56 protein-coding genes, 1 tRNA gene and 2 pseudogenes (2 of these 59 cut by a window edge) are annotated in these 57420 nt (G+C 49.1%); 34 read left to right on the plus strand and 25 right to left on the minus strand.

The annotated features are described in order from the left end of the window. A protein-coding gene (gene lpxK / locus KU392_RS10060) for a tetraacyldisaccharide 4'-kinase (RefSeq protein ID WP_217735208.1) crosses the window boundary here: on the minus strand, nt 1–479 show its start. Its footprint begins 580 nt before the window's first position; the window shows 479 of its 1059 coding nt (coding positions 1–479); the start codon lies at nt 477–479; the stop codon falls past the left edge of the window. A gap of 381 nt (nt 480–860) precedes the next feature. Between lpxK and xseA the strand changes: the two genes are divergently transcribed. Continuing rightward, on the plus strand, nt 861–2219 hold the full coding sequence (xseA, locus tag KU392_RS10065; RefSeq protein WP_217735209.1) for an exodeoxyribonuclease VII large subunit: 1359 nt from the start codon (nt 861–863) through the stop codon (nt 2217–2219). A gap of 35 nt (nt 2220–2254) precedes the next feature. Continuing rightward, nucleotides 2255–2833 carry a superoxide dismutase [Fe] gene (sodB, locus tag KU392_RS10070; RefSeq protein WP_169294949.1) on the plus strand — a complete coding sequence of 193 codons (579 nt, stop codon included), beginning with the start codon at nt 2255–2257 and terminating at the stop codon, nt 2831–2833. 92 nt (nt 2834–2925) lie between these two features. Here sodB and KU392_RS10075 read toward each other — a convergent pair whose 3' ends face one another. From KU392_RS10075 to KU392_RS10085, 3 genes are read right to left on the minus strand one after another with little or no spacing between them, the layout of a single operon-like run. Continuing rightward, nucleotides 2926–3267, minus strand: coding sequence for a hypothetical protein (locus tag KU392_RS10075; protein WP_169294948.1), 342 nt, complete (start codon nt 3265–3267; stop codon nt 2926–2928). Nucleotides 3268–3300: 33 nt separating this feature from the next. Next, entirely contained in the window at nt 3301–3780 is a 480-nt protein-coding gene (locus tag KU392_RS10080; protein WP_169294947.1) for a DUF192 domain-containing protein, read from the minus strand. 13 nt (nt 3781–3793) lie between these two features. Continuing rightward, a complete protein-coding gene (locus tag KU392_RS10085) occupies nt 3794–4039 on the minus strand; it encodes a cold-shock protein (protein ID WP_169294946.1) in 246 nt (81 codons plus the stop codon). Nucleotides 4040–4281: 242 nt separating this feature from the next. On the opposite strand from KU392_RS10085, the gene clpS reads away from it, so the two are divergent. The 6 genes from clpS to KU392_RS10115 are packed head-to-tail and all read left to right on the plus strand — an operon-like array spanning nt 4282 to nt 11946. Continuing rightward, the gene (clpS, locus tag KU392_RS10090; RefSeq protein WP_371808415.1) at nt 4282–4611 is read left to right on the plus strand and encodes an ATP-dependent Clp protease adapter ClpS; all 330 of its coding nucleotides are present in this window, start codon (nt 4282–4284) and stop codon (nt 4609–4611) included. Nucleotides 4612–4663: 52 nt separating this feature from the next. Beyond that, nucleotides 4664–6964, plus strand: a complete 2301-nt coding sequence (gene clpA / locus KU392_RS10095) for an ATP-dependent Clp protease ATP-binding subunit ClpA (protein WP_217735210.1) — start codon at nt 4664–4666, stop codon at nt 6962–6964. Next, nucleotides 6964–8244: a paraquat-inducible protein A gene (locus tag KU392_RS10100; RefSeq protein ID WP_246587432.1), complete on the plus strand. Its 1281-nt coding sequence runs from the start codon at nt 6964–6966 to the stop codon at nt 8242–8244. Before clpA ends, KU392_RS10100 begins: the two co-directional genes overlap by 1 nt. Before the next feature lie 58 nt (nt 8245–8302). After that, entirely contained in the window at nt 8303–10042 is a 1740-nt protein-coding gene (locus tag KU392_RS10105) for a PqiB family protein (RefSeq protein ID WP_169294943.1), read from the plus strand. 6 nt (nt 10043–10048) lie between these two features. Next, the gene (locus KU392_RS10110) at nt 10049–10729 is read left to right on the plus strand and encodes a PqiC family protein (RefSeq protein ID WP_217735211.1); all 681 of its coding nucleotides are present in this window, start codon (nt 10049–10051) and stop codon (nt 10727–10729) included. 59 nt (nt 10730–10788) lie between these two features. Beyond that, nucleotides 10789–11946 carry an ABC transporter substrate-binding protein gene (locus KU392_RS10115; RefSeq protein WP_169294941.1) on the plus strand — a complete coding sequence of 386 codons (1158 nt, stop codon included), beginning with the start codon at nt 10789–10791 and terminating at the stop codon, nt 11944–11946. Between the two features lie 67 nt (nt 11947–12013). Here KU392_RS10115 and KU392_RS10120 read toward each other — a convergent pair whose 3' ends face one another. Genes KU392_RS10120 through KU392_RS10155 form a run of 8 tightly spaced genes read right to left on the minus strand, consistent with a single transcriptional unit; the run spans nt 12014 to nt 20149 of the window. After that, nucleotides 12014–13024 carry a Bug family tripartite tricarboxylate transporter substrate binding protein gene (locus tag KU392_RS10120; protein WP_246587428.1) on the minus strand — a complete coding sequence of 337 codons (1011 nt, stop codon included), beginning with the start codon at nt 13022–13024 and terminating at the stop codon, nt 12014–12016. A gap of 21 nt (nt 13025–13045) precedes the next feature. Continuing rightward, nucleotides 13046–13492 carry a dUTP diphosphatase gene (dut, locus tag KU392_RS10125; RefSeq protein WP_169294940.1) on the minus strand — a complete coding sequence of 149 codons (447 nt, stop codon included), beginning with the start codon at nt 13490–13492 and terminating at the stop codon, nt 13046–13048. Next, the gene (locus tag KU392_RS10130; protein WP_217735212.1) at nt 13489–13911 is read right to left on the minus strand and encodes a hypothetical protein; all 423 of its coding nucleotides are present in this window, start codon (nt 13909–13911) and stop codon (nt 13489–13491) included. Before KU392_RS10130 ends, dut begins: the two co-directional genes overlap by 4 nt. 18 nt (nt 13912–13929) lie before the next feature. Then, entirely contained in the window at nt 13930–14601 is a 672-nt protein-coding gene (locus tag KU392_RS10135) for a DedA family protein (RefSeq protein WP_169294939.1), read from the minus strand. 33 nt (nt 14602–14634) lie between these two features. Beyond that, on the minus strand, nt 14635–15831 hold the full coding sequence (gene coaBC / locus KU392_RS10140; protein WP_169294938.1) for a bifunctional phosphopantothenoylcysteine decarboxylase/phosphopantothenate--cysteine ligase CoaBC: 1197 nt from the start codon (nt 15829–15831) through the stop codon (nt 14635–14637). Then, nucleotides 15828–16340, minus strand: coding sequence for a signal peptidase II (gene lspA / locus KU392_RS10145; protein ID WP_217735256.1), 513 nt, complete (start codon nt 16338–16340; stop codon nt 15828–15830). Before lspA ends, coaBC begins: the two co-directional genes overlap by 4 nt. Then, nucleotides 16333–19194: an isoleucine--tRNA ligase gene (gene ileS, locus KU392_RS10150; protein WP_217735257.1), complete on the minus strand. Its 2862-nt coding sequence runs from the start codon at nt 19192–19194 to the stop codon at nt 16333–16335. Before ileS ends, lspA begins: the two co-directional genes overlap by 8 nt. Continuing rightward, complete coding sequence (locus KU392_RS10155; RefSeq protein WP_169294936.1) at nt 19184–20149, minus strand: bifunctional riboflavin kinase/FAD synthetase; 966 nt, start codon at nt 20147–20149, stop codon at nt 19184–19186. The genes ileS and KU392_RS10155 overlap by 11 nt, the downstream gene beginning before the upstream one ends. Nucleotides 20150–20196: 47 nt before the next feature. On the opposite strand from KU392_RS10155, the gene purN reads away from it, so the two are divergent. The 6 genes and pseudogenes from purN to KU392_RS10185 form a co-directional block, all read left to right on the plus strand. Continuing rightward, on the plus strand, nt 20197–20859 hold the full coding sequence (gene purN / locus KU392_RS10160) for a phosphoribosylglycinamide formyltransferase (protein WP_169294935.1): 663 nt from the start codon (nt 20197–20199) through the stop codon (nt 20857–20859). 5 nt (nt 20860–20864) lie between these two features. Further along, nucleotides 20865–22319 (plus strand): RsmB/NOP family class I SAM-dependent RNA methyltransferase, encoded by a 1455-nt coding sequence (locus KU392_RS10165; RefSeq protein WP_217735213.1) that lies wholly within the window; start codon nt 20865–20867, stop codon nt 22317–22319. A gap of 303 nt (nt 22320–22622) precedes the next feature. Then, nucleotides 22623–23825 (plus strand): DesA family fatty acid desaturase, encoded by a 1203-nt coding sequence (locus KU392_RS10170; RefSeq protein ID WP_217735214.1) that lies wholly within the window; start codon nt 22623–22625, stop codon nt 23823–23825. Next, nucleotides 23822–26089, plus strand: a complete 2268-nt coding sequence (locus KU392_RS10175) for a UvrD-helicase domain-containing protein (RefSeq protein ID WP_169294932.1) — start codon at nt 23822–23824, stop codon at nt 26087–26089. Before KU392_RS10170 ends, KU392_RS10175 begins: the two co-directional genes overlap by 4 nt. 299 nt (nt 26090–26388) lie before the next feature. Further along, nucleotides 26389–26465: transfer RNA gene (locus KU392_RS10180), tRNA-Val, on the plus strand. A 176-nt stretch (nt 26466–26641) separates the two neighbouring features. After that, nucleotides 26642–26815, plus strand: a pseudogene (locus KU392_RS10185) (Arm DNA-binding domain-containing protein); the annotation flags it as partial. Nucleotides 26816–26854: 39 nt separating this feature from the next. On the opposite strand, the gene KU392_RS14315 reads toward KU392_RS10185, so the two are convergent. Continuing rightward, nucleotides 26855–27046, minus strand: a complete 192-nt coding sequence (locus KU392_RS14315; protein WP_246587433.1) for an integrase core domain-containing protein — start codon at nt 27044–27046, stop codon at nt 26855–26857. On the opposite strand from KU392_RS14315, the pseudogene KU392_RS10195 reads away from it, so the two are divergent. After that, nucleotides 26957–27334 (plus strand): annotated as a pseudogene (locus KU392_RS10195) (integrase core domain-containing protein); the annotation flags it as partial. The gene KU392_RS14315 and the pseudogene KU392_RS10195 sit on opposite strands and share 90 nt — an antisense overlap. Nucleotides 27335–27483: 149 nt before the next feature. On the opposite strand, the gene KU392_RS10200 reads toward KU392_RS10195, so the two are convergent. From KU392_RS10200 to KU392_RS10215, 4 genes are all read right to left on the minus strand, one after another. Further along, entirely contained in the window at nt 27484–27969 is a 486-nt protein-coding gene (locus KU392_RS10200) for a DUF934 domain-containing protein (protein ID WP_169294931.1), read from the minus strand. After that, a complete protein-coding gene (locus KU392_RS10205) occupies nt 27953–29983 on the minus strand; it encodes a DUF2849 domain-containing protein (protein WP_169294930.1) in 2031 nt (676 codons plus the stop codon). The genes KU392_RS10200 and KU392_RS10205 overlap by 17 nt, the downstream gene beginning before the upstream one ends. A 546-nt stretch (nt 29984–30529) precedes the next feature. Continuing rightward, the gene (locus tag KU392_RS10210) at nt 30530–30766 is read right to left on the minus strand and encodes a hypothetical protein (RefSeq protein ID WP_217735217.1); all 237 of its coding nucleotides are present in this window, start codon (nt 30764–30766) and stop codon (nt 30530–30532) included. 107 nt (nt 30767–30873) lie between these two features. Then, nucleotides 30874–31107: a putative hemolysin gene (locus KU392_RS10215; RefSeq protein WP_217735218.1), complete on the minus strand. Its 234-nt coding sequence runs from the start codon at nt 31105–31107 to the stop codon at nt 30874–30876. A gap of 509 nt (nt 31108–31616) precedes the next feature. Between KU392_RS10215 and KU392_RS10220 the strand changes: the two genes are divergently transcribed. Further along, on the plus strand, nt 31617–31985 hold the full coding sequence (locus tag KU392_RS10220; RefSeq protein WP_169294927.1) for a single-stranded DNA-binding protein: 369 nt from the start codon (nt 31617–31619) through the stop codon (nt 31983–31985). Between the two features lie 77 nt (nt 31986–32062). Here the strand turns inward: KU392_RS10220 and KU392_RS10225 are convergent, their stop codons facing one another. Beyond that, nucleotides 32063–32239 carry a hypothetical protein gene (locus KU392_RS10225; protein WP_217735219.1) on the minus strand — a complete coding sequence of 59 codons (177 nt, stop codon included), beginning with the start codon at nt 32237–32239 and terminating at the stop codon, nt 32063–32065. Between the two features lie 304 nt (nt 32240–32543). On the opposite strand from KU392_RS10225, the gene KU392_RS10230 reads away from it, so the two are divergent. Beyond that, the gene (locus KU392_RS10230) at nt 32544–32951 is read left to right on the plus strand and encodes a PaaI family thioesterase (RefSeq protein WP_169294925.1); all 408 of its coding nucleotides are present in this window, start codon (nt 32544–32546) and stop codon (nt 32949–32951) included. A gap of 48 nt (nt 32952–32999) precedes the next feature. Here KU392_RS10230 and KU392_RS10235 read toward each other — a convergent pair whose 3' ends face one another. The 4 genes from KU392_RS10235 to KU392_RS10250 all read right to left on the minus strand — a co-directional run bounded on the left by KU392_RS10235 (nt 33000) and on the right by KU392_RS10250 (nt 37727). Beyond that, the gene (locus KU392_RS10235; protein ID WP_217735220.1) at nt 33000–33722 is read right to left on the minus strand and encodes a hypothetical protein; all 723 of its coding nucleotides are present in this window, start codon (nt 33720–33722) and stop codon (nt 33000–33002) included. Between the two features lie 170 nt (nt 33723–33892). Next, the gene (locus KU392_RS10240; RefSeq protein WP_217735221.1) at nt 33893–35818 is read right to left on the minus strand and encodes a TRAP transporter large permease; all 1926 of its coding nucleotides are present in this window, start codon (nt 35816–35818) and stop codon (nt 33893–33895) included. Then, entirely contained in the window at nt 35815–36441 is a 627-nt protein-coding gene (locus KU392_RS10245) for a TRAP transporter small permease subunit (protein ID WP_169294922.1), read from the minus strand. The genes KU392_RS10240 and KU392_RS10245 overlap by 4 nt, the downstream gene beginning before the upstream one ends. A gap of 119 nt (nt 36442–36560) precedes the next feature. Further along, complete coding sequence (locus tag KU392_RS10250) at nt 36561–37727, minus strand: TRAP transporter substrate-binding protein (protein WP_217735222.1); 1167 nt, start codon at nt 37725–37727, stop codon at nt 36561–36563. Nucleotides 37728–38761: 1034 nt separating this feature from the next. On the opposite strand from KU392_RS10250, the gene flhD reads away from it, so the two are divergent. From flhD to flhA, 13 genes are all read left to right on the plus strand, one after another. Then, nucleotides 38762–39118 (plus strand): flagellar transcriptional regulator FlhD, encoded by a 357-nt coding sequence (gene flhD / locus KU392_RS10255; RefSeq protein ID WP_425514655.1) that lies wholly within the window; start codon nt 38762–38764, stop codon nt 39116–39118. Further along, nucleotides 39115–39717, plus strand: coding sequence for a flagellar transcriptional regulator FlhC (gene flhC / locus KU392_RS10260; RefSeq protein ID WP_343212440.1), 603 nt, complete (start codon nt 39115–39117; stop codon nt 39715–39717). Before flhD ends, flhC begins: the two co-directional genes overlap by 4 nt. Before the next feature lie 198 nt (nt 39718–39915). Continuing rightward, nucleotides 39916–41499, plus strand: a complete 1584-nt coding sequence (locus tag KU392_RS10265) for a methyl-accepting chemotaxis protein (RefSeq protein WP_169294920.1) — start codon at nt 39916–39918, stop codon at nt 41497–41499. A 124-nt stretch (nt 41500–41623) separates the two neighbouring features. Continuing rightward, nucleotides 41624–42487, plus strand: a complete 864-nt coding sequence (motA, locus tag KU392_RS10270; protein ID WP_169294919.1) for a flagellar motor stator protein MotA — start codon at nt 41624–41626, stop codon at nt 42485–42487. Between the two features lie 9 nt (nt 42488–42496). Next, entirely contained in the window at nt 42497–44389 is a 1893-nt protein-coding gene (gene motB, locus KU392_RS10275; RefSeq protein ID WP_217735223.1) for a flagellar motor protein MotB, read from the plus strand. An 11-nt stretch (nt 44390–44400) separates the two neighbouring features. Next, nucleotides 44401–46587: a chemotaxis protein CheW gene (locus KU392_RS10280; RefSeq protein WP_217735224.1), complete on the plus strand. Its 2187-nt coding sequence runs from the start codon at nt 44401–44403 to the stop codon at nt 46585–46587. A gap of 2 nt (nt 46588–46589) precedes the next feature. Next, nucleotides 46590–47069: a chemotaxis protein CheW gene (locus KU392_RS10285; RefSeq protein ID WP_169294916.1), complete on the plus strand. Its 480-nt coding sequence runs from the start codon at nt 46590–46592 to the stop codon at nt 47067–47069. Between the two features lie 2 nt (nt 47070–47071). Further along, the gene (locus KU392_RS10290) at nt 47072–47893 is read left to right on the plus strand and encodes a CheR family methyltransferase (RefSeq protein WP_169294915.1); all 822 of its coding nucleotides are present in this window, start codon (nt 47072–47074) and stop codon (nt 47891–47893) included. A gap of 28 nt (nt 47894–47921) precedes the next feature. Continuing rightward, nucleotides 47922–48995, plus strand: coding sequence for a protein-glutamate methylesterase/protein-glutamine glutaminase (locus tag KU392_RS10295; protein WP_281421613.1), 1074 nt, complete (start codon nt 47922–47924; stop codon nt 48993–48995). Nucleotides 48996–49033: 38 nt separating this feature from the next. Further along, the gene (gene cheY / locus KU392_RS10300; RefSeq protein WP_169294913.1) at nt 49034–49438 is read left to right on the plus strand and encodes a chemotaxis response regulator CheY; all 405 of its coding nucleotides are present in this window, start codon (nt 49034–49036) and stop codon (nt 49436–49438) included. 51 nt (nt 49439–49489) lie between these two features. After that, nucleotides 49490–50164, plus strand: coding sequence for a protein phosphatase CheZ (locus tag KU392_RS10305; RefSeq protein WP_169294912.1), 675 nt, complete (start codon nt 49490–49492; stop codon nt 50162–50164). 163 nt (nt 50165–50327) lie between these two features. Beyond that, a complete protein-coding gene (gene flhB, locus KU392_RS10310; protein ID WP_217735225.1) occupies nt 50328–51485 on the plus strand; it encodes a flagellar biosynthesis protein FlhB in 1158 nt (385 codons plus the stop codon). Nucleotides 51486–51534: 49 nt separating this feature from the next. Next, nucleotides 51535–53637, plus strand: coding sequence for a flagellar biosynthesis protein FlhA (gene flhA / locus KU392_RS10315; RefSeq protein WP_217735226.1), 2103 nt, complete (start codon nt 51535–51537; stop codon nt 53635–53637). 26 nt (nt 53638–53663) lie between these two features. Here the strand turns inward: flhA and flgN are convergent, their stop codons facing one another. The 3 genes from flgN to flgA form a co-directional block, all read right to left on the minus strand. After that, a complete protein-coding gene (flgN, locus tag KU392_RS10320; protein WP_217735227.1) occupies nt 53664–54170 on the minus strand; it encodes a flagellar protein FlgN in 507 nt (168 codons plus the stop codon). 13 nt (nt 54171–54183) lie between these two features. Continuing rightward, complete coding sequence (gene flgM / locus KU392_RS10325) at nt 54184–54471, minus strand: flagellar biosynthesis anti-sigma factor FlgM (RefSeq protein WP_217735228.1); 288 nt, start codon at nt 54469–54471, stop codon at nt 54184–54186. A 163-nt stretch (nt 54472–54634) separates the two neighbouring features. Further along, a complete protein-coding gene (gene flgA, locus KU392_RS10330) occupies nt 54635–55357 on the minus strand; it encodes a flagellar basal body P-ring formation chaperone FlgA (protein ID WP_217735229.1) in 723 nt (240 codons plus the stop codon). A 165-nt stretch (nt 55358–55522) separates the two neighbouring features. Here flgA and flgB point away from each other — a divergent pair, with 165 nt between their 5' ends. The 4 genes in view from flgB to KU392_RS10350 are tightly spaced (at most 30 nt apart) and all read left to right on the plus strand, a layout consistent with a single transcriptional unit that may run on beyond the window. Then, nucleotides 55523–55930: a flagellar basal body rod protein FlgB gene (gene flgB / locus KU392_RS10335; RefSeq protein ID WP_217735230.1), complete on the plus strand. Its 408-nt coding sequence runs from the start codon at nt 55523–55525 to the stop codon at nt 55928–55930. 15 nt (nt 55931–55945) lie between these two features. Next, nucleotides 55946–56365, plus strand: a complete 420-nt coding sequence (gene flgC / locus KU392_RS10340; RefSeq protein WP_169294905.1) for a flagellar basal body rod protein FlgC — start codon at nt 55946–55948, stop codon at nt 56363–56365. A gap of 17 nt (nt 56366–56382) precedes the next feature. Further along, the gene (locus KU392_RS10345; protein ID WP_169294904.1) at nt 56383–57057 is read left to right on the plus strand and encodes a flagellar hook capping FlgD N-terminal domain-containing protein; all 675 of its coding nucleotides are present in this window, start codon (nt 56383–56385) and stop codon (nt 57055–57057) included. 30 nt (nt 57058–57087) lie between these two features. Then, a protein-coding gene (locus KU392_RS10350) for a flagellar hook protein FlgE (RefSeq protein WP_217735231.1) crosses the window boundary here: on the plus strand, nt 57088–57420 show its start. It continues 1122 nt past the right edge of the window; 333 of the gene's 1455 nt are visible here — the first part of the coding sequence; its start codon is at nt 57088–57090; its stop codon lies beyond the right edge, outside the window.

Genomic DNA, 57420 nt, shown 5'->3' on the forward strand with positions numbered 1-57420 from the left:
AGTCCATCATCAGAAATAATGATATTGGTTGATGGCCAGGTGGCTAGCAGTTTCTCAACGGCCTGTTGCCTGTTTGGGTGAACGCTGATGGGGGCGTGCCTTGCTATCAGACTGGGTTCATCGCCAATTTGGCTGGCGTTGGCATTGACTCCAAAGGCCGTGCGTGCCTCAGGTCCGATATTCACCCCGTAACCACGGCTGATGACACCGGGTGTAAAGCCTTTTTTTCTTAATGCCTGTACCAAAGCAATAACAAGTGGCGTTTTTCCGGTACCCCCCACATAAATATTGCCTACAATGATAACCGGGCAGGGAGCACGATAAGCGGTTTTCAGCTTATTGCGGTATAAACAGGACTTTATGGCAACCAGCAAATATACCAGCCAGGAAAAAGGGGTGAGCAAGGTGGATACAAGTCCCCCCTGAGACCATTGTTGCTGCAAGTATTGGCTAAATGTTCGGGTGCTGGATTTTTTCATGTCTGGGTTGCCTGACTGAGGTTGGTTTATATAAAGGTGTTGTGCAGGTTATCGAAAAAAAACCGATGGCAAACCAACCCGGTTTTCAGGAAAATCTGACAGTTTATAATCCCTTTTTTAGGAAGGCAATTGTAACTACTCACAAAATCTGTGGATAATTCTGTTGATAACATAAGGAATGTCGTGTTTATACGTGTTGTGCGTGGCTTTGCTTAATCATTGTGCAATTTAATTGAAATATTTAAAACCATTTAATATCAATAAGTTATGACATTTTCGTGATATTTTGCTTTACATGTCGGTGCTAAAAGGCAGAATAATGGGCTAAGTTATTGATTTTCAAATTTTGTGGAAAGATTCCATCTGAACCATGCGAGAAATATGAGTTTTTCAGAAAATTTAAACAAATCCGTCTCCGAAATACTGAGTGTTTCCCAGTTGAATCGCATGGTTGGCATGCTTTTTGAGCGGGAATTGTCTTTGATGTGGATTCGGGGGGAGATCTCCAATTTTGTGCAGGCAGCATCCGGGCATTGGTACTTTACGTTAAAAGATGAGCGGGCGGCTGTCAAAGGCGTCATGTTCCGGGGTAAGGCCGCCTCAACCGGTTTTATGCCTCGCAGTGGAGACAAGGTGGAGGTTCGGGCAAGGGTTTCTTTATACGAGCCACGCGGAGATTTTCAGCTTCAGGTGGAAATGATGCGCAGGGCGGGCCAGGGTGATTTGCATGAGGCTTTTTTGCGCATCAAGCAAAAGCTGGAGTCAGAGGGCTTATTTGATTCCGCCCGCAAAAAAACCATTCCCCAGTTTCCCAGGGCAATTGGGGTGGTGACCTCATTGTCTGCCGCTGCGTTGCGGGATGTGCTAACGGCATTGGCCCGTCGGGCCCCTTATGTGCCGGTCATTATTTATCCCAGTCTTGTACAGGGGCAGGAGGCGGTGGCCTCTTTGATGAGCGCGCTTGAACAGGCTGAGCAGCGTCAGGAGGTGGACGTACTTTTACTGGTGCGTGGTGGAGGCAGCATAGAAGACCTATGGAGCTTTAACGATGAACAGCTGGCCCGGCTTGTTGCCAGGTGCAGCATTCCCGTCATCAGTGGTGTCGGTCACGAAACCGACTTTACAGTTGCCGATTTTGTTGCTGACTTGCGGGCGCCAACACCCACCGCAGCAGCAGAGTTGGCTTGTGTTTCAGGGCAGGAGCTGTCCAGACGCATTCATCATGCTGTTAATGTGCTGAACCGGATACAGCAGCGTCAGCTTGAAATGGCCGGTATGAGGATGGACAAGGCGGCTGCCCGGTTGGTTTCTCCGGCACAGTTGTTGCTTCGATACGGGCAAAAAAACAGTCATTTGCTACAGTCGCTTGAAAAGTCTTTTCGCAGGAAAAAAGATGCCTTGCAAACCCGTGTCACATTACTGAACAACAGCCTGCAATACAATAAGCCCGATATTGCCAAAGAAAGGCTCAGGGTCAATCAATATACAAAACGACTCGAGCAGCTCTGGTCGTTTCAGATAAGTAAACGCGTTGCCAGCCTGGAAAAGCTGGACAGCAATTTACGCAATATGAACCCGCGTGCAATTTTGGGTCGCGGTTTCTCGATTACCTATGATGAATTTGGTAATATAGTGAGAGATCCTGCCAAGCTTGGTGCCAACCAGAGGTTGCGCCTGGAATTGGAAAAAGGTATCCAGAATGTTGTGGTCATTAAAGACAATCCTCAGGAATTGTTTTAAGATCATATGTTTTTTACAAAAAGGAAGGAAAAGAAATGGCACATACGTTACCCGCTTTGCCGTACGCACTAGATGCACTGGCTCCACATATCTCCCAGGAAACACTCGAGTTTCATTACGGCAAACACCATCAGACATACGTTACCAACCTGAATAATTTAATTGCTGGTACCGAGTTTGAAAACGCAAGCCTGGAAGAAATCATCAAGAAATCTTCAGGTGGTGTATTTAACAACGCGGCACAAGTCTGGAATCACACCTTCTACTGGAACAGCTTGTCTCCCAACGGTGGTGGTGAGCCAACAGGTGCATTGCTGGAAGCCATCAATGCAAAATGGGGCAGTGTTGCCGCATTTAAAGATGCCTTTAACAAATCAGCCGCTGGCAACTTTGGTTCAGGCTGGACATGGCTGGTTAAAAAAGAAGACGGTACACTGGATATCGTTAATACCAGTAACGCAGCAACCCCATTGACCGGTAACGACAAACCTTTGTTGACCTGTGACGTATGGGAGCATGCCTACTACATCGATTACCGCAATGCACGTCCTAAATATCTGGAAACATTCTGGAATATTGTGAATTGGGAATTCGCGGCAGCCAACCTGGCCTAAATCCCGCACAGCGATGAAAAACCGGCCATAAAAGCCGGTCAGGAACCCCCGGCCATTGAAGTAACATAATGGCTGGGGGTTTTTATATATATTCAAAGACAGTCTTTGACCATTTGCGTGATTTGTGGGTCGGCGCCGGGTATGGCAAGGAGCCTGACCTTTGCCGTTAGCAGAACGCCGGTGTCTATAATTGCCTGGGCGATATCGGCATCGGGGCCAGGAATCGTGACAAGATAAAAATCAGTGGTTTGTCTTTGGATTTTTGTGGCCGGGTACTGGGCTTTCCATGCGTTGTTAATGCAATGTGCTGCCTGGGCCGGTAATTTTCCGGAACTGTTGTTGATTTCAGTCGGTTTAAGGGGGTAAGGGTTGCTGGAGGAGGAGCAGGCACTGATAAAAATGCCAGTCAATATAGCTGCATAAACCTTTTTCATGGGCGTCCTTAATGCTAGGCAAAAAACGGGGTATTAATGGGGCAAGAACCGTATGATATCCTGTTCCTTGACATTGTTGTCCCTGAACCAGTGCTGGTTCATTTCCAGCGCGTACTTTGCCGGGGCTGATGAGCAGTAAGTGTCATCGCGCAGTGGCAGCATCTCATGAAAGTTCAGGATTCTTCCCTGCTCATCCATAAAAGCAATGGCCAGCGGAATATAGGTGTTGCGCATCCAGAAGCACAGAGGCTGGCTTTCTTCGAAGACAAACAGCATGCCGTGATTGGTTGGCATTTGCCGGCGAAACATCAAGCCTTTCATGCGTGTTTCGTGTGTATCGGCGATTTCAGCGGTAATGTTGATGTTATTGATGGAAAGGCTGCGTGTTTTCAGGGGTGCTGTGTTTTCAGCACGACTGGATGACATGCACAGCAGAAAAACGCATAGAGCGAGAATGATGAAAAAAAAAGGCCCAATGGGACATTGCTGCCCCATTAACTTGATGCGTTGCATTATGCTTGTCCAGTCAGGCTTCAGTAATACTTAATGCCTGTTTGCCTTTTGGACCCTGGGCAATTTCAAAGGAAACTTTTTGGCCTTCTTTAAGGGTTTTAAATCCATTCATTTGAATGGATGAAAAATGGGCAAAGAGATCTTCTCCACCACCGTCTGGGGTAATGAACCCGAAACCTTTGGCATCATTGAACCACTTGACGGTTCCTGTTTGTTTTTGTCCGTCGACGTGAACGTTTGATTCGGTTGTTTCTGACATATGCACTGCCTTTGAATAAAAATGAAACATAATCGGATAAAGGTGTGTCCTAATAATAAAGGAATAACCTTATCCTTTGTACACTTAAACCCAGGTTGGCGAACCATTTGCGCTAAAGTGTATCTAAATGATGCGTTTAAAGCACCGGCTCGTCAATAGTGGAAATTACCGATTAAGTCCGTTATTTGTATATAAGTGAAATAACAGGCAGAATCATGCTTACAATGTAAATTTATTTGTACATGTTTTTTCAAGAGTGGATAATGGGGCAACAATCTGGACTTGTGACCGAGAAGCAAAAGGCAAAACTCGCGCCACCACCTTTTTATCAGGTGTTATTGCTTAATGATGATTACACGCCAATGGATTTTGTCGTTGTGGTTTTACAAAAATTTTTTGCAAAATCTGAAGAAGATGCTACTTTGATCATGTTGAAAGTGCATCATGAAGGAAAAGCGGTTTGCGGTGTTTATCCCAAAGATGTTGCGGCAACCAAAGTGGCCATGGTGGCCCAGTATGCCCGTTCCAATCAGCACCCTTTGCAGTGCATAATGGAACCTCTCGAGACATAATGGGTCTACAGCTGGTAATGTTTGGCAGTTTAAGGAAGTATCGGAGGATGATGTGATTTCTCAAGAACTGGAAGTAAGCTTACATATGGCATTTGTTGATGCCAGGTCATCACGTCACGAGTTCATTACGGTTGAGCATTTATTGCTTGCCCTGCTGGACAATGCCGCAGCACTGGATGTGCTTAAGGCTTGTGATGCCGATATTGAATCCTTGCGGGGAAAACTGCGTAAATTCGTTAACGAAAATACGCCAGTCGTACCCGGAGAAGAAGAGGTGGACACCCAGCCGACATTGGGTTTCCAGCGGGTGATCCAGCGCGCTATCATGCATGTGTCATCCAACGGAAACAATAAAAATCCGGCTACGGGTGCCAATGTGCTGGTGGCTATCTTCAGTGAAAAAGATTCCCATGCGGTTTTTTTCCTGCAGGAGGAAAATATCAGCCGCCTCGATGTGGTCAATTATATTTCGCATGGCATTTCCAAACTGCCGCCACCCAAGGAAGAACGTCCTGAAGAGTCGATGGCAAGTTCGCGTGAACCCAGCGACTTTGATAAATCTCCATTGGCTCTGTATGCCCAGGATTTGAATGCCAATGCGCAAGAAGGCAAAATCGATCCGCTTGTCGGACGTGACCAGGAAGTTGAACGGGTCATCCAGATTTTATGCCGTCGCCGCAAGAACAATCCCTTGCTGGTGGGTGAAGCCGGTGTTGGTAAAACAGCCATTGCCGAAGGCCTGGCATTAAGAATTGAAAACAGTGAAGTGCCGGATATTCTTTCATCTGCCCGTGTTTATGCGCTGGATATGGGCGCATTGCTGGCGGGTACCAAATACCGCGGCGACTTTGAACAGCGCCTGAAAGCGGTACTCAAGCAACTTGAAGAGCACGAAAATGCCGTGCTCTTCATTGACGAAATCCATACGCTTATTGGTGCCGGTTCGGCCTCGGGCGGCACCATGGATGCCTCCAACCTGCTTAAACCGGCCTTGTCTTCCGGGAAATTGCGTTGTATGGGTGCGACAACCTATAAAGAATATCGGGGTATTTTTGAAAAAGACCATGCCCTGTCACGCCGTTTCCAGAAAGTGGATGTTGTTGAACCTACGGTAGAGCAAACTATTCAGATTTTGCGTGGCCTGAAGTCCAAGTTTGAAGCGCATCATGGCGTACGTTATTCATCTCCCGCCCTGGTTGCCGCAGCAGAGCTGTCTGCCCGTCATATTAATGACCGGCACTTGCCCGACAAGGCCATTGATGTGATTGACGAAGCCGGTGCGGCACAACGATTGCTACCCAAATCACGCCAGAAAAAAGTGATTGGCAAAGCAGAGGTGGAAGCCATTGTTGCAAAAATGGCACGTATTCCGCCACAAAGTGTTTCTACCGATGACCGGAACAAGCTGGCTACCCTTGAACGGGATTTGAAAACGGTGGTGTTTGGGCAAAACGAAGCCATTACGGCTTTGGCTGCCGCCATTAAAATGTCGCGCTCCGGTTTGGGCAAGCCCGATAAACCCATTGGTTCATTCCTGTTTTCCGGCCCTACCGGGGTTGGCAAAACCGAAGTCGCCAAACAGCTGGCCTTTACGCTGGGTATTGACCTGGTTCGTTTTGACATGTCCGAATACATGGAGCGTCATGCGGTTTCCCGCCTTATTGGTGCGCCACCCGGTTATGTTGGTTTTGATCAAGGGGGGCTTTTAACCGAAGCCATTACTAAACAGCCCCATTGCGTATTGCTGCTTGATGAAATAGAAAAAGCCCATCCGGATATCTTCAATATCCTGTTGCAGGTCATGGACCACGGCACACTGACCGATAACAATGGTCGCAAGGCCGATTTCAGGAATGTCATTCTTATCATGACCACCAATGCAGGCGCAGAAATGCTGAACAAACCCACAATCGGGTTTGCCGTTTCGCGTGAGGCAGGTGATGAAATGGCTGAAATCAAGCGGGTCTTTACCCCTGAGTTCCGTAATCGTCTCGATGCGATTATTCCTTTTGCACCACTGAATAAAGAAATTATTCTGCGTGTCGTGGATAAATTCCTGATCGAGCTTGAGGAACAGCTGCATGCGAAACGGGTAGAGGTCACCTTTACCGATGCGCTGCGTGCTTATCTGGCCGATAAAGGTTTTGATCCGCTCATGGGCGCAAGACCAATGCAACGGCTTATCCAGGATGTCATTCGTCGTGCCCTGGCCGATGAGTTGCTATTTGGCAAACTTGCCAATGGGGGGGCGGTACGTGTTGACATCAAGGATGAACAGGTCTCCCTGTTTTTTGAAGAGCCCGGCTCAAAAACCGATGACCAAGCGAACAAGGAAGAGGTGCTTGTTTCTTGATGCAGGATGTGGCAATCAGGCTGGCATGCCATAACTGCGGGCAGCTTCATGTCAAACCGCAGCTCCATGAGCGCCAACGCGCTTCATGTGTACGCTGCGGTACTGTCTTGCTTCAAAAGGGAAAACTCAATGTTAGTGCCTGGCTGGCTTTGTCAATTGCGGCCTTATGGGTTTTTCTGATTGCCAATCTTATGCCGGTTGCCACGCTTTCCTCAGCCGGCATGTCTCGCAGTGCCACCTTTCTTCAAGCAATCACGGTGACCTGGGGGCAGGGTTTTCCATTGGTCGCCAGCATGTGTTTGATGGTGGGTTTTGTGATCCCGCTGCTTCAGTTAAGCCAGCTGACGTGGATTCTGTTTTTTTTAAACAGGAAGAAATACCCGCCTGGTTTGCGCAGCTTATCCCGTTTGCTAGCGCTGTGCAAACCATGGTCCATGATTCCGGTTTTCATGTTGGGTGTCCTGGTAGCGGTTGTCAAACTGGCCAATATGGCGTCACTTGACCCTGAGACCGGTTTATGGGCATTTGCCGTCCTGACCTTTTTGCTGACTTTCCTCAATAAACTCAATTCCCGAAAAATCTGGCAACTGGCACAAGAGCAAGGTGTGGCCAATGATTTGCCGGTTAATCCGCAAGCAGGAAATTATGTGCTTGCCTGTGAGGTTTGTTCGCAGGTGGCACTGAGCGACCACACAAGCGGAGATTGCAAGCGTTGTCATGCCAGCGTGCATTATCGTAAACCCAAATATAAGTCCCGAACCCTTGCCCTGCTGGCAGCAGCCATTGTGTTTTATGTACCTGCCAACCTGTTTCCAGTCATGTTTATTGACACCTTTCTGGGTGCCAGCGGGCATACTATTTTGGGTGGGGTGCTTCAGCTTTGGCAATTGGGCTCATGGGATCTGGCATTAATTGTTTTTGTGGCCAGTATCGTGGTTCCCATTAGTAAAATTGTTATTATGCTGGTTTTATACTTCAATGATAAATCAGGCAGTTATGCCGTTCAGCGACAGCACACTCGTCTTTACCAGATTGTTGAGTTTATTGGGCAATGGTCCATGCTGGACGTCTTTGTGGTGATATTGCTGGCAGCGCTGGCCAATTTTGGCAGTCTCATGAGTGTCATGCCAGGGCATGGTGCTTCTGCCTTCGGCCTGGTTGTGGTTTTCACGATGCTGTCTGCGCATAGTTTTGACATTCGGGAAGGGTGGAGCTATGTGGATGACGGAATTGAAAAAGAAGATTTTGAGCCGGTAGAGACAGCACCCACTTTCCAATGAAGCAGTGTGTATGCAAAGACTGGCCTATTCATGGCGTTAATTATGCGGAAAACCAAAAATGTCCGAGTCTGAAGACAAACAATCGCCCTCATCACAGACAAATGAGTCTCTGGTGAATAATAGATCCTCGGCGGAAAACGGGATCAGACCGCCTGTCGTCAAAGAGCCGGTAGTCAGTCAAAAAAAAGGGAAAAACATTTCATGGATCTGGCTGGTTCCCTTTATTGCAGCCATCGTTGGCTTGTCCCTGTTGGTCAGGGACTATATGGATCAGGGGCCGGAAGCCAGCATCATCTTCAAAACGGCTGAAGGGCTGGAGGTTGGAAAAACACAGGTTCGCTACAGGGATGTGGTGATCGGGCATGTCAATAAAATCAGCCTGACACCGGATAGGAACGAAGTAGAGGTTAATGTCAGTCTTTCCAAGGAAAGTGAGTTCCTGATGCGGGAAGGAACCATGTTCTGGGTGGTCAGGCCCCGCCTTACCATTAGCGGAGTATCCGGTTTGGGGACACTGGTGTCGGGCTCGTATATTGGGGTTGATGTGCCCGATAATGATGGGAAGATATCTGTTTACACCGATGAATTTGTTGGTCTGGAACATCCTCCCGAGATTTCAAGCAATCGTCCGGGTAAAAAATTTGTGTTGAATGCGAGCAATCTGGGATCGCTGGATCTGGGCTCTCCCGTATATTATCGACGCATTCCCGTGGGACAGGTCATCAATTACCAGCTTGCCAAAGATGGCAAAGCTGTGGATATCATTGTTTTTATTGATTCTCCTTATGACCAGTTCGTGACGGAAAACAGCCGCTTCTGGAATGCCAGTGGCCTGGATCTGTCACTGGGAGCCAATGGTTTGAATTTCAGGACGCAATCCCTGGTTTCATTATTGACAGGGGGTGTGGCTTTTGCCGATCCCCCCCCCAGGCAGGGGCAGAATATCAGGCTGGCTGAGGCGAATTCTGTTTTTATCCTGGAAACGACCGAGGAGCGGGCCATGGCTGAGCCGCATGGCCAGGTTTATCCGGTTCGCATGAAGTTCAGCAATTCGGTACGTGGTTTGCAGGCCGGTGCTCCCCTTGATTTTAAAGGGATTAATTTGGGTGAGGTGCGTGCCATTAGCCTTGAGTATGATGCGAAAAACCATGAAAGCTTTGCGGTGGTGGATGCCATTGTTTATGAAAACCGCTTAAGTGTTGTGCTAAACAGTAATAAAAAGCCTGACAGTAAAGCAAAAGAAATTGGCATTAATGAAATAAAAGCCTTTTTTGCCAGTGGATTAAGGGGGCAATTGCGTTTTGCCAATCTTTTTACCGGGCAACTGTATGTCGGGCTTGATTACTTTCCTGATGAACCGCCTTTGCCTGCACCGGATTTGTCGCAAGACCCATTCATCATTCCCACAGTGGGGGGCAGTTTTGACGAAATTCAGGACAACCTGAATCAGATTATCCGTAAACTTAAGGATCTACCTCTGGATTCAATCGGCCAATCACTGGACAGCGCCTTGCAAGGGGTGGCAAAACTGGTATCCAACCTGGATAGCAAAACCATGCCTGAAATGAATAAAGCCCTGCGTCAGGCAACCCGTTCACTGAACGGGACTGATAAACTGGTCAACAGCCTGGATGACACTATACGGCCGGATGGTGCTTTAATGTCCGAGGTACGTACCATGCTCAGAGAGCTGACCCGTACCATGCGTTCATTCCGTGCCATCAGTGACTTTTTACAGGCAGAGCCTTCTTCGGTCATCAGGGGCAGGCAGAAAGATAAAGTACCGTTTATGGAATAGCGCATCATGAAACTGATACACCAACAATCTGGCATTTTGAAAAGAGTGGCTTATGCCTTGTGCCTTGCCAACATGATTGGCTTAGCAGTGGGATGCGCCTCAGCCCCGCCTGTCAGGTATTATTCACTGCAACCCCAGCTGCAGTCTTCCACTGTTACGGGCGATGCGCCTATAGGGCTGCAAATTGCTTTGCCGCAGATTCCCGAGTCCGTTGACAGGCCACAGCTGATGGTGCGTGATCCGGCCGAGCCACAGCTTATGTATGCGCTGAATGCGGATCGTTGGGCCGGATCTGTCGCAGATGAAATTGGCCAGTCCCTGTCATTTTACCTGGCTGGTCAGCTGGGGGCCATTAATGTGCAGAACCTGCCGGTTGTGCCAGGGTCGTTGCCGGTCTGGACGGTTCAGAGCAATGTGCAGCAATTTGAGCTGATGCCCGGCCATAGTGCACTTCTTGATGTAGTATGGACGCTTAAGCCACCATCTGGCACCCGTGCCTCATGGATTTGCCAAACACGGATCAGTGTTCCGGTTACGCAAAAAGATGCAGCTTCCGTCGTGGATGGGCAACAGCAGGCCATTCGTTTGCTGGCCAATGAAATGGCCCGGAAAATCAATCCCGGTGTCGTGGCGGCTGATAATGCGATGCAGGCTTCGGTACAAACTCGTGCCTGTCGTGAATCGTAAAGCAGGGGTGTGAAAGCCCCGCACTCAAGCAATTTGTAAAACTTAGGATAATATTTGCAATGAAAAAGAAAATTCTGTTCTCTGGAATCATGGCTGCATTTGCCTTTACATCGGTCAGTCAGGCTGATGTCGTGGTGGGTGTGAACGTATCGGCTACCGGCCCTGCTGCCGCCATTGGCATACAGTCTCAAAATGCCATGAGTTTATGGCCAGAGACACTGGGTGGAGAAAAGGCCAAATATATTATTCTTGATGATGGTACCGATGTAAGCAAGGCAGTCAGAAACGTACGAAAGCTGACTTCGGAAGATAAAGTGGATATTATTATCGGCCCCAATACAACGGCGGCTACTTTGGCTTTACTGGATGTCCTGAAAGAAACCCAAACCCCTTTGATTGCATTGGCCGCCTCCAGTTCTATTGTCGAGCCGGCTGATGATCCAGGTCGTCGCTGGGTTTTTAAAATGCCCCAGAATGACGGATTGATGGCTGATGTCCTGATTGATGAAATGGTCAAAAAAGGACATAAAACCATTGGTTTTATCGGATTTGCCGACTCCTATGGAGAAAACTGGTGGAAAGAGTTCACCTCGCGCCTGGATGGCAGGCTTGAAGTGGTTGCCCGTGAGTCTTTTCAGCGTACCGACTCATCAGTTGTCGGTCAGGCACTGAAATTGATTTCAGCCAAACCCGATGCCATTTTGGTAGCGGGTGCCGGCACACCGGCCGTATTGCCTGAAAAAACCCTGAAGGACCGTGGTTACAAGAATCCGATTTACCAAACCCATGGTATCGGCACGCTTGAGTTTTTGCAGGTGGGTGGTAAATCTGTAGAGGGAACGCTTTTTCCAACCGGTCCCGGTGTGGTGGCCCGTGGCTTGCCAGACAGTAATCCGGTTAAAGCGGTCGCCATGGACTTTACCGAACGCTATGAAGACAAATATGGCCCGAATACGGCTACCCAGTTTGCCGGTGATGCCTGGGGTGCCTGGATTGTGGCTGACAAAGCCGTGTCACGGGTGATTAAAAAGGGTATCAAGCCGGGAACGGTCGAATTCAGGAATGCCCTGCGTGATGAAATTGAAAACACCAAAGACCTGATTGTTCCCAATGGCGTGCTAAATATTACGCCGGCTGATCATCAGGGTTTTGATGCCCGTGCTGCTGTTATGGGCACGATCAAAGATGGCAAATTTGTGTATGCCGGTGAGCAATAAAACGGGCTGTATGGCTCAATGATTAAAACAGCTTTGGCTGCTTGTCAGTGAGCCAGATTTTGGCCGATTAGTTAATGGTAGCCCCTGAAATTTCTACAATTTCCTTGTACTTTTTGTGCTCGGCATTGACGAACTCGGCAAATTCCTGCGCAGTGCCGGGTTTGGTGTCGGAGCCCATGGTTTTAAGCTGCTTTTGCACGGCCGGATCGTTCATGGCATTGCTGTAGGCCTGGTTTAGTTTGTTAATAATTGATTCGGGAGTGCCACCGGTGGCAAATACGCCAAACCAGGTACCAATATCAAAGTCTTTAATGCCAGCCGCTTCCATGGTGGGCGTGTCGGGCAGAAAAGGGGTGGCCTCTTTGGTGGTAACGGCCAATGCTTTAACCTGACCGTCATTGATCAGGGGCAGTGAGGAGGCCAGATTGTCAAACATGAACTGGGTCTGGTTGGACAACAAAGACAGTTTTGCCGGATTGGCACCGCCATAAGGTACGTGGACGGCATCGATGCCGGTACGGGCTTTCATGAGCTCACCAGCCAGGTGGCCGGCACTGCCACTGCCGCCAGACGCATAGTTAAGCTTGCCAACATTGTTTTTGGCATAATCAATCAAATCTTGCAGGCTGTTGATATTGTTGGTTTCGGCGAAATCTTTATTGACGATTAAAACATTGGGTACCGATGAAACCATAATAACCGGTGCGAAATCCTTGATGGGATCAAACGTAATGTTTTTATATAACCAGGGGTTAATGGCCTGGATGGCAACCGCACCCATTACCAGCGTGTAGCCATCGGGCTGGGCCTTGGCCACTGAGGCGGCACCAATATTGCCACCGGCACCGGCTTTGTTCTCGACAATCACGGTTTGTTTGAGTTCTTGCTGCACTTTTTCACCCAAGAGGCGGGCAATGGTGTCAAGCGGGCCACCGGCTGCATAAGGAACTACAAAATTGATGGGTTTTTCAGGCCAGGCTGTAGCGGTATCCTGCGCCATTGCCATATTGGAACCCAGGATACCAGAGGCCAGCAGGGCGCCGGCACTTTTTAAAATCATTCTGCGTGTCAGTGTCATTATCATGTCCTTGTAAAAAAATTAATGGCGACCGGTACTGCCAAAACCGTCGGCGCCGCGATCACTGTCTTCAAATTCATCGACAAGATTGAATTCTACTTGCTGTACGGGAACCACCACCAATTGGGCAATGCGTTCCATGGGGGAAATGACAAAATCGGTCTGGCCACGATTCCAGGTTGATACCATGAGCTGCCCCTGATAGTCGGAATCGATCAGGCCAACCAGATTACCCAGTACGATACCGTGCTTATGGCCCAGCCCCGAGCGTGGCAGGATTATGGCGGCATAGTTCGGGTTTTTGATGAATATGGATAAACCGGTGGGAATCAAAGTGGTCTGGCCTGGTTTCAGTGTGACGGCTTCATCAAGACAGGCCCGCAGATCAAGGCCGGCAGATCCACCTGTTGCGTAGGTTGGCAAGTGTGAGCGCATGCGTTCATCAAGGATTTTCAGGTCTATTTTCATTTTTTCCTATTTGATTTCGTGGAATTGAAAATTGTTGCCATGAACCGGATTATGGCAATGACAACAATGATAATCAAGACAATTGCCCCTTGCCCGTCTGACTCGGCAATAATGGAGCCGAGAAACACCAGTAGAAAAATCAGGAAGAAAAATCTTCTGACGTTTTTGTTGAACGTGGAGGCTGTGTAAGTCGTGGGCTTGTTTGTATTGGTTTTTGGGGGCTGTGGCAAAGAATACGAGGTGGACTTTGCGGGTACGGCGGACGAGAAATCTTCATGGCTGGAGAAACTCTCAGGCAAGTCCTGGGTAAAATCATTGTCCGGATTTTGCGCGGGGGAAGATAAGGATGACTGTTTTAGAAGTTCATCGATATATGAAACATAATCCCCATTTTTAGGGCTTTCGTGACTCTTCAACATGATACATCCCTTATCGTGTTAGTGACGGTTGCCGGCCTTGATCCTTTCCTTGCTGGTTTTGTTTTTCTCTGGTGTTTTTTTCATGAGTGAGTATATCAGCCATACGCCAGCGACCACTGACAGAATGGTACCAATCAGCAATGTGCTTCCACCCCCTGCTCCATGAGAATCTGAAATGGCTTCGGCACCTTTGGCACCCAGATAGCCAGGCATAATCATGACGGGCATCCAGATGATGGCAGAGGTCACATTGGCGATTTGAAACCGCAGGTGGGACATGTTCATGATGCCGGCAACGGCAGGAATTGTGGAGCGGATGGGGCCCATAAAACGACCCAGAAAAACCGACAGGACACCATATTTATAAAAGAACAGCCTTGTTCGCGCAACCATTTTCCGGTGCTGGTTCAGGGGCCATTTACGGGTGATATCCATGCCAAACCAGCGCCCGATCCAGTACGAAAGGGCGTCACCCAATATGGCACCTGCTATTCCCCAAATAATAATGGGCCAGGGAGATAAAACCCCTGAGCCGATTAAGGTACCGGCTGCCAGCAAAATAGCCGTTGCGGGGATGGCAAGACCAATAATAAGCATGGATTCGCCAAAGGTAAGCAAGGCAATAATGGGGCCTGCCCAGAGCTGGTTATCCTGGATGAATGTAATGATCTGTTGAAGCAGCTGATCCATGAAAATATACCGGTTAATCCTGAAAAAGGGCTTTTATGCCGACAGTTTCAAGGCAATATGTTTAATCAATTGGCGTGAGGCGGCCAGTTTGGGTAGGGTAGGCAGTTGTTGGTGACCGTTTTCTTCAAACAAAACCATGGTGGTGGAGTCGGCGTCCATCACGTCTTGGGCCAGATTGCCGACCAGCAAGGGAATATTTTTACGTTGGCGTTTGCTTTCGGCATATTCCAGCAGGTTTTCGGTTTCAGCCGCAAAACCGACACACCAGGGGCCATTTTCAAGCGCAGCCACCGAGGCAAGAATGTCCGGATTGGGGGAAAATTGAAGGTCCATACCCGTGTTTTCGGTTTTTTTGATTTTGTTTTGCTGGAAATTGCTGACATGCCAGTCGGCAACCGCAGCGACCGAAATGAAAATATCAGCCTCATGGGCGTGTTGCATGACCTGATCGTACATTTGTCTGGCAGTCATGACGGATATGCGTTGTACATCATAAGGGGCGTCAAGCGCAGTGGGGCCGGAAACCAGGGTAACCCGGGCGCCGGCTTCGCGGGCAGCGCGGGCAATGGCATAACCCATCTTGCCGGATGAACGGTTGGTGATCATGCGAACCGGATCGATGGGTTCGGCCGTGGGGCCTGCGGTAATGAGCACGTGTTTGCCATGCAGAAGCTTTTCCTGGAAAAATGCAATGGTTTCATTCACGATTTCATGAGGTTCGAGCATGCGTCCGCTACCGGTTTCGCCGCAGGCCTGCGAACCACTGCCAGGCCCCCAGACAGCAGTGTTGTCGTGCAGTAATTGCAGTATGTTGCGTTGGGTAGCCGGGTGTGCCCACATTTCCCGGTTCATGGCAGGAACCACGATAAGCGGGCAGTTGCCTTTGGCCAGGCACAGGGTGGAAAGCAGGTCATCGGCCAGGCCATGGCTGAGTTTCGCGATGAAATCGGCACTGGCTGGTACGATAATGATGGCATCGGCCTGGCGGCTTAAATTGATGTGTGCCATGCTGTTGGCCATGCGGGCATCCAGTGTTTCGGTATAAACCGGGTTGCCGGACAGGGCCTGGAAGGTGGTGGGCGTGACGAACTGGGTGGCGGCATCGGTCATGACCACGGTAATCGTGGCACCGTGATCCATGAGTCGGCGGGTAAGCTCTGCCGCTTTATAGCAGGCAATGCCACCGGTAATACCCAAAACGATGCGTTTGCCGGAAAGGTCAGGATTCATGCTTGCTCTTGTTTGGTACGACGTATACGAAGGATCTCATCAAGAATGAGAAAGACAGCCCCTATGGTAATACAAATGTCTGCGACATTGAAGGCCGGGAAATAAGCATTCCCCCAATAAAATAGAAGAAAATCAACGACATGGCCATAAACCAGGCGATCGATGACGTTACCGAGCGCGCCGGCCATAATAAGGGTAAGGGAAAAACAAAAAAACGTTTGCGTTTTGTGTTTTTTTAACAAATGCAGGATAAACCCGGTGGCCCCCAGGCCAAGAACCAGGAAAAACCAGCGTTGCCAGCCGCTCCCATCGGCCAGCAGGCTAAAGGCAGCTCCCTGATTGTAAACCAGAATGAAATCAAAGAAAGGTAGGATATTCAGCCTTTCCAGATAGTCAAAATTGTGTTCAAAATACAGTTTGCTGGCCTGGTCCAGGGCAATCAGGAAAAGCGTGCAGGCAACCCATATGCCATAGGCTACGGGTCGTTTGCCGTTATGCTGGTCAGGCATATTCACGCGCCTCGCCGTCTCCGTACAGGTTGTCTACGCAACGGGAGCAAATGCCGGGATGTTCCGGGTGGCTGTTGACGTCTTCGCGATAATGCCAGCAACGCTCACATTTTTCATGTCCGGAGGGTGCGATTTCGAAACGGAGCTCTCCGTTTGAGGCATGTACGGTTGCGCGCGACACAATGAAAATGAAGCGCAGGTCATCGTTCAGGCTTTGCAGCCAGGCCAGGTCCTGTTCACTTGCGTAAATGTCCACTTCAGCCTGCAGGGCGGAGCCAATCTGGCCGGCACTGCGCAGGTCTTCAAGCTGCTTGTTCAGTTCTGCCCTGATTTCAAGCAGGCGTGTCCATTTGGCAATTAATGCTTCGCTATCCTGAGGAACAGGCACATCATGGTAGACCTCGGTGAAAATGGTTATACGGTCGGCTAGTTCGGTATTTTTCAGGGTGGATTCACGCAGGACAGCCCAGGCTTCTTCTGCCGTAAATGACAGGATGGGAGCCAGCAATTTAAGCAGGCTGAACGTAATGTGCAGCAGGGCGGTTTGGGCAGAGCGACGAGCCAGGCTGTCTTTGCCGCTGGTATACAAACGGTCTTTCAGGGTATCCAGGTAAAATGCACCCAGGTCTTCCGAGCAGAAAATCTGCAACCTTGCCACGGCGGGGTGGAAGTTCAGCTCTTCATAATTCGCCAGCACTTCGTCTTGCATGGCTTTGGTAAACGCCAGTGCATAGCGGTCCACTTCAAACATTTGTTCAAGGTTGACCTGGTCTTTGGCAGCATCAAAATCATTCAGGTTACCCAGCAGGAAGCACAGGGTATTGCGAATACGGCGGTAACTTTCAACTACACGCTTCAGGATCTGGTCGGAAATGGACAGTTCACCGGAGTAGTCGGTGGCAGCTGTCCACAAGCGGATGATTTCAGCACCCAAAGAGTCGGAGACTTTTTGCGGAGCAATCACGTTACCGACTGATTTGCTCATTTTCCGGCCCTGGCCGTCAACCACAAAGCCATGGGTCAGCAAGCCCTTGTAGGGGGGCTGGCCAAACATCATGGAAGAGGTGAGCAGGGAAGAGTGGAACCAGCCACGGTGCTGGTCGGAGCCTTCCAGGTACAGGTCGGCGGGCCAGCGCAGGGTGTCGGCGTGGGAGCCATTGCAAACATGGTCTTTGCCACCCATTACTGTAAAGTGTGTGGTGCCCGAATCAAACCAGACATCCAGGGTGTCACGGTTTTTCTCGTATTGATCGGCCTCTTCACCCAGCAATTCTTTGGGGTCCAACGACTGCCAGGCCTCGATGCCTTCTTTTTCAACCCGTTGGGCAACCAGTTCCAGCAACTCAACGCTGCGTGGGTGGAGCTCACCGGTTTCCTTGTGAACGAAGAATGCCATGGGAACGCCCCACTGGCGTTGACGTGACAAGGTCCAGTCGGGACGGTTGGCAATCATGGCATGCAGGCGGGCGCGACCCCAGGCAGGATAAAAACTGGTGGCCTCGACGCCAGCCAAGGCTTTTTCACGCAGCGTGGCCGAGCCGTCTTTGGGCTGGCGGTCCATGCCGGCAAACCATTGGCTGGTGGCGCGGTAAATAATCGGGGTTTTGTGGCGCCAGCAGTGCATGTAACTGTGTTTCAGGGACTCGACTTTAATAAGTGTGCCAGCCTCTTTCATGGTTTCCACAATTTTGGGGTTGGCATCCCAAATGGAGAGACCGCCAAACAGGGGCAGACTGCTGGCATATTTGCCATCGGCCATGACAGGGCTGATGATGGCGTCGTCTTTAATGCCATTGGCCTTGCAGGAAATGAAGTCTTCAATACCGTAAGCGGGAGCCGAGTGAACAATACCGGTACCGGCATCTACCGTGACGTAGTCACCCAGATACATGGGGGACAAACGGTCATAACCGGCATCGGTCCGGTAAAGCGGGTGGTGGAAAGCGATGTGGTCAAGGGCTGCACCAGTACAGCGGGCCTCAATGGTGCCTTCCAGATTCCAGGCGGCAAGGCAGGCTTGCACCCGTTCCGTGGCCAGCAGCAACAAAGGGCCGGTAGGCAGGGAAGGGGTGACACGCACCAGCGAGTATTCAAGCTCGGGGTGGATGTTAAGCGCCATGTTGGACGGAATGGTCCAGGGCGTGGTGGTCCAGATGACCACGGCGCCATCGTCGATATGGTCAAGATTGAAGGCTTTGGCCAGTTTGTCTTTTTCAGCAAATGGGAAAGCGACATCAATGGCCGGGTCTTTGCGATCCTGGTATTCAACCTCGGCCTCGGCCAGGGCCGAACCGCAGTCAAAACACCAGTTGACCGGTTTGAGTCCGCGGAAAATATAACCTTTGTCCAGAATGTCAGCCAGGGCACGGATTTCATTGGCCTCGTTGGCAAAATTCATGGTGAGGTAAGGGTTGTCCCACTCGCCCAGCACGCCCAGGCGTTTGAAGTCTTTACGCTGGCGATCTATTTGCTCGTACGCATAGGCACGGGCCTTGGCTTGCACTTCGGCCACGGGCAGGTGTTTGCCGAATTTTTTCTCGATCTGGATCTCGATGGGCATGCCATGGCAGTCCCAGCCCGGGACGTAGGGGGCATCGAAACCGGCCATGTTGCGGCTTTTGAGAATGATGTCCTTGAGGATTTTATTAACCGCGTGGCCAATGTGAATGTCACCGTTTGCATACGGCGGGCCATCATGCAAAATAAACGTTGGCCGGCCTTTGCTGGCTTTGCGAATAGCTTCGTAAACTTTATTTTCTTCCCATTGTTTAACCCATTCAGGTTCGCGTTTGGGCAGGTTGCCACGCATAGGGAAAGGAGTTTCGGGCAAATTTAAAGTGTTTTTATAGTCCATGGACAGCAAAATAGTTACGAGCGATGCGCTCATCGTTGCGGATGGCATCGATCATTGTGGGTAAATTGGGAAATTTTTCTTCATCCCGCACGTAGTGCAGGAATGCGACAGTAATAAGTTTACCGTATGCGGCTACGGTTTTATCCAGAATATGTACTTCGAGCAATACTTTGCCATCGGATTCAACGGTGGGTCGTACGCCCAGGCTGGCAATGCCCGGAAGGGTTTGCCCGTCCAGACCTTTGACAGCAACAACGTAAATGCCCGAACGCAAGGCGCAACGTGGCATGGCACGCAGGTTCAGGGTTGGGTAACCAATCGTGCGGCCCAATTTTTTTCCGTGAATCACATGGCCACTGATTTCGTAGGGCCGTCCCAGATAACTGTTGGCGCGATCAAGATCGCCAAAGGCAAGTGCATTGCGCAGTTCGGTACTTGAATAGCGCTGGTTGTTCTTGTCCAGGACGTCTTCAAGTGTTTCCACTTCAAAACCAAAGTGTGAGGCGGCATCGCGCAAAAGTGCAATATCACCGACGCGTTTCTTGCCAAAACGAAAATCGACACCGACATACAACCATTTGGTTTTCAGTCGACGTACCAGGATATCCTCAATGAATTGCTCTGCACCAAGGGTGGCAAATTGCTGATTGAATCGGTTCAGGAAAACCTGCTCTATACCGGCATTGGCCAGGGCGGCCATTTTGTCACGCAGTGATGAAATCCGGGTGGGTGCCAGTTCGGGGCGCTGTTCAAGGAAGGCAAAATATTCCCTGGGGTGTGGTAAAAATGTCATGACCGATGGGGCCAGATTTTTTTCTTTTGCCACCTGGACAACGCGCGCGAGCAGACGCTGGTGTCCTAAATGGACCCCATCGAAGTTGCCGATAGTTAATGCGCTTGCCCGTTGTTGGGAAGCGGGGAAAGCATTACGATAAAGATTAATAGTATTTTTCACGAATAACAGTTTACAATTTTACGCTTCATTAAGAAGGAAGTTATGCTGTGACTGTTGTAAATCAATCACCCAAACGTTTTGTTCTGCTGATTTCGGGCCGGGGCTCGAATATGCAGGCTATTGTTAATATGGCCAAAAACCGGCCAGACATCCATGTTGCGGCTGTTATTTCCCACTCAAGGAATAGCAAGGGTCTTGAATGGGCTAAAGAGCAGGGTATTAATGTACACGAAATCCTGAACAAGGATTATGATTCGCGCGATGCATTCGATCAAGCCCTGCAGGAAGTTATTGATGCCCATCGTCCCGACTATGTATTGCTGGCCGGTTTCATGCGCATTCTGACCGAAAAATTCGTGCATCATTACCATGGTCGGCTTATTAATATTCATCCTTCCCTGTTGCCAGCCTTTCCCGGATTGGATACGCACCAGCAGGCGCTGGATGCAGGTGTGATGCTGCATGGCTGCACCATTCATTTTGTCACACCGGTGCTGGATCATGGTCCCATCATTGCACAGGCGGCCGTGCCCGTGCTTAAAACCGATACCGCCGATGCGCTGGCGCAACGGGTACTGGGTATGGAACACATAATGTTTCCAGCCGTTGTGGGCTATTTGGCAGAAGATATTGTAAAACTGGGCGATAATGGCAAGGTTGTTTATAAACGTGAAGTGCCTTCACTGTTCATGTTTTCAGAAAAAGGATAATTAAAATGAGATCAAGTGCCACCTCACGCAGCCGGCAGGGTTCTGCCGGCAGAAGAAAAGGCCCTGAAAAGCCTGTTGTCAAAGCCCCGGTTTATGCCGTACGCATAGAGCAGGTTAAAACCGTTTTTGCCGAAGTGCAAAAATGGAAATTTCCGGCTGATGCGGTATTGTCTGCCTGGTTCCGGATGAACAAGTCATTGGGCAGTCGTGATCGTGCCGAAGTGGCCGAGGCTGTTTTTGATATTTTGCGTAACTTGCGCCGTTACCGGCAATTTGCCGAAAGTGGCGTTGGTTCATCATTGCAGCGCCTGGCGATTCTGGGCCTTTCTTCAACCCTGGGGCATGATGCCATCCGCGCTGTGCTGACCGATGAGGAAAATGCCTGGCTTGAGCATTTGCAAACCATTGATCTGAATGCCTTGTCACCCGCCGTGCGGGGTAGCCTGCCCGATTGGCTGTATGAGCACTTCAGCATGCTTGATAATGCAGAGTCCTTAATGTCAGCGATGAATGAAAAGGCTCCTCTTGATTTGCGCGTCAACACTTTCAAAACCGACCGAGACACTGTTCTGGCCGCTTTCAAAGACTCGCCGGCAGAGTCGTTCAACCCACAGCCCACGCCCTATTCACCTTGGGGAATCCGTCTTAATGGCAAGCCGGCCATTAACCGCTGGCCTTTGTTTGAAAACGGTTCCCTGGAAGTGCAGGATGAGGGCAGTCAGATACTTGGCATGCTGGTGAGTCCGCGTCGTGGCGATATGGTCATTGATTTTTGCGCCGGTGCTGGTGGGAAAACCCTGTTGCTGGGAGCGCTTATGCGTTCAACCGGCCGTCTTTACGCTTTTGATGTGTCTGCGGCCCGTTTGGCAAAAGCCAAGCCGCGCATTGCCCGCAGTGGTCTGTCCAATGTGACGCCGGTTGTGATTGCCAATGAAAATGATGCGCGTGTGAAACGTTTGGCCGGTAAGGCACACCGCGTGCTGGTGGATGCGCCTTGTACAGGCATGGGCACCTTGCGTCGCAATCCCGATCTTAAATGGCGCCAGACACCCAAGGATGTGGCTGAATTGACAGCCCTGCAGGCCAGCATTCTGGCCAGTGCCTCGCGCTGTGTTGCACCCGGGGGGCGTTTGGTTTATTCAACCTGCAGCGTTCTTCCTGAAGAAAATGAGCAACAGATTGAGCGCTTCCTGCAAAATCATCCGGATTTTACATTGTTGCATGTGAATCAGGTGTTGGGTGATCGTTGTCCTGATCTGGTTATGGAAAATGAGTATCTTCGCCTGCGTCCGGATGTTCACGGTACCGATGGCTTTTTTGCGGCAGTGCTTGAGCGTCGTAAAAAAGAGGAAATGGCCGTAAAAAAAGAGGCAGCTGAAATTACCCCTGATGCCCAAGCGCCAGACTCAGCGGTACAAGAGGCTGCCGAAGCAGACTCATCCGTGGTTGTTAGTGAGTAAAGCCCGGAAAAAGCGTAGTATTGGCAGGTAGAATTAAATGGCTGGTTTTTTATTTTAAGCAGGAAAAACCGGCCATTCATTTTGCGTTGCGCAGGTAAACATGCCATAATGATTCGTTAATCAAATCAATCTGTTATTTAATTTCTCAATTGATTGGATAGATTTAAATGTTTATATTGTTTTCACTGTCAATGGTAATCTGTTGAAGCAAGTAAACAGGGCTGGAGCCGAACTTTTATTTTGTTTGTCACTCCAACCCGAAGCAGTGAAATAATTGTTTTTTTAGGAGACCTGATAAGGTTTATGGATAGTATTCTTGATTTTGTGGCGGGTGGCTTGTTGCAGTTGTCCTGGTGGCAACTTGTTCTTGTGACACTGGTTCTTACGCACATTACTATTGTGTCGGTAACCGTTTTCCTGCATCGCAGCCAGGCTCACCGCGGTCTGGATCTTCACCCGGCCATTGCCCATTTCTTCCGCCTTTGGCTATGGCTAACTACTGGCATGGTAACCAAAGAGTGGGTGGCCATTCACCGCAAACACCATGCAAAGTGTGAAAAAGAAGGTGATCCGCATTCACCTATGGTTTATGGCATAGAAAAGGTCATGTGGAAAGGCGCGGAATTGTATCGCGAGGAAGCCGCCAACCAGGAAACCCTGAAACGTTATGGTCATGGAACCCCCAATGACTGGCTGGAGCGTAATGTTTACTCCCGTCATCCTGGGCTGGGCATTATGTTGACCCTGATTGTTGATGTGCTGCTGTTCGGTGCCGCCGGTTTAACGGTCTGGGCCGTGCAAATGGCTTGGATCCCGTTCTGGGCGGCCGGTGTGGTAAACGGTTTGGGGCATTATATCGGCTATCGGAATTTCTCCAGTCCCGACACCAGTACAAATCTGTTCCCGATTGGTATTCTGATCGGGGGCGAAGAACTGCATAATAATCACCACGCTTATGGCACATCAGCCAAGTTCTCCAGCAAGTGGTATGAGTTTGATGTTGGCTGGCTTTATATCAAATTAATGACTTATCTGGGCCTGGCCAAGGTGCGTAAAGTGGCCCCCAAACTCAAACTTGAGAAATCCACTCAGGTCACTGAAAAAACCTTGCAGGGTGTCATTACACATCGTTATGAAATCATGACCCGCTATGCCGATTTACTCAAGAAAACGGCTCAGGCTGAAATTGATCGTCTGAAAGGCGTCAAGGATAGCCTTAGTGCCCAGCAGGCAGCGTTGCTGAAAACGGTGGCCGATCGCATTACGCAGGCAGAGCAGTCCCTGAAACCAACCGAAAAAGAAGAGCTTGAGCAGGCACTGTCCCAAAATAAAGTCCTGGCAACCCTGGTTAATATGCGTGATGAACTTACCCGTGTCTGGGCAAGCTCTACGGCAAGCAGTGAACAACTGTTGCAAGACCTGCAGGTCTGGTGTCAGCAGGCCCGGCAAAGTGGCATCAAGAGTCTTGAGCAATTTGCCTTGCGCCTGCAACGTTACGCGGCATGATCGATCAGCTCAACCCCGAACAGCGTACTGCGGTCACCTCTTCAGCGCAGTACGCGCTGGTTCTGGCGGGTGCAGGAAGTGGTAAAACCAAGGTTCTGACCACACGTATGGCCTGGCTCATTCAAACGGGACAGGTTTCGCCTTATGGTTTGCTGGCGGTTACCTTTACCAATAAAGCCGCCAAGGAAATGCTTGCCCGTTTAACGGGCATGTTGCCCATCGATGCCCGTGGCATGTGGATTGGGACTTTTCATGGTCTGTGCAATCGTCTTTTGCGTGCCCATTACCGTGATGCGGGTCTGCCCCAGGGTTTCCAGATCCTTGATATGGCCGATCAGCTGTCGGCCATCAAGCGCCTTATAAAAACCGCCAACATTGATGACGAAAAATTTCCGGCCAAAGACGTGCAGCGTTTCATTAACGGCGCCAAAGAAAAGGGCGAACGTCCTGAAACCATGGAGGTATGGGATGCACATCGCCAGCGGATGGTGGATATTTACCAGTTGTACCAGGAACAGTGCCAGCGTGAAGGTGTTGTTGATTTTGCCGAATTGCTGTTGCGTGCCTACGAATTGCTAAGCAGAAATGCGCTCGTTCGCGAGCATTACCAGCGTCGCTTCAGACATATTCTGGTGGACGAATTCCAGGACACCAATGATTTGCAGTACAAGTGGCTGTGTCTGCTTGCCGGCCAGCAGGCTTCCCTGTTTGCCGTGGGTGATGATGATCAGTCAATCTACGCATTTCGGGGGGCCAATGTGGGCAATATGGCCGCCTTTGAGCGTGATTACGCCAAAGGCAATATTATCCGCTTAGAGCAAAATTACCGCTCTTATGGCAACATCCTGGATGCGGCCAATGCCTTGATTGAACACAATAATGATCGCATGGGTAAAAACCTGTGGACCGATCGCGGTGCCGGTGAGCCCTTGCGCATCATAGAGCAGCCAACCGATTTGCAAGAATCGCAATGGCTGCTGGAAGAGATCAAGGCGCTGCTTAACGAAGGGCGGGCCAGAAGTGATATTGCCATTCTGTATCGCAGCAATGCCCAGTCGCGTACCATAGAGCATGCGCTGTTTTCTGCCCGTATTCCCTATAAAGTTTATGGTGGCTTGCGTTTTTTCGAGCGTCAGGAAATCAAGCATGTGCTGGCCTACCTGCGCCTGGTGTCCAATTTGGGTGACGATACGTCTTTCATGCGGGTCGTCAACTTTCCCACGCGCGGTATTGGTGCCCGTACCCTTGAAAACCTGACTGATGCGGCACGTCAGATTGGTTGCAGCATGGCACATGCCATTGGCGCAGTTTCCGGAAAAGGCGGAAGCAATCTTGCCTCGTTTGTGCAGCTGATCAAGCAAATGGCAGAGGTAGGGAAAACCGTCACCTTACCCGAACTGGTGCAGCACGTTATTGAAACCTCAGGATTAAAACAGCACTACGAAAAAGAGCGTGAGGGGGCGGAACGCCTGGAAAACCTGAGTGAATTGATCAATGCGGCAACCGTATTTTCGCTTGAAGAAAATTACGAAGGCATGCCGGCCGGCAAGGCGGTAGAGCCTCCGGCTTCCGTTGATCCGGACATCATGTTCCAGGAAGCCATTTCTCCGTTGGCGGCGTTTTTGTCCCATGCTTCCCTGGAAGCCGGCGATAACCAGGCCAAGGCCGGGGAAGATGCCATCCAGCTCATGACGATTCATGCTGCCAAAGGCCTTGAGTTTGATGTGGTGTTTATTACCGGTGTGGAAGAAGGGCTGTTTCCCCATGAAAACAGCCTGCTGGCCGATGGCGGGCTTGAGGAAGAGCGTCGTCTGATGTATGTGGCCATCACCCGTGCCCGGGAACGCTTGTATATCAGTATGGCGCAAAGTCGAATGCTGCATGGACAAACCCGTTATTCCATCCGCTCCCGTTTTCTGGATGAACTGCCTGAAGCCTGCATTAAATGGTTAACCCCCAAGGTTGCCACTTACGCTGCAAGCCAGAATGGCTGGGCAGGTGGGCAATCCCGCCAGCGTGATGCTTTTGGGCGTCCGGAAAGCGGGATTCTGTCACCTCGTGCACCGCGCGCCGTAAGCAGTGGGGTGCAGGTTGGACAACAACAATTCAAGGTTGGCCAAGGTGTGCGTCACGCCAAGTTTGGTGATGGAACCATTATTAACTTGAGTGGTCAAGGTAGTGATGCCCAGGCTCAAATCATTTTCCAGAACGCGGGGGCCAAAACCCTGGCATTGGGTATTGCCAAGTTGGAAATTATTGCCTGATCGATATGTCAAAATTTACAGGGGTTTTTATAGACCCCTTCATCAAACGAAGGTGGAAAATGAAGAGAACCCTATTGCTATCATGTTGTTTATTAGGGCTTTTGGCAGGTTGTGCCTCTGGTTCCGGAGACACCTCATTAAATCGCTCCAAAGTAGAGGTGTACGGAGTCATGGATGTTGGTGTGGGGTATAGCAGCCAAAAAACAACAATTTCCAAATAAATGACTGGGTGATTAATTGCTCTGTCGCTGGGACTTGACAGAATTTTGGTTGATACCTATAATTATATTCTTTCTTGCAGGCGGTTAGCTCAGTTGGTTAGAGCGCTACGTTGACATCGTAGAGGTCGCTGGTTCGACTCCAGTACCGCCTACCAAATGCTTAAAGACAAGCGAGGAAAACATAAGACAAGACCCCGATAAATCAAGCATTTACGGGGTTTTTTGTTGTCTGGACGGGGTATAAGTTAAGACAAAAAGGTACTTGAAGATACCCCCTTATGGGGGTACATTTGGGGGCATGATCTGATACCCCCTGATGGAGATATCCCCAATGGCACTGACTGATACCAAAATAAAGAATGCAAAGCCCGAAGAAAAGCCTTACAAGATGGGTGATGCCGGTGGCCTTTACTTACTGGTTAATCCCAGTGGCTCAAAATATTGGCGCTTTGATTATCGTTTTTTAGGAAAGCGTAAAACTTTAGCGGTTGGTGTTTATCCTGCATTTGGAAGAACTGTAATGACCCAGCAGTTTCTGCTCAAATTAGGCTGCTAATGCATAAGCTTCAGCAGGTGTTTTCATTTTCAACGCCTGATGTGGGCGCTGAGTGTTATAGAATAAAATCCAGTCAGCAATGATACGACTGGCGTCTTGCCTTCCTACAGTCGTCCCCGTGTCAGTAATGACAATGCATTTGTGGAGTCCCTGTTCAGGGTGCTGAAATACCGTCCACAGTGGCCATCATCTGGGTTTGCTTCGCTGCATGAGGCACGGCAATGGGTTGAGCGCTTTGTCAGCTGGTACAACACCGAGCATCGTCATAGCAAACTCAACTTCGTGACGCCCCAGCAACGGCATAACGGTAAAGACACTGCATTACTGGCTCAACGCCAGGCAATACTGGAGCAGGCCAAGCTGCGTAACCCCTCACGCTGGGGAACACGCCCAGTCAGAAATTGTGAGCCGATTGGACCTGTCACGTTGAACCCTGAAAAAGAGATGAAGATGCAACAAGCTGCTTAAGACAAAAAACAGTGACAACTACCTTGACAAACACCGGCAGTAAAAAGGCTTGCAGCAATGTGCAAGCCTTCTTTGATTTAGGCGGGACGGAAGGTAATTGAACCCAACCGCTGCCTGTTTAATAAAAATTTCCCTGGCGCAGTTTTATCCTATGAGCCATAAGCGCCAACCAACCTGTTCAACAGGTTGCCTGGTGCCGTGCTGGCTTTACGCGATTCCGCCAGCTGAGCGGCTTGCACCCAGCGCGCTTCAGGGAAGGTTTTTGCCACTTTGGCGCTACTGAATCCGCAGGTAAGCATGGCGGTAAACTGGTCAGGCAAAACATGGCCACCGGCTCGTATATCACCTTTAAATTGATAGCGTTCGCGAATCAGTTTGGCTTGTGTAAAGCCGCGACCATCCCTGAATTTAGGAAAATCAATCAGAACCAGTTCCACCTGTGGCAAGAGCGCAGCAATGTCGGCCGCATTATTGCCGGGGTTTAACCAAATTCCTTTGCGAACCGGCTGGTTTGCAATTTCAGCCCATCTGTCCAGTGTAATGACAATACTGCCCTCGGTGGGAAGCGCATCTTCAGCACCGATATATTGCCATTCGTCCTGGGTGTGTTTTCCAAATTTATTTACCAGCAACATTTAGTGCCTCCTTAAAGGGTGCAGCGCCAATACGGTGATAGGTCTGCAGGAAAGTTTCATCGTTGTTGCGGCGTTCACGCAGATAAATATTCATGATTTCTTCGATAACCACAGGAACGTCTTCAAAAGTGACGGAAGAGCCCAGGATTTTGCCAACCACTGCATTTTCATCGGCAGAGCCACCTAACGTGATTTGGTAGAATTCCTGGCCGTTTTTGTCCACACCCAAAATGCCAATATTGGCAATATGATGGTGGGCGCATGCATTGATACAACCAGAGATATTAAGGGTAAGTTCGCCCAGATCGTGTTCAATTTTCTTTTTATGAACCATGATCGCAATTTCCTGGGCAACTGGAATAGAGCGGGCGTTGGCCAGGCTGCAGTAGTCCATGCCCGGGCAGGCAATCATGTCGGTAATCAGGCCGATATTGTCGGTGGCCAGATTGGCACTGAGCAGTGTTTGCCAAACTTCAAAAAGATCTTCTTTTTTTACATGTGGCAGAACCAGATTTTGTTCGTGCGTTACCCTGATTTCATTCAGTGAATATTTTTCAGCCAGATTGGCAACCAGGTCCATTTCATCAGCCGTCAGATCGCCAGGGATACCGCCCTGTGGTTTCAGGGAGATCACCGCGCTGAGATAGGCGGATTGCTTGTGCGGATGGGTGTTTTGTTTAACCCAGCGGGCAAAGGCCGGATTGTTGGCCAGTGATGCCTCGAATACGGGGAAACTGTTGCTGCCTGTTTCGAAGGACGGCACCACAAAGCGGGCATTGAAATGCGCAACCAGCTCATCGCTGACCAATGGCCGGTCATCAGGCAGGGCCTCAAATTCCTCTTCGATCATGCGGATGAAGTTTTCTGGCTTCAGTTCCCGGATCAGGATTTTGATGCGTGCCTTGTACAGGTTGTCACGACGTCCCAGGGCATTGTAAACACGGACAATCGCTTCAACATATTTAATCAGATCTTGCTGTGGTAACCATGATCTTACCTTGGTGGCCACAATAGGTGTTCTGCCCAGGCCGCCACCGGCGTGGACTTCAAAACCGATTTCGCCAGCCTCGTTTTTCAGGACACGCAAGCCAATGTCATGCAGCCGGATAGCGGCTCTGTCATTGGCACTGCCAGTGATGGCAATCTTGAACTTGCGGGGCAAATAGGTGAATTCAGGATGATCGGTAGACCACTGGCGCAGGATTTCCGCATACACACGAGGATCGATATCTTCATCAAAAGCCGCACCGGCAAACTGGTCGGTGGTGACGTTGCGGATGCAATTGCCGCTGGTCTGGATGGCATGCAAGTCGACATCGGCCAGGGCGGATAAGGCATCGGCCGCCTGATCCAGCCGTATCCAGTTAAGCTGTATGTTCTGACGAGTGGTGAAATGGCCATAACCCTTGTCGTAGGTGCGAGCCACATAAGCCAGTTGTTTTAATTGTTCGGCACTTAGTGTGCCATAAGGGATGGCTACCCGGAGCATGTAGGCATGAAGCTGCAAATACAGACCGTTCATCAAACGGTAGGTTTTGAATTCATCTTCGTTCAGCTCACCGCTTAAACGGCGTTGAACTTGCTCACTAAAAAAACGGGCACGGTTTTTCAGGAAGGCATGTTCATTGTCATCATATTGGTAAATGCCCGCCTTGCTGTTGGCCTGACGCGGTTGAAGGGTTTGGCTGAAGGCAGGGTTACCGTTTTCGCCATTGCCGGACTGCTTGCCCAGATCGGGCCGAACGGAGGGGCCTTTGCTGCGGATACGTTCTTTGTAATCACAGGGTACGGGGATATCGTTTTCGCGGGTGGCGGGTAACTCCTGCACACCAACAATGAAATTATGGTCGCTGGCCTGTTGTGCGGCATCGCGCGCGGCCGCTATGTTTTCCTGATTGAATAATGAGGCTGACTGCAAATCCTGCACCCACTCATTGTTTTGTCCCAGCCAGACAACAATTCCATCATGCAGGCGGTTTGCCGAGAAAAGTGTCAATTCAGCCGTATTGCTCATTTATAAACTCCTTGAGCACTACATATTATTGCAATACCCATATTCATCATAAAAACCACGGGAAGATGTTCAGTTTTCGTTTGTGTTCAATGTATAAAGGAAAATGGGAGGCATCAGTCCGATCGTTGAAAGGTGTGATGAACTTTAATGTTATAAGAAACAGTTATATATAAATAATTGTTATGCATATAATTAAAATTCATACTATCTAATAAAGGATAAAAATTTTATTTATACTCTATACGCTTTTTCTGACTTTCTCTATAGTCTTTATATAAAAATAAATCATAAAGAAAGACTTGTTTGCTATAAATAAGAATTAACGGGCTTTGCGACAGGGCGGGGGATTCGGCAGATGGACAAGGGGGCTGATTCAAGGTTGCCGATTGTTGTTTTTTATGCCGAAAAAATACGCATGAAAGGCTGGCTGGGTAAAGGAAGAGAGCTTAGTGCGCCAGTAAGACAACTGGCGCGAAGTAAGGCTTTTGTCAGGAGGAACCACCACCTAATCTGTAAGGCTTAGAGGGGGAATGTGGCAGGACTTATTCAATTAATAACCAGTTTGATGGTTGATACTGGAATATTGGCGTTATCCAAGACTTCATCAATTAGTTCTTCAGGGGTTTTGGGGGACGCCGCGGTTTGGTCGGTGGGATCAATTTCGAGCTTTTTTATTAGCAGTTTTTTGATTTCAAGAATATTTTGCGGCACAGGATCACTTGGATCCAGTGTCAGTTTTTCAGTCATGCCGTCCATGTTTTCGTAGGAGATATAACGTGTCATAGAGTATTGCCTCATAAAAGTGTGAAATCTGCCATATAACGGCAGGTTAATAAGCAGTGTATATCAAGTGTGACCGGAGGCCACTTGATGGGGGTGTTTATTATGCTTCAGGGGGTTTTGGTAACCTGGTAGTGTTGACGGTAAAACTCCCATTCGTCAACTTCTGTCCCGTCTGGAAATTGACAGATTCCGTATTGGGCATTTGTTCCTTGTTTGATAATTACTTTGCCACCTTTTTGTTGGCACAACATTGAAGCGGGGTTAGCCATTTCAACGGGTAGGCTGGAGGCACAGGCGGAAAGCGTCAGTACACCTAAAACAAGATATCGTGTGATTTTCATAATGTATTTCTTGGTGCAGGCCCGCCCGATGCATGGTCAGATACCGCACTGTTTCGAAAAATCCTGGTGAAGAAAAACGGGATGACCAGGAAGAGGAACCGATATATGGAAATAATAGGGAAGTTTTAATGGTAAGTAAAGATTTCAGGAGGTGGAATGAAGAGGTAAGCCAGGATAAAAAGAACGGACACATGAAAAATCATGGTCCGCTTAAAAATATCGGTGTTAGCCGACTACGGTGTAGCCTCTATTCTAAGTGTGTTTATGTGTTTTTTATATTGATATAAATCAAGCTCATAGAGGTATTAAACAAGAAAAAGCATCGAAATTTAAAGTTTTATTTGGGAGTTGTTTTATTTTGAAATGATTGGGGTTTATATCTTTTTATTTCAGGTAAGACAGAAAACACAAGTGAATAAACAGGTATGATCAATGCACAAGTTTCACAATGATCGCATAAGCACTTTTTGTGATAATGATAAATTTATTCAGCAAGATGGAATCAGAAAATGATTGATGGATTGATCACCGGAAAAATATTCGGGCAGCCCAGGCAGGGGCAGGGTAAGAATGGTTCATATGTGACGGCCAAGGTACGGGCGACCACTGAACAGGACACAATATTTGTAAATATTATTTGTTTTAACCAGCAAGCCTGCACGCAGTTGCTGGCCTTGCAGGATGGGGACAGCGTTTCGGTGGCTGGTTCTCTAACACCACGGGTATGGGATTCTCAGGATGGTCCCAGGCCTGTTCTGGATATGGTTGCCCATGCAGTCCTGTCGGTGTATCACATAAAAAAGAAACGGGATGAAGTGCAAGGCATCAGAAATCAAGCCCGGCAGGAAGATTTCAATGATGATTTTGATAATGAATAATCGAGTGTCTTGATATTTTTTTCAAGATAAAGAAAGAGCTCATGTACCGGGCGTAAATGGAAAGACAGGGCAGGCGTTTAGGCAATTTTCACCAAACTGTATTCGGGCGCGATGCGACTGGATTGAAAAATACCAACTTCCAGAAACTCCATCAGCTGGTTGCTGAGCAGGTTGGGCACCCAGGAAGTGGTTGCTTTATTCCAGGTGGGCTTATTAAGATAAGCAAACAAGGTACCATTTTTATCAATGGCCAAATATTTGTAGCCCTCTGGAACATTTATCTTGAAATTAAAATATGTGATGATGTTTTCTTTGGGTGTAAATGTCATTTTCTTGGGGGGGGGTTTCGCGTTGCATCAATGAAATATGAGGCCTTGATATGATTTGTGAAAACCTCAAATCCGAGCTTAAGTCAATAAGCAAGAATGTAAATCAAATTTCCGGGTATTCATTATTGATGTCATTAATATTAATGATATTTGACATTTTCATCTGAAAGTCCGGAAACCCTTGGTATTCATGTGCTTGAATGGATATAAAAATACAGGAGATAACAGCGTGGCTTCAAAAGAAGAAATTATCACTTTCCTGAAAAATGATTTTCCACAGAATAAATGCATTGTGGAAAGCGTTGGTGAACGATTTTCCAGGATAAAATGGCCGGTCAGTTATGAAGATCTGCGGCCAGGTGGCACCGTATCAGGGCCTTCGTTAATGACCGTGGCCGATGTTGCCTTGTATGTTGCCATTTTGGGTGAAATCGGGATTGTTCCGTTGGCCGTTACCACTAATCTGAATATGTCTTTTCTAAGAAAGCCGGCACCCGATAAAGACCTGATTGCCGAGTGCCGACTTATCAAGTTGGGCAGAACGCTGGCGATGGGTGATGTTTTTATTTACTCAGAAGGGGGTGAGCAGGCTGTGGCGCATGCGGTGGGTACTTATGCCATTCCGGCTCAGGAGTAACCAAGTCGGGGTCACTCTCATTGATCCGGTAAAGCCCGCTGAGGATGATCAGGTATCCGGTCTGTCAGAGTGATGGACGTCAAGCAGTGCTTTGATGGCTGTTTGGGTTTTGATGGCAAGACCCAGAGTGTGGGCGTAATATTCGCATACGGTATGGTAGTTTAGGTAAGCAAGGTCTTCCTGATTGCTTATTTCTTCGGGCAATAGCATGAGTTGTTCATGAATGTCACAGGCTTGTTCAACTGAACAGGCAGAATGGAGAAAGGGATATTCATCTTTTTCCCAGTGCCAGAAACTGGAAATCTGTTCGATCCCGGTTAATTGTTGAAAGTAATGATCCAGTTGTCGGGTGCCAGCTGGATAGGTGTTGAATATTCTATTGGATACTTCGTAATTGAAGTAATTGGCAACATGATCACGCCATTGATCATCGGCCAGTGACCAAATCGCCAGTTTATCTTTGTTGTCCAGAATGTCTCGGGCAATAGCTTGCTTTATGGGCAGGGGCAGGTGTGCGGATGAAGGGATGGTATCGACCAGCTGGACAAGTGCTTCCTGGCCCAGGTTGAAATAAAAGGCTTTCCAGTAGTTACAAAGTAAAACCGTAATGGATTTGAGCAAAGGGGTTGCAGCGCTATCCGGTTCATTGGAGGCGAGCTCCAGCAAAGGATAAATGTCATCACTAATGTTTTTAATGAAGGTAGTGGTGGCTACCGGACAAAATAACGCTTCGTTTTCCATGTTGTCAACTTCTGTGATGGTTTGCTTCATCAGTATCCTTTCTGTTAATGCGGCAATTATACAAGTTATGCGGCAGATGGATATACCTGTTTCAGGATTCCTGCGGGCAATTGCGGATATTTAAGTCGTGAGTTGATGGTGTACAAAAAAATAAATACCGCCGTAAAGGCGGTATCAAGGCAGTTTGGGAGTAGGACGGTTTATTTGTATAAAACCTCGGGCAGCCACAAACCAATTTGCGGGAATACATAAAGCAGAATGAGTGCAAAAATCTGAATTCCCATAAACGGTAGCATGCCAAGAAATATCTGGTTCAGGGTCACATGTGGTGGCGCCACGCCTTTCAGGTAAAAGGCGGACATGGCCACTGGGGGTGAAAGGAAAGCGGTTTGCAGGTTGAGGGCAACCAGAATGCCAAAAAACAGTGGATCGATATTGTAATGAGCCAGCAAAGGCAGGAAGATGGGCATGAAGATCACAATAATCTCCGTCCACTCAAGTGGCCAGCCCAGCAGGAAAATGACAATTTGCGCCATGATCATGAACTCAATGGGGGTTAAATCCATTGACAATACCCAGGCGTTGATAATTTCCTGGCCACCGAGCAGGGCAAAAGCGGCAGAGAAAATACTGGAACCCACAAAGAGCCAGCATACCATTGCGCTGGTTTTTGCCGTCAGGTACATGGACTCCTTGAGCATGGACATATTCAGTCGCCGGTAGGCAAAGGCCAGCAATAACCCGCCAAATGCCCCCATGGCAGCCGCTTCGGATGGTGTGGCAAAGCCAAACACAATGCTGCCCAAGACAGCCAGGATAAGAATGGCCAGTGGGAAGAAGGAGGCCAGGAGCATTTTGAAAATTTCCAGCCGGGCAAAGGTAAAAAATGCATAAAAGATAAACAGCATGACCAGAGCGGCAAAGAAAATAATCCAGAAAGTCATGGGGGCGCTGGTTCTGCCCAGTTCGTCAGCGATTAAGGTTTCAGTGGTGGTAACCTCTTCTGCGGTGGCTTGTGCCATTGGCTCTGCCCCGGGGGGCTCATTCAGGGCACCGGGTGGCTCAGCCAGCCCACCCGCGCCAGGGGGCTCAGCCAGGCCACTGCCGTAACTGTCAGACAGGGTATCAAAGGAGCCAAATCCCATTTCTTGCAATTCATTGGTTTGTTGTGGTGCAGAGGCGGTGACTATTGTATAGGTGATACCCATGGCACCAAAGAAAACGATGGCGGGCAATAAAGTGATGAAAAGCTGATACAGCAGGGACTTTGCCGGTATGTCAACATTGCGCTTGCCCTTAAGGGCACTTAACAGGCCCGGCAGGGCTTTGTTGCTGATGGAATTTTTAATGTTTTCGGCAAAATCGGGCAGGGAAACGCGTCTTTCTTCCTCGGACAAAGGAGGAGCCAGCTTGGGGTTGAGTTTGGCCATGATGATGACGTAAACAACATAAAGCACGGCCAGCATAATGCCAGGAAAAAAGGCGGCGGCATACAGCTTGACTACTGATACGCCCGCAACAGCGCCATACACAATTAACAGTACCGAAGGCGGAATCATGATGCCCAGGCATCCGCCAGCGGTAATGGCACCGGCAGAAAGTTTAACGTCATAACCGGATTTCAGCATGGCCGGCAAGGCTAGCAAACCCATTAAAGTTACCACTGCGCCAACAATGCCGGTGGCCGTGGCAAAAACCGCACAGGTAATAATGGTGGCAACCGCCAAAGAGCCGGGTATGCGAGCCATGACCAGATGCATGCTTTTGAAAAGTTTTTCAATCAGGTTGGCGCGTTCAACCAGGTACCCCATGAAAATGAATAAAGGCACGGCAATGAGGACATCATTGGTCATAACGGCGTAAGTACGCAGAACCATCAGGTCCAGCGTTTGTTCCACGGCAAGACGCGTGCCCATATCCTGATAAGCATACAGGGTAAAGCCAACACCCATGCCCATCAGGGTGAAAGCAGTGGGGAACCCCAGCATAATGGCCACAACAATCAGGGCCAGCATGAGCAAGCCCATATGCCCATTAGTGATATCCGCCGGGGCGGGCATGAAAATAACCAAGGTGATAATAATGCCAAATAATATGGTAAGTCCGAACCAGGCTTCTTTTTTCATGGTTGATTCCTGTTTTTATCTGTTATGTATTCATCTGCTTGAATAATGTCTTGCGTTGAAACATGAACCATGTTTTTCAGCTTATCAACATCAACCTCTTCCACATCAATGTTCCGTGATGGCCATTGCCCCTTTTTCAGGCACATGATGCATCTGACGACTTCCACAAATCCTTGCAAAAACAAGGCAAAACCGGCAATGGGAATAATGGCCTTGAATGGATAGATAGGAGGGCCATCGGCCGTAATGGTGGAGTGTTCATTGATCACCCACGATTCGGAGGCGTAGTTGTAACCTGCCCAAACCAGGGCAATAATGCCGGGAAAGAAAAAAAGAAAATAAAGGATAAGATCCAGGCTGGCCTGCAAACGAACCGGAAAAAAACCATACAGTACGTCACCGCGCACATGTCCGTTTTTGCCTAGCGTATAAGCACCGGCCATCATGAATAGTGCACCGTATAGCATGTTCATGACATCAAATGCCCAGGCATGGGGTTGATGCAATGCATAGCGTGAAAAAACTTCGTAGGTAACAAAAAGCGTGAGGATAAGGGCGCACCAACTGAATAGTTGGCCAATTAATGTGTTGACTTTATCAATAAAGCGCAATATTTTTCGCATACGAATTCGCCTGGCAGTATTGATCCATGGATGTCACTTTCACTCTTGACAAGAATGAAAGTGACACGAAGGGCTGTAAACGGGTAAGACGTTTACAAAAAAGTGCGTAAGCCCCGGCTTTAAGATTTCTTGGCGGCAGGCCGGGCAAAATAATGGTTATAGGCCATGCGTCGGTTATTGTTGGTGTCCATGTCCCAACTGACCGCCCGCTCAGCAAATGCCCGTTGTGATTCCTCAATTTCCTTGAACAGGGGATTGCTTTCCGCTTTTTTGGCGACAATATCGTCCCAGGTGGTTAATTGCTGCTGAAGAATGGCGTCTGGCGTTTTGTAGAACTTGACATTGTCTTCGGCTTTCAGTTTGACGTAATCTTGTGAATAACGGTCTATGGCTTTCCAGGACATATCGGCCGAAGCGGCTTCTACCGCGTTTTCTATAATGGCCTTCATTTTGTCTGGCAGTGCATTATATTTATCTTTATTGAAGGTGATCTCAAAGGTTTCGGAGGGCTGGTGAAAGCTTTGCAGCATACATACCTTTGAAACATCGGGGAAGCCAAGCAAACGGTCGGAAGAAGCGTTGTTGAATTCAGCGCCATCCAACAGCCCGCGATCAAGGGCGGGTACGATTTCACCACCCGGCAGGGCATTAACGGCAGCTCCCATGGCGGTAAACAGGTCAATGGCCAGACCGTTGGTGCGGAATTTCAGACCTTTCAGGTCTTCTGCTTTGGCAATGGGCTTTTTGAACCAGCCCAGTGGCTGTGTTGGCATTGGGCCGCTCAGGAAGGAAACGACATTGCCACCAATAGAGTCATACAGCTTGACCAGTAATTCTTTACCGCCACCATATTTAAACCAGGCAAGCAACATATTGGCATCCATGCCATAGGCGGGTCCGGAAGAAAACAGGGCAAGCGCATTTTGTTTTCCATAACTATAACCAAGAACGCCATGGCCGCCATCCAGGGTCCCTTTTGAAACGGCGTCCAGCAAGGCAAAGGCGGGTACAACCGCACCGGCCGGAAGGACTTCGATTCTAAGCTCTCCACCTGTCATGTCATTGATTTTTTTTGCAAAATCAAGGGCGTATTCGTGGAAAATATCCACAGTTGGCCAAGTGCTTTGAAAGCGGAAACTGGTGGGGGTTTGTGCACTGACAATGGCCGGGAAACCCATGCCTACGGCAGCGGCCGTACCGGCTGCCGCCGTGCCCAGGAATTTACGGCGTGATTCGGTTTGTGGTGGGGGTGCGGAAGGTTTTTTTGCAGGACTGTTATTAGCCATGGTTTGTCTCCTATGTGGCTGATACAACTGGTGATACCTGATAGTGATTATGTTTGTTGTGCTACAGACTGCGACTCCAACTAAATTTATACGCACTCTATTATTCATTGTCAAGATCTATGGACTAAGTGTAAGTGCCCATATTTAAATGCAAATTTTATGCTTTTTAAATTGTGCGTATGCATTGCCATGCTCTGCGTGGGAATGCCAGATGACACTCAAAATAATGTTCTTGATAATCGTGTTTTGAACTTGATGTGAATTTACATTTTGTGTGCTATTTTACTTACAATTATTTTGCATTGATCTATATCAAGAAAGTGCCATTTTGTATGGTGCTGAAATAACTGGTCATAATTTCACAATGTGGAATTTAGAAGGATGTAGGCGTGTGGGGAATGTGGCTATTGTGATTGATGGTAATAGAAATCATGGGATTTTTATCAAAAAACATTCTAATCAAATGATTTGAATAAAAGATATTTATTTTTAAAACAACAAAATAGTGCTCAAATTTGTAACATAATAATTCACTTGAATTTCAGGAAATGTAAATTTTGATGTTTTTATTTTTGTAAAAAATATTTTCATATAATTCATTTTTTCATTTGCTAAAGATCTGGATCCTAAAAACACAGATTTTTAAATAATCTCAAATTTTCATTATTGGAGTAATTATTATTAATTAGGGTGTTTTTTGAGGGCGAGAAACGTTACTTAATTGACTATAACAACACGATTTTTATAAAGCCATTCTTGTTTTTTTGTATTAAGCAGGCATAATTCGGTGGTCAAGACAATTAATAAAACACAAATTTATTATTTTGTCATCTAGGGTTTACCGCAGGATTCATAAAAAAATAACAATTCTTTTTTATGATGGAAGCTTTGTTAATTAACTTTTTGTTTATCTGGTTTGTTAACAATGAGTTCAGAAGCGTGCAAGTAATTTGTAAATTGGCAAGACTATAATCAACGATGCGGTTATGACTTTGCTTGTGTTTCCGAATAAATTTAATAAGTGACTACGAATGATGAGTATTGGCCAGTCTCCCTTTATGCAGGACACCAACCTGGTGAATGAGTTAAGAGAAGTTAACTTGTCTTATTTACTGTTGGCTCAACGCATGTTGCGAGATGATTTTTCCAAAGGAATGTACCGTTTGGGACTTGGCAGGGAGGTCGCCGAGTTGTTGATGGATTTAAGCACTTCGCAGGTATTGTCGTTGGCATCTTCAAACTCCCTTATTTGCGGGTTCCGCCTGAATGATATTGCATTGCTGGGAGCTCTTACTAAAGATGGTATGAACGGTACCCTTAAGCAGGTACAGGCCTCCATGATGCTGGCACAGCAGGAGCCTGATCGTGTTATGCAGGAGGCATCTCGGTGAGCGAAAAGGTGAAAGCCAAGGCAAAACCCAAGGCAAAACCAAAAAGTGTTCTTAAAGATGGCATGGATATCTCGCTGGCCAGCCAGATGATACAGCTGGGTGCTCGCTTGCAAGTGCTCGAGGCGGAAACCGATTTAAGCAGTGATCGGCTGTCCCGGCTCTATCATGAGATTCATCACCGCTCTCCGCCCAAGGGTATGTTGCCATACTCCACCGACTGGTTCATGTCTTTTTACCAGAATATTCATGCAACCCTGTTTTACAGCATTTATCTTAATCTGGTCAGTCATACTGATACCCAGGGGATACAGGCGATTATTGAAGCCTATACGCTTTATCTTGAACATGATGAGGTACAACGATCTTGGGATGAACAAAGCAACGAGCCGGTGTTGAGTTTTACCCGCGCCTGGATGCTGGTTCGATTCTTTAAAAGCGATTTAATGCAAATGTCCACCTGCTCACAGTGCAGTACGGCTTTTGTTACCCACAAGCATGAGTTGGAAAGTGGTTTTGTCTGTGTCATGTGCAAGCCGCCAGCCAGAATTGTGGGCATGCTTAACAAACAGGCAACCGCTTCTTATTACGGCAAGTTTTAGTCGATCTTCTGTCTGTCGGCCCCGTCTTGGTGGCTTGCCTTTGCCTTGGTTGCAGTGTCGTTCAAGGGGGCAGGGGTGCGGCCCTGTTTTTTAAAAAAATTAAATTAATGTCATTTATTGACGTTAATGAACATGCAGCACCGAAAACTATTAACAATTGTTGGCTGACATAAACAGCCTGAATGGATTGCCCAAATCATGCGTAAGAATTTGCCTGTTAACGATATTGAAACTTTAGTCCAGGATGACCAGTACCTCATTTCCAAAACCGATTTAAAAGGGCGTATCACTTACTGTAATCCGGCTTTTGTTGAAATAAGTGGCTTTACCCGGGAAGAGTTGATAGGCAAGCCGCATAATATTATTCGTCACCCGGATATGCCCGAGCTGGCATTCCAGGATTTGTGGGAAAGCGTGCAAAGCAAAAAGCCCTGGACGGGGCTGGTTAAAAACCGTCGCAAGGATGGTGGCTTTTACTGGGTTCTGGCCAACGTGACGCCTATTTTTCAGGGTAGTGAGGTAACAGGCTATGCTTCGGTCAGGGTCAAGGCGGATCCCGAGAGTATTGCCAAGGCCGAAGCCCTGTACAGGCAGATCAACAATGGCGAGAAAATACCCTATACGATCAAACAGGGGCGCAAAGTGCCCTTGGGAATCCGTCGTATCTTTGCCGGGGCAGGCCGCATTTTACAGAAAGGATTTGCACCTGGCCTGATGCGGGCAGCCATGTTGTCTGTCATAGGCATGTTGTTCCCGACATGGCTGGTTGCCACCCAAACCCAATTGCCGGGTGGTAACCCGACCCTCTTCGGAATCATGGCCTTGTTTGTTTTATCCATTGTGTTGCTGTCTCTGAAAATGGCCAGGGATATCAAACAGCCCATTGATGGTGCTGCCGATATTATCCGCCAGATTTCTGCTGGCAACCTGAACAATAACGTCAATTCCATTCCCAAAAACGAGATGGGTGAGCTGTATTACTACCTGGATATGATGCGCAAGGCGCTTATTGGCATCAGTGGTGAGGTCATGGTTGGGGCGGATGCAAACTCAAGAATTGTGACTGCATTGCAGAAAAACAGCCAGACGCTGGCCATGCAAACGGAAGATCAGGCGGCCTCGTTGCAGGAAACCGCAGCCAGCCTTGAAGAGCTGACGGTCACTGTCAAGCAGAATGCCGAGAATGCGCGTTCGGCCAACTCGATTGCCCTGGAAGGCTTGCGGGTGGCGGAAAATGGTAGTGACAAAGTCAATCAGGTCGTGCGTTCAATGGAAGAAATGAACGACAGCTCAAGAAAAATTGAAAGCATTGTCAAAATTATTGAAGATATCGCATTTCAGACCAATCTCCTGGCGATTAATGCCAGTGTCGAATCTGCGCGTGCCGGTGAGGCTGGACGCGGGTTTGGGGTGGTGGCTGCCGAGGTGCGTAATTTATCGCAAAAAAGCTCAGATGCCGCCAAGGAAATCAAGGCACTGGTTCTGGCTTCGGTAGAGGATGTCACACAAAGCTCCCGTCTGGCAGAAGAGGCGGGCAGTGTGATGAAGGAAATCATGGATTCGGTGCAGGGGATGGTCAATATCATGGCTGAAATTTCCACTGCTTCGGTTGAACAGTCCAGCGGGCTGCAACAAATCAACCTGGCCGTCAATCAGATGGATCATGCCGTACACCAGAATTCGGCCATGGTTCAGGTCCTGTCGCAGACCTCCGTTGAGTTGGGTCAGCAGGCACAGGAACTGAAGCAGTCCATTGGCGTGCTCAACAATATGCAGGGTTAAGAGCGGCTAAATGCAGAAGTAAGCCGGTTTTTGCGGGCTGTTCTATTCAATGGCCTGTACGCCCTGCCCGTAAAATGGTATTTTGGTCAGTTTTGGTGTCTTCGGATACGGGTAAGGGGCTAGCGTGTTAGTCGTCATTGGATACGGTATTGTATTAATTTGTGTGTTTGGGGCCTATGTCGGAATGGGGGGGCACCTTAGCGCCCTTTTTCAGCCGCTCGAGCTGGTTCTGATTGGTGGTGCGGCACTGGGTGCTTATGTGGCGGCCAACAACATGCGCTCCATCAAGCAATTGGGTAATAGCCTGGTGCGGCTTTTCAGAAAAAACAAATATGACAAGGCGTTGTATCTGGAAATTCTTGCATGCCTTTTTGTCATTACCCGAAAAGCTAAAAGCGAAGGTAAAAACGTCATTGAATCTCATATCGAGGCACCCGAGGAAAGTGATATTTTCAGTCAGTTTCCCATGGTGCTTGAAGATAAAAGGGTGCTGAATTTCATCTGTGACTATTTCAGGATGATTATTAGCAGTAACATGAGTGCCTTTGAGCTTGAGCAGCTCATGGATGAAGAAATTGACACGTGTCGCCATGAAATGAACGTCCCGGTCAAAGGTCTCAAAGCCGTAGGGGACGCTCTTCCTGCATTTGGGATTGTGGCTGCCGTTTTGGGCGTTGTTAAAGCACTGGCCTCCATTGACCAGCCCCCCGCCATTTTGGGTGACCTGATCTCCAAGGCAATGGTGGGTACCTTTTTGGGTATTTTGATGGCTTATGGCTTTGTTTACCCGGTGGCTGATGCGATTGAGCGCCGTAACAATGAAAGCGTCAAGACATTAGAGTGTATCAAGGTGACGTTGCTTGCCTATATGCACGGCTATTTGCCGGCTGTCGCGGTCGAGTTTGGCCGTAAAGTCCTGTTCTCTTCCGTTCGTCCCTCATTTGCGGAGCTTGATGAACAGGTTCAATTATCCAAGTCAGCCAAGTAAACATACAGTATGTCAGGTAATGCCCCACGTATAGTCGTCCGGAAAAAACGCCCTTCACATGATGAAGGGCATTCGGGTGGATCATGGAAGATTGCTTACGCAGACTTCATGACTGCCATGATGGCTTTTTTTCTGGTGATGTGGATTCTGTCGCTGGTGCCCAAAAGCGAACTTAAAGATCTGGCCGATTATTTCAGGCGGCCGCTGATTTCAGCTGTCACGGGTGATCCTCATAAGCAAGCCAGCAGAAACGTGATTCCAGGCGGGGGTACAGCATCTCCCATTCCCAACCAAAGCAATTTGCCGGATATTGGGGCCTTGATTCCGCAGGTTAACCGTAGTGAGCAAAGTGAAGATAGCGAACGTCTGGAAAACCTGAAACGCAGTGTCGATTTGCAAATTGAGAATAATCCGACCCTGAAAAATTTCAAGCCGCAGATGCTTATGGACATGACGCCAGAGGGTTTGCGTATTCAAATTCTGGACAACCAGCAACAGCCCATGTTTGCCACCGGCAGTGCACGGCTTAACCCCGAAATGGTTTATATCCTTAAAGAGCTGGCTCCATTGCTTAATGATATGCCTAATGGGATATCCATCAGCGGTCATACCGATGCCACGCAATATGTCACTGGTGAACATGCCTATAGTAATTGGGAGCTGTCTGCCGACAGGGCGAACTCTGCCCGGCAGGCACTGGTGAATAATGGTCTGTCTGAAAGCAAGATCAGACGGATATTGGGCCTGTCTTCAACCATCAACCTGGTCAAGGATGATCCGTATTCACCCATCAACCGGCGTATCAGCATTGTGGTGCTCAATCATAGGGCAGAGCAGGTGCTTGATAAAATGAATGCATCGCCGGCTCTGAAGCAGGAAGATCTGGATGCCAGGCTGAAACAGGAAAAAGAAAATACCAGCATTCCTGAGAAATCGTCCCTGGGTAACGTGCAAAGTCTTTCTCCTTCGGTTAATTCCGCCACCCTGGTCACGGCACCAGAAAAGACCCCTGAATTATCGCCCCGTCATCTGCCCGTGCCGCCTCAAAGCGTGGTGTCAGTGCGCCAGGAGGAGGCTGCTATGCCGTTGGTTGCTGCTCAGTCAGGGCCCAGTCAGACAGAGGTCGATCAGCCTAAACTTCAACTTCAACCTCAACCTCAACCTCAGCCTGAGACAGTGGTTCAGCTGGTTCAGGGCTTGGGTGACAGTGGTTATGATATTGAAAAAATCATGCCATCTCCTGCCAGTAAACAGGACAGTCTTTTGTGGCAGACGGCAGATACGGTTGTCGGGTCTTTAGTGGGAACCGCAACGGCAGCCATTCCTCCTTCATCGCTGCCAGAGCAGGTTTCAACCACATCGCCGGTGTCACAAAATAAAAACCGGAATTTTTCCCGGGAAGCCAAGGAAATTGAAAATCCTGCCGTTAATGTAGACAAGGCATTTGAAAATTCGCCCGCTTCAGATAAACCAGCAGTGCCAGCGAAGACAACTCCTTCAACCAACAATGCTTCTGACAAGACAGCGGCTTCCGGGAAGAAATCGGCTTCAACGCAGAAAGTAGAGCCCGCCATGAAAGCGGCCCCGGCTAAAAAAACAGAGCCGGTGAAGAAAGCAGAATCGGTGAAGAAAGCCGTACCAGCCAAGAAAGCCGCACCGGCAAAAAAAGCGGCTCCTGTCAAAAGCGTCAATCAGGAAGTCGATGATGGTGTCGGTAAGGTGGGAATCATCGCAAAGCAGGGAATGCCTCCAGCAAAGGTAAACCCGGGTAACAAGGTTTCGTCTGTGAGTAAAAGCGGCTCCGGGAATTCCTCCGACACGGCCAAACCAGGTCCATCGACCAAAGCGGTTGAGACGGAAATTGATCTCAGGAGTATTCTTCACAACAATTTTTATCAGTGACAGACAGGTATATGAGCAGCCCAGATTTAAGTGAGTTTCATGATACGTTTTTTGATGAGGCCCAAGAGCTTCTCCAGGGTATGGAGCAGACCCTGCTGTCCCTGGATCCAGAATCCCCTGATCACGAATCACTGAATGCGATTTTTCGTTGTGCCCATTCCATCAAGGGGGGGGCTGCCGCTTTTGGGGTTTTTGATGATCTGGTCAGCACAACGCACAAGCTGGAAAATATCCTTGACCTGGTGCGCAACGGGAAAATGCCCCTGACGCATGAGGCGATCAGTGTTTTTCTAAAAGCCAAAGATGTGTTGTGGGACCTGGTGCAGGCTTATCGGGAACAACGTGAACCTAGCAGCGAAAGCGCACATGAATTGCTGGTCATGTTGCAGCAACTGGGCGAAGGCAAGTCTGCCGAGGCAAAACCGGTCCTGGCACAAACTGATACTTCGTCTGTGCCAGAGCAGGCTGAGTCGGGTATTGAAAAGAGTACGCAGTCAAAAACACCGGTGGCAGAGCCTGAAACGACATCGGAAGCCACGCCGGAAGTTGTCATCCCTGAAGGGGAAAAACTGCTTAAGGTCACCTTGATGGATGTGTCGGAAAAAGACCGTTTGTCCTTGCATAATGAATTGGGCATCATGGGAACCCATATCCGGCAATCCAGTTCGGGCAATGAGCATTATTACTGGTTAAGTTCTGCCTTGCCGCCCGAGGACATTATTGCCGTATGTTGCTTTGTGATTGATGAGTCACAAATTAAAGTGGAAGAAGACAAGCCTGTTGCACAACAGCCTTCCATAAAGGCTCCGGAACAGCTGGCGGTAACTCCAGCACCCGCTCCAGCACTGGCCACGGCAACTTCGTCGTCTTCGCCTGTCGCGGTGTCCACGACTGCTCCGGCACCCATCCTGACGGCAAAAACCGTTAGTGAGGCACCGGTAAAACAGGCGGTGCCCAAAGCCGCAGCGGCCAGCAAAGAAAGCGGCACGATTCGTGTACCCATCCAGAAAGTGGATCAGCTGGTCAATCAGGTGGGTGAAATGGTAATTAACCAATCCATTCTGATGCAGGCCAACCAGTCACTGGATCCGATTGCACATGCTTCCCTGATACAGGATATCGAGCATATGGGCAGTGCCTTGAGGACCCTTCAGGAAGCAATCATGGCTTTGCGTATGATGCCCATGGATTATGCGTTCGGACGTTTCCCACGGCTGGTGCGGGAGACCGCGAGCAAACTGGGCAAGCAAATCGAACTGATTACCAAGGGCGGTGGCACCGAGCTGGACAAAGGCCTGATCGAGCGCATGATCGATCCCTTGACCCACTTGATTCGCAACAGTCTTGACCATGGCATTGAAATGCCTGAAAAACGGATTGCGTGCGATAAAGACCCCGTGGGGAAAATTACCATCAGTGCGCAACACCAGGGTGGCCGCATCATCATCGAGGTAATCGATGATGGCGCAGGCATGGATCGTGAAAAGTTAATTAACAAAGCGATTGAAAAAGGTCTGCCCGCCTCGCATAACATGACCGATGATCAGGCCTTCATGCTTATTTTCGAAGCCGGGTTTTCTACTGCGGAAAAAGTGACGGATGTGTCCGGTCGTGGAGTCGGTATGGATGTCGTCAAGCGTAATATCCAGGAACTGGGTGGCCTGACGCAGATCGAGTCCGAAAAGGGCAAGGGCACAACCATCCGGATTTCGCTGCCCCTGACGCTGGCCATTATGGATGGCATGACCGTGCAATCAGGTAAAGAGCGATTTGTGCTTCCTCTGAGCCATATTGTTGAATGTCTGCAACCTGCCAGCGACCAGATCCGTATTCTTGAGGAAAACAAGGCCTTGCTGTTATTGCGGGGAGAGCATTTGCCCATTATTAATTTGTGGGAAGTGTTTTCGATTCCACATACAGAGCGTGATTTGCAAAAATCCATTATTGCTGTTTTGCAGGTGGGCAAAAGCCGGTATGCGCTGGCGGTTGACCAGTTGCTGGGCCAGCATCAAATCGTGGTCAAAAACCTTGAAACGCATTTCAAACGGGTACCGGGTGTGTCCGGGGCCACCATTTTGGGCGATGGCAGTGTTGCCCTGATTCTGGATGCGGCTGCCATTCTTGAGCAAAACAAGTTTGGATTGATGCCTTACGGTGCGGGATTCAATAGCCCCGTACTACAACAAGAGAGAGTTTAAGCATGAGCCAGGAAAAAAAAGATGAGCTGAATTATCACTGTCTGGTGTTTTGTGTCGATGGCCAGGAGTTTGCCATTGATATTCTGAAAGTCCAGGAAATCAGAGAGTATCAGCCGGTAAATGTGACACGCGTGGCACATATGCCTTCGTATATACAGGGCTTGATCAACTTGCGTGGGCAAATTATTCCCATCATAGATCTTCGTATCAAACTGAAAGTCCGCGAAGTCGAGTACACTCCGCAAACCGTGGTGATTATTCTGGGATTGTCTGACCGTATTGTGGGTATTGTGGTGGACAGTGTGTCAAATGTGGAGCTGATAGCCAAAAACACGATCGAGCCACCTCCCAGTGTGAATAATCCTGCCCCTTATTTAATTGGTTTGACCACTTACAAAGACCAGTTATTGCAAATCGTGGATGTTGAAAAACTGATTGATCATGAACACTGGACCTTAAGTGACCTTAACCATGAGACGTAACCATGGATGCCCTGACTCGATCGGCCTGGACAGAGACTAGTTATAAGCGTGCCTTGAAAATGCTTCATGACAGAAGCGGTATCATCGTGGGCGAGCACAAGATGAAATCAAGCGAAAGGTTGCTTGAGGGTTTGCGCAAAGAGTATGGTTTTGTGACCATTGACGATTTTCTGGATTCCCTGGGGAACAACAAGGATCATTCCGGTTGGCCAGCGTTTATCAATTGCTTTACCATTAACCATACTGCGTTTTTCCGGGAGCCGCATCATTTTGAAATTCTGGCCAAGTACATAGAAAAACACCGCACCAATTGTGCCATATGGTGTGCTTCCTGCTCTACCGGAGAAGAACCCTATTCCATTGCCATGGTGTTAAATGAAATAGTGGGTGAGCAGACGCCTTGCCCCAGGATTGTGGCCACAGACATTGATGGTCAGGCAATTCAAAGGGCCAAGGCAGGCATTTACAGTATTGACAAATTAACGGGAATTTCCGAAGAACGCCTGCGCAGGCATTTTCTCAAAGGCAATAATAAATTTGAAGGCAAGGCTAAAGTCAAACCGGCCTTATGCGACAGAATAGAGTTTTCCGAATTGAACCTGATGTCGTTTTCATGGCCAAAGCCTGCCATGTTTGATGTGGTTTTCTGTCGCAATACCATGATTTATTTTGATCACGAGACACAGGTGCGTCTGGTGGCAAATTTTGCGCGTTCAATGAAGCCGGGTGGCTTATTGTTTATTGGCCATTCAGAAACCCTGGCATCGACCACAGATCAGTTCACCCTGTTGGGACAAACTGTATACCAGCGCAATAATCGTTAGTTTTAAAGCAAGAAGAAATATGACTGAGTTGAAAAAAGGGTTGATCCGGGTATTGTGTGTTGATGATTCGGCACTGATGCGTCGGATTATGACAGAGGTAATTAATGCCGAACCGGATATGGAGGTAGTGGGTACAGCCCCTGATCCGCTGGTGGCACGGGATATGATCAAACAATTGAATCCCGATGTGATTACGCTGGATGTGGAAATGCCCAAAATGGACGGGTTGGATTTTCTGGAGCGCTTGATGCGCCTGCGTCCGATGCCTGTAGTCATGGTTTCTTCCTTAACCCAGAAACATTCTGCCATCTCTTTGCGGGCGCTTGAATTGGGTGCTGTTGAAATCGTTTCCAAACCCAATGCGCAGTCAGGCAAAACCCTGGAGGCTTACCAGCATGAAGTCGCTGAAAAAATCCGGGCGGCCAGTCGGGCCCGTTTGAAGCAATATGTAATGCCCGGTCAGGAAGTGCCGGTCATTAAAACAGCGGGCAATGTCAGTAATGTCAGGAATGACTGGGTGGTGGCAATCGGTTCATCCACCGGTGGAACCGAAGCATTGTCCAGGGTTTTGACGGGTTTGCCACGGGAATGCCCACCTATAGTGATTACCCAGCATATGCCGGCAGGATTTACCGCTTCCTTTGTGCAAAGGCTTGATCGCACATGTGCGTTAACCGTTCATGAGGCAAAAGGTGACGAGATGCTGGAAAGTGGCCATGTGTATCTGGCCCCCGGCAGTGTGGCTCACCTGGCCATTCGCAAGTCTGGCAGTGTTTACCGGACCGTGTTGATCGAGTCCGAACCTGTCAACCGTCACCGCCCATCGGTGGATGTCCTGTTTTCCAGTGTGGCTAAAGAAGCAGGAAAAAAAGCAACTGGTATCATATTGACCGGTATGGGTAAGGATGGTGCCCAAGGTTTGTTGGAAATGCGCAAAGCCGGTGCCGATACCTTTGTGCAAAATGAAGCCACTTGTGTGGTATATGGCATGCCCGGTGAGGCGATGAATATTGGTGCTACCGATGAAGCGGTGCCGCTTGAGAAAATTGGCGAACGGCTTTTCAAGGGGCTGGCCAAAGTGCAGTTGCCGCTTAAGCGATAATATGCAATGTTGAATACTAAAAATAGGATAAATGCAGTATGAATAAAGATATCAGGATTCTGATTGTTGATGATTTTCCGACCATGCGTCGTATTGTTAAAAACCTCTTGAAAGACTTGGGGTTTGAAAGCGTTGATGAGGCTGAGGATGGTGCGCAGGCGCTGGGTAAATTACGTAATGGCGTATCCGGTTATGATTTGGTGGTTTCCGACTGGAATATGCCTGTCATGGATGGGTTGACCATGCTCAAGGAAATCCGGGCCGATGAAAAACTCAAACAGATTGCCGTCCTGATGGTGACAGCAGAAGCTAAAAGTGAAAACATTGTGAGCGCCGCCAAGGCGGGTGCAGACGGTTATGTCGTCAAACCCTTTACCGCAGCGACACTGGAAGAAAACCTGAATAAGGTGTTTGAGAAAGCCAAGCGTCGCATGGGCGCCTGAAAATGCCAAACACCGGATGGATCGTAATACAGTCTGAAAAGGATTAAAACAATGACCGATTCAAAACAAGCCTTACCGGAAAACGGAAATACGGTGGATGAAGCACCGGTGTATGACCGGATTGCCCATGTTACCCGTTTGTTGCGTGACAGCCTGCGTGAACTGGGTCTTGAACCTAGTGTTCAGGCGGCTGCCAAGGCCATGCCTGATGCCCAGTCCCGTATTCGATATATTACGTCCCTGACCGAAAAGGCCGCCAATGATGTGTTGAATAGCGCGGAATTGGCCCAATCCCAACTGGGGCACCTGAAAGCGAGTGCCGTCAGCCTGTCTGAGGAACTGGTGCAGGCCATGCAGCCTGTTGAGCAGCCACAGGTCCAGTTGCCTGTGGAGCTGGCCAAAAATATCCAGGCCTTCCTGTCGGGTGTGAAAGAGGAAATCCGGCCGGTTGATACCGCCTTGATTGACATCATTACGGCTCAGGCTTTTCAGGATTTGACCGGCCAGGTGGCCAGCAAGTTGACGGTGCTGCTTGATCGCATCGAGCAGGAGCTGGTGCAGGTCCTGATTGAGTACATGCCCGAAAAATACAGTCAGGAAATGGATAAAGAAGCCCAGGCGGAAAACGCCTTGCTGAATGGTCCTGTTGTCGAGCATAAAGAAAACGGTGGAACCGTGCAAAACCAGCAGCAGGTGGATGATTTGCTGGCCCAGCTGGGTTTTTGAAGACCATTATGCTTTTTTACCTGCCTTATCCTGGCCATAACAGGCATTAAGGCGGGTTTTTCTTCCCTTACTCTTCCAATTGCCGTGCGGTCAAACCCGTTACACTAGTGGCAGTTTAGAATGCGCTCATTCCGGATAGCGCCATTTAACCGTACCTACCAGCATGGCAGAAGATAGCGACCTTGAAAAAACCGAAGCCGCTTCCCCGCAACGATTAAACAAAGCGCGGGAAGAGGGCCAGGTTGCGCGCTCGCGAGAGCTCAATACCTGCCTTATTTTGCTGGCGGGTGCCATGACACTTTGGGTCAGTGGCGGTTTTTTGTATGGGCGGCTGGTTTATATTATGCGAACCACCATGCACTTTGATTGGACGCTCAAAAGTGCGGTAGAAAGCCTTGCGCCAACCATGCTGGACAGCTTTTTACATGCCCTGACAGGTTTGTTTCCCTTGTTTGTGATCTTGGTGGTGGTTGCCATCGGCTCGTCGGTGGCGCTGGGGGGGCTGGTTTTTTCAAGCAAGGCCCTTACCCCCAATTTTGGGCGCATGAATCTGTTTAAGGGACTGGGGCGCATGGTGAGTGCCTCAACTTGGATTGAGTTGCTGAAAACCCTGCTGAAAGCGGCCTTGATCGGTGGCGTTGGGATAATGGTTATCAAATCGTATTTGCCACAAATGCTCGCCCTGTCTCATTTGTCCCTGCCAATGGCATTGGCCAAAGGGCTGGGGATGGTTTTGTTTTGCTGCGCTACCATTATTGGCTCCTTGTTGCTGATTGCACTTATAGATGTGCCCTGGCAAATGTATTCACATGCCAAAAAACTGCGCATGAGTAAAGAAGAAGTCAAGCGTGAACATAAGGAAAACGAGGGTGATCCGCATATCAAGGGCCGAATTCGCCAGCAACAGCGTGAAATGGCACGTCATCGCATGATGAGCAGTATTCCCGATGCGGATGTGGTGGTTACCAACCCGACCCATTATGCTGTGGCACTTAAATATGAGCAGGACGGAGACCGCGCGCCACTGGTGATTGCCAAGGGTACCGGAGAAATTGCCCGTAAAATCCGTGAAATTGCCGCAGAAAATAATGTGGTGCAGCTGGAGGCGCCGGCATTGGCCCGCGCCCTGTATGCCAATGTCGAGCTGGAACAGCCCATTCCGGAAGCGCTGTTTGCTGCCGTTGCCCAAGTGCTGGCCTGGGTTTATCAATTACAGCAGTACCGGCAGGGAATGGCTGAGGAGCCGGATCGGCCCGTGAATTTACCGGTGCCGCCCGAGCTTGACCCGCAGTCCGGGCAAACGCAGACAACTGCGCGGTAAAATGCCTCTTGATCCTGCAAAACCCTGAATGACCTAAATTATTGAGTATATGAACAGTTTTTTTTCCTCACTGAAATTGCATGCGGCAGACTCCAGAATGCTGGCCGGTCCGGTGCTGATTGTCATGGTGCTTGCCATGATGGTCCTGCCTTTGCCGCCGTTTTTACTGGATCTGTTTTTTACTTTTAACATTGCCTTGTCCATCATGATTCTTCTGGTGGCCATGTTTACCAAAAAACCGCTGGATTTTGCCGCATTTCCATCGGTCCTGTTATTTGCTACGCTACTGCGTCTGTCACTGAACGTGGCGTCCACCCGTGTAGTTTTGTTGCATGGGCATACCGGGCCCGATGCCGCCGGTCAGGTTATTGAGGCATTTGGTCACTTTCTGGTGGGTGGAAACTTTGCTGTTGGTATTGTTGTTTTTGCCATTCTGGTCCTGATCAACTTTGTGGTCATTACCAAGGGTGCGGGCCGGATTGCCGAAGTGGGTGCCCGTTTTACGCTGGATGCCATGCCCGGTAAGCAAATGGCGATTGATGCCGACCTGAATGCCGGCCTGATTGCCGAGGATGATGCGCGCCGAAGAAGGGCGGAAGTGGCACAGGAAGCGGAGTTTTACGGTGCCATGGATGGTGCCAGTAAATTTGTGCGTGGTGATGCCATTGCCGGCCTGATTATTATGGTGGTCAGTATTGTGGGCGGGCTGCTGGTAGGTGTTATGCAGCACGATCTCAGTTTTAGTGAAGCCGGTCAGGTGTATACCTTGCTGACGATTGGAGATGGTCTGGTTGGACAAATTCCCGCACTCATCATTTCAACCGCGGCGGGTGTGGTGGTGTCGCGTGTGGCGAATAACCAGGACGTTGGCCAGCAAATGATGGGCCAGCTGTTTTCCAACCCGATGGTGCTTTATATTACGGCAGGCATTATTGGCATTATGGGCATGATTCCCAATATGCCGCATGTTGCCTTTTTGTCACTGGCCGGTTTCTTTGCTTATTTGGGCTATCGGATACAGAAAAAGAATGAGGCACTTGCCATGCAGGGACCTGTCCAGGAAGTCGAGGCCACGCCTGCGGATACCGCTGCCAAGGAAGCCCGCTGGGATGATGTGACCCTGGTGGAGCCCTTTGCCATGGAAGTGGGTTATCGCCTGATTAGTCTGGTTGACCAGGAGCAGGGGGGAGAATTGATTTCCCGTATCCGTAGTTTGCGTAAACAGTTTGCCCAGAATATGGGTTTTCTGCCACCTGTCGTACACATTCGGGACAATCTGGAGTTGCACCCCAGTGAGTACCGTATTTTGCTGTCTGGCGTTGAAATTGGTAAAGGTCAGGTTCAGCCCGGTAAATGGCTGGCGATTGATCCGGGTGGGGTGGAGTTTGAGCTGACCGAAGGTGAAAAAACCACTGACCCCACCTTTGGACTGACCGCGTACTGGGTGAGCGAGGATGTGCGTGAGCGGGCTCAGGTAATGGGCTATACCGTGGTAGATGCCAGTACGGTGATTGCGACCCATATTAACCAGTTGCTGACACGGCACGCGGCACATTTGCTGGGCCGTCAGGAAGTGCAGCAATTGCTTGAGCATATTGGTAAGGAAGAGCCCAAGCTGGTTGAGGATTTTGTGCCCAAGGCGGTGTCCCTGACGACCTTGCATAATGTATTGCGAGGTCTGTTGAGCGAAGGGGTGTCTATCCGGGACATGCGTACCATTGTTGAAGTGCTGACCGAGTGGGGGCCTATTTTGAGTGGGCAGACCCAGCCAGGTATGATGATAAATATAGAGGAATTGATTGCGCGGGTGCGCACGGCACTGGGCAGGGCCATTACTCAGCAGTGTTTTGGGGATGCGGTCGAGTGTAATGTGATTGGTCTGGCACCCCAGTTGACACAGGTCCTGACGCAGGCCCTGACCACGAGTGGTTCACTGGAGCCGGGTCTGGCCGATAACCTGCATACGGAAACTGAACTGGCCCTGCAAAAGCAAACCGTTCACAACTTGCCACCGGTCCTGGTGGTGCCACCGGTATTGCGTGCTTCACTGGCCAAGTTGTTCAGGTATGGATTTCCGCAGTTGACCGTGCTCTCAAATACGGAAATTCCCGAAGAACGGTACCTGAAAGTGACGTCGGTAATTGGTGGCTGATATGGGCCAGGTTCAGGCCTATGGATTTAAGCGCTTGCCAGAGGTTTGCCGGTACTGACCGGCTTGCGCATGCCCTTGTCATCATAGGTGTGTTGCACGCCTGCGGCACGGTTAAGGGAGTCAAGGGCATCCTGGTTGTATTTCAGGTAGCTGTGAATCATGATGGCATTGCTTTCATTCAGGCTTTTTGCCTGTGAAACAAGCTCGTTATAGTTGTTCCATTGTTTGGCCAGATCGCCCTGTTGTTGCGGGTCAAGCTTGTCAATGACAGCTGACAGGCTATTTTGTGTATCTGAAACTGGAAAGCGGGACTGAACCAACTGCATCCTTACTTTGTAGGAAGCTTCCAGTTGTTGGCCAATTTGCCATTTTTTTTGTGCCAGCTCACGCAAGGGTTCGGGCGAGCTGAATGCCATGAGCGCTGCGCATTCATCATTCAGGACTTGCAAAAACTGTTTTGCAATTTCTGTTTCCAGCACAAGCTGTTCCAGGATTTGGCGGGACAGGGTAGATGAATTGTTATGGACGGTCATGGGCAAAAAGTGATTAACTCAGTATGTCAATGGCATCTTGTAAAATGCCTTCGGCAATACGTGTGGGGTTGATATTAAGCGTGCCATTGGCCAATGCCTGGCGAATAGCCTGCACGCGCTCAAGGTCGACATCATTTTCCGGGCTGGTAAGGTCACGGGCAACCGGGCTTAAATCCACCTTGGTGCTGCTGTCGGGTTGTACGGCGGCCGGTGTACTGGCGGACGCGGGCGTACCTTGACGGGAAGCGGGTTTGGTAGAAACCGCCGTTGTATGATATAGCGAAGCGGGAGAAATTTTCATGGTCATGATCTTCGGGTCTGCCAAGAGGGTAAAAACCACCATGACAGCACTAAAACAGTTGGCTTATCGGTATTAACGGATGGATTTTTGAAAACTTTAGCCAAAGAGCAATTTTTTCTGCCGTTAATGCGTTGATTATAAGCCAGGGTTGCCATCATGCTGCCTAAAAAAGCACATTAACCGTGTTGGCATTAATAACCGTTCCCATGATGACCTTGCCGGAACTGGTTTTAACCTGGATGCTGCCACCCACGTCTGCCGTGGTAAGGGCCTCTCCCTGCTGGGTAACGGTAAGGGCGCCTTGCCTTACCTGAAGTCGCACTGGCTGTCCTTTGCTGATGGATTGCGGGCTGCGAAGCATGTTTAGCTTAATGGGGCGACCGGCCGGAATACGTGTAGTGGCAATATGCCCCAGTAATTGTTCGGGGCTTGTGCGGGAGCTTGCCTGCAACTTCAGCAGATCACCCTGTTTTTCTTCAATATGGTTGGGCATGAGGGTTTGCCCGATATCGATGTTTTGGGCGGCAACGTAATAATTGCCTTCAATTGAAAGCGAGGCACGCAAGTATTCGGTTTTTCCTGAATCCATGCAGCGAATGCCTACGGACATTGAGGAGCGTAAGGTGCCTTTGTTGGGCAGGAAATACACCCGGTCATGGCAGCTTTCAAATGATTGGGCCTTTGGTACGCTGACATTGATAGTGGGGATGCCATCAAGTGTGGAAGCCTGTTCGGCAAGATAGTCTTCCGTTTCCTGCATGATGGCCTGCTGCAGCCCGGATATCTCATTGGCATGAGAAGCGCTGCACAAGGCAGCCAGGCAAAACAGGACCAGGCCGAGTGTTTTAAGGCCGGATCCAAATAATTTTGTGCGAACCAAAGTCATTATCTTGTTCATAAGTTGAATTCTATCTTGGGGCCGTATTTTTGATTAGCCTGAATTAAGCAGGAAAACCCCTGTTTACCTTTCCTTTGTATTGCCTTCGGATGGCTTAACATATTGACTGTAATGGCTTAATTGTATGTTGCGTTAGCAGCAGGAACAGGCACTATGGACAGGATTGGTAACGAATTCAAATTTTTGCAGACCGCAGTCGGTTTGCGCCAGCAGCGGATGGAATTGCTTTCCACCAACATTGCCAACGCGGATACGCCCAATTACAAGGCGCGCGACTTCAGTTTCAAGGAAGTGCTTGCACAGGCAAGCGAAGCGCAAAAAGGCCTGGGTGACACGCAGCTTACCCTGACCTCGGCACGTCATATTCCGGCAGCGGCAATGGGGCCTTTGCAGTTCTCGCCCCAATATCGTCTGCCAACGCAAAACAGCCTGGATGGCAATACGGTTGAAATGGATATGGAACGCGTGGCTTTTGCGGATAATACCATGCAATACCAGGCCACCCTGACGCTTTTGAACGGCAAGATTAAATCCATGTTGTCCGCTTTGCAGCCTAATTAATGGGAAGGAAATAGAATGTCTGACATGATGAGTATTTTCAGCATTGCGGGTTCGGCACTGAATGCGGGTTCGCAGCGCATGAACGTGACGGCCAGCAATATTGCGAATGCCGATAGCGTGGCTGGGCCCAATGGGCAGCCTTACAAAGCCAAGCAGGTGGTTTTTAAAATGCAGCCGCTGGGCAATGCTTTCAGTCAGTATCCGATTGGGGGCGTGCAGGTCAGTAATGTGGTTGAAAGCCAGGCGCCCATGCGCTTGCAATATGATCCGCAAAGCCCTTATGCAGACAATAATGGTTATGTCACGCTACCCAATGTTGATGTTGTGGGTGAAACGGTCAACATGATTGCGGCAGCCCGTTCTTACCAGGCCAATGTGGAAGTGATCAATACGGCCAAGACGATCATGATGAAAACACTGACTCTTGGTCAGTAAAAGGAAAAAGGCAACTTATGACTATCATCAATCCAACCAGCGGTGCCAGTTCCCTGAGCGGTGGCGCAAGCAGCCTGGGCACAAGCAGTATCGCAGAAACACAAGAGCAGTTCCTGACCTTGCTGGTAACTCAGTTGCGTAACCAGGATCCCCTGAACCCCATGGACAATGCCGGCATTACGTCGCAGCTGGCCCAGCTGTCTACCGTAAGTGGTATAGAAAAGCTTAACCAGACCGTTCTGGCCCTTACCGGCCAGCTGGATGTGTCGCAGTCAATGCAGGCTTCAAACCTGATCGGCCGCCATGTATTGGTGCCCGGTGAAGCCATCAAGCTGGGTGAAAGTGGTGTGGCCACCCCTTTTGGGGTTGACCTGATGGGTGCAGCCGCCAGCCTGAAAGTGGAAATTGTGGATGCCGCCGGCAATCCGGTACGCACCTTCGATTTGGGGCCCCAGAATGTGGATGTCATTTCCATGCAGTGGGATGGTCTGGGCGATAATGGTACGCAGGCACCGGCGGGCAAATACACGGTTCGTGTAACGGCTCTTGATGCGGCCAATAGTTCCGTTCCTGCCGAGGCATTGCAATATGGGCAGGTACAAAGTGTTTCTTACAGCACCGAAGGCATGAAAATGGACTTGGGGCTGACCGGTCGTTACGCGCTGACTGATCTGCGTAAAGTAATGAACTGAAGATTAATTTTTTATAAGTGATTTTTTATCATGGCATTTGGACAAGGTTTATCAGGCTTGAACGCCTCGGCACAGAATCTGGACGTGATTGGAAACAATATTGCCAACTCGGCCACGGTGGGTTTCAAGGCATCGTCAGTAGCATTTGCCGATGTATATGCTTCATCACGGGTGGGTATGGGCGTGCAGGTTGCGGCCATTAACCAGCGCTTTACCTTGGGTAATATCTCTTCAACGGGTAATTCGCTTGATTTGGCCATTGATGGTGAAAAAGGCCTGTTCCGTTTGGTGGACACCAGTGGAAACGTGTCTTATACACGTAATGGTCAGTTCCAGGCAGACCGTAACAATTACATTGTCAAT

This window comes from Advenella alkanexedens (assembly GCF_019132845.1).
GTDB classification, from domain to species: Bacteria; Pseudomonadota; Gammaproteobacteria; order Burkholderiales; family Burkholderiaceae_B; genus Advenella; species Advenella alkanexedens.

What these genes read in the sequence shown, in the direction of transcription:
- KU392_RS10205 (WP_169294930.1), bottom strand. Translation starts at nt 29,983, where the DNA reads ATGAGCAATACGGCTGAATTGACACTTTTCTCGGCAAACCGCCTGCAT.
- KU392_RS10130 (WP_217735212.1), bottom strand. Translation starts at nt 13,911, where the DNA reads ATGTTGAAGAGTCACGAAAGCCCTAAAAATGGGGATTATGTTTCATAT.
- KU392_RS10290 (WP_169294915.1), top strand. Translation starts at nt 47,072, where the DNA reads ATGGATGCCCTGACTCGATCGGCCTGGACAGAGACTAGTTATAAGCGT.
- flgC (WP_169294905.1), top strand. Translation starts at nt 55,946, where the DNA reads ATGTCTGACATGATGAGTATTTTCAGCATTGCGGGTTCGGCACTGAAT.
- ileS (WP_217735257.1), bottom strand. Translation starts at nt 19,194, where the DNA reads ATGGACTATAAAAACACTTTAAATTTGCCCGAAACTCCTTTCCCTATG.
- clpS (WP_371808415.1), top strand. Translation starts at nt 4,282, where the DNA reads ATGTTTTTTCAAGAGTGGATAATGGGGCAACAATCTGGACTTGTGACC.
- KU392_RS10165 (WP_217735213.1), top strand. Translation starts at nt 20,865, where the DNA reads ATGAGATCAAGTGCCACCTCACGCAGCCGGCAGGGTTCTGCCGGCAGA.
- KU392_RS10250 (WP_217735222.1), bottom strand. Translation starts at nt 37,727, where the DNA reads ATGGCTAATAACAGTCCTGCAAAAAAACCTTCCGCACCCCCACCACAA.
- KU392_RS10305 (WP_169294912.1), top strand. Translation starts at nt 49,490, where the DNA reads ATGACCGATTCAAAACAAGCCTTACCGGAAAACGGAAATACGGTGGAT.
- KU392_RS10235 (WP_217735220.1), bottom strand. Translation starts at nt 33,722, where the DNA reads ATGAAGCAAACCATCACAGAAGTTGACAACATGGAAAACGAAGCGTTA.
- KU392_RS10200 (WP_169294931.1), bottom strand. Translation starts at nt 27,969, where the DNA reads ATGTTGCTGGTAAATAAATTTGGAAAACACACCCAGGACGAATGGCAA.
- KU392_RS10085 (WP_169294946.1), bottom strand. Translation starts at nt 4,039, where the DNA reads ATGTCAGAAACAACCGAATCAAACGTTCACGTCGACGGACAAAAACAA.
- KU392_RS10345 (WP_169294904.1), top strand. Translation starts at nt 56,383, where the DNA reads ATGACTATCATCAATCCAACCAGCGGTGCCAGTTCCCTGAGCGGTGGC.
- KU392_RS10100 (WP_246587432.1), top strand. Translation starts at nt 6,964, where the DNA reads ATGCAGGATGTGGCAATCAGGCTGGCATGCCATAACTGCGGGCAGCTT.
- flgN (WP_217735227.1), bottom strand. Translation starts at nt 54,170, where the DNA reads ATGACCGTCCATAACAATTCATCTACCCTGTCCCGCCAAATCCTGGAA.
- KU392_RS10265 (WP_169294920.1), top strand. Translation starts at nt 39,916, where the DNA reads ATGCGTAAGAATTTGCCTGTTAACGATATTGAAACTTTAGTCCAGGAT.
- KU392_RS10080 (WP_169294947.1), bottom strand. Translation starts at nt 3,780, where the DNA reads ATGCAACGCATCAAGTTAATGGGGCAGCAATGTCCCATTGGGCCTTTT.
- xseA (WP_217735209.1), top strand. Translation starts at nt 861, where the DNA reads ATGAGTTTTTCAGAAAATTTAAACAAATCCGTCTCCGAAATACTGAGT.
- coaBC (WP_169294938.1), bottom strand. Translation starts at nt 15,831, where the DNA reads ATGAATCCTGACCTTTCCGGCAAACGCATCGTTTTGGGTATTACCGGT.
- flhA (WP_217735226.1), top strand. Translation starts at nt 51,535, where the DNA reads ATGAACAGTTTTTTTTCCTCACTGAAATTGCATGCGGCAGACTCCAGA.
- KU392_RS10115 (WP_169294941.1), top strand. Translation starts at nt 10,789, where the DNA reads ATGAAAAAGAAAATTCTGTTCTCTGGAATCATGGCTGCATTTGCCTTT.
- dut (WP_169294940.1), bottom strand. Translation starts at nt 13,492, where the DNA reads ATGAAAATAGACCTGAAAATCCTTGATGAACGCATGCGCTCACACTTG.
- KU392_RS10245 (WP_169294922.1), bottom strand. Translation starts at nt 36,441, where the DNA reads ATGCGAAAAATATTGCGCTTTATTGATAAAGTCAACACATTAATTGGC.
- KU392_RS10135 (WP_169294939.1), bottom strand. Translation starts at nt 14,601, where the DNA reads ATGGATCAGCTGCTTCAACAGATCATTACATTCATCCAGGATAACCAG.
- motB (WP_217735223.1), top strand. Translation starts at nt 42,497, where the DNA reads ATGTCAGGTAATGCCCCACGTATAGTCGTCCGGAAAAAACGCCCTTCA.
- KU392_RS10285 (WP_169294916.1), top strand. Translation starts at nt 46,590, where the DNA reads ATGAGCCAGGAAAAAAAAGATGAGCTGAATTATCACTGTCTGGTGTTT.
- KU392_RS10215 (WP_217735218.1), bottom strand. Translation starts at nt 31,107, where the DNA reads ATGAAAATCACACGATATCTTGTTTTAGGTGTACTGACGCTTTCCGCC.
- sodB (WP_169294949.1), top strand. Translation starts at nt 2,255, where the DNA reads ATGGCACATACGTTACCCGCTTTGCCGTACGCACTAGATGCACTGGCT.
- flgA (WP_217735229.1), bottom strand. Translation starts at nt 55,357, where the DNA reads ATGACTTTGGTTCGCACAAAATTATTTGGATCCGGCCTTAAAACACTC.
- flhD (WP_425514655.1), top strand. Translation starts at nt 38,762, where the DNA reads ATGAGTATTGGCCAGTCTCCCTTTATGCAGGACACCAACCTGGTGAAT.
- KU392_RS10210 (WP_217735217.1), bottom strand. Translation starts at nt 30,766, where the DNA reads ATGACACGTTATATCTCCTACGAAAACATGGACGGCATGACTGAAAAA.
- KU392_RS10170 (WP_217735214.1), top strand. Translation starts at nt 22,623, where the DNA reads ATGGATAGTATTCTTGATTTTGTGGCGGGTGGCTTGTTGCAGTTGTCC.
- flgB (WP_217735230.1), top strand. Translation starts at nt 55,523, where the DNA reads ATGGACAGGATTGGTAACGAATTCAAATTTTTGCAGACCGCAGTCGGT.
- flgM (WP_217735228.1), bottom strand. Translation starts at nt 54,471, where the DNA reads ATGAAAATTTCTCCCGCTTCGCTATATCATACAACGGCGGTTTCTACC.
- KU392_RS10075 (WP_169294948.1), bottom strand. Translation starts at nt 3,267, where the DNA reads ATGAAAAAGGTTTATGCAGCTATATTGACTGGCATTTTTATCAGTGCC.
- KU392_RS10110 (WP_217735211.1), top strand. Translation starts at nt 10,049, where the DNA reads ATGAAACTGATACACCAACAATCTGGCATTTTGAAAAGAGTGGCTTAT.
- KU392_RS10175 (WP_169294932.1), top strand. Translation starts at nt 23,822, where the DNA reads ATGATCGATCAGCTCAACCCCGAACAGCGTACTGCGGTCACCTCTTCA.
- KU392_RS10120 (WP_246587428.1), bottom strand. Translation starts at nt 13,024, where the DNA reads ATGACACTGACACGCAGAATGATTTTAAAAAGTGCCGGCGCCCTGCTG.
- flhB (WP_217735225.1), top strand. Translation starts at nt 50,328, where the DNA reads ATGGCAGAAGATAGCGACCTTGAAAAAACCGAAGCCGCTTCCCCGCAA.
- KU392_RS10240 (WP_217735221.1), bottom strand. Translation starts at nt 35,818, where the DNA reads ATGAAAAAAGAAGCCTGGTTCGGACTTACCATATTATTTGGCATTATT.
- KU392_RS10105 (WP_169294943.1), top strand. Translation starts at nt 8,303, where the DNA reads ATGTCCGAGTCTGAAGACAAACAATCGCCCTCATCACAGACAAATGAG.
- KU392_RS10220 (WP_169294927.1), top strand. Translation starts at nt 31,617, where the DNA reads ATGATTGATGGATTGATCACCGGAAAAATATTCGGGCAGCCCAGGCAG.
- cheY (WP_169294913.1), top strand. Translation starts at nt 49,034, where the DNA reads ATGAATAAAGATATCAGGATTCTGATTGTTGATGATTTTCCGACCATG.
- lspA (WP_217735256.1), bottom strand. Translation starts at nt 16,340, where the DNA reads ATGCCTGACCAGCATAACGGCAAACGACCCGTAGCCTATGGCATATGG.
- KU392_RS10280 (WP_217735224.1), top strand. Translation starts at nt 44,401, where the DNA reads ATGAGCAGCCCAGATTTAAGTGAGTTTCATGATACGTTTTTTGATGAG.